Source organism: Flavobacterium sp. ov086 (assembly GCF_900187965.1).
Lineage (GTDB): Bacteria > Bacteroidota > Bacteroidia > Flavobacteriales > Flavobacteriaceae > Flavobacterium.
This window is the reverse complement of the sequence record NZ_FZNL01000037.1, coordinates 1-41,715: the sequence shown is the minus strand read 5'-3', so window position 1 is coordinate 41,715 and position 41,715 is coordinate 1. Positions and strand designations below refer to the sequence as shown.

Sequence of the window (41,715 nt, the reverse complement as noted above, 5' to 3'; positions counted from 1 at the left end):
TGGTTTATGCATTGGACAAGAATTCTAAAACAGTTGTGAGTTTTAATGTTGGCAAACGAACCAACAAAACTCTAAGCCGAGTTCTGGATACTTTAAAACTATCCGAAGCTAAAAAGATATTTACGGACAGACTTAAAAATTACAGGTATCTGATTGATGAGAAACTACATTCGGTAAAACGTTTTGGGACAAACCATATTGAAAGGAAAAATTTGACACTCAGAACTCATCTTAAAAGATTAAACAGATGGACAATCTGTTTCAGTAAAAGTTTAGTTGTTTTTACTGCTGTTTTAAAGATTTATTTTTGGACTTGATTTTTTAAATAGATAAATATCTTGTTGAATAATTTACCCTAACGAGACTCGAACCATTTTTCCTTGAAAATACAGGGCGTTTAGATTTTTAAGAAATTGAAACAAGATTTTTCGAACCACAAAAAAAGCCGAGAAATCTAGATTTCTCGGCTTTTAATTTTTCTTAGTAGCGGGAAAGGGACTCGAACCTACTAAAAATAAAATAAACAGTCTAAGTCTCGAACCTAAACTCGCTAGACCTTATTTTTACTGGATTCTTAATTGTTAAAAATAGTTTGTGCCACGATTCTCCCACAAAACTTAGAATGGTGAAATATCTTTAAAATTCTCCTTGTTTTTCTATGGTATAATCGGAGAGAGCTACAAAATTCTCTTTACCATGATTTTGCAGGAAAACTTAAAACCTCATTTTTTAAGTAATCTTAATTTAAGGTCGTAGTGAGAAGTATTCAAATAATCTAAACATTTTATTGAAGATTATTTCGATATTATCGCACTGAATTTTTATATTTATTGGTAGTTATACATATTAGTTTAAAATACTATTGTCAAACTGGTATCTAAAAACACGTTCCAAATTATAATTTGGAACGTGTTTTTTTTATGTTATAACTATTGGAATACAGATCATTGTTAATTTTATATGTGTTTTAATTAACTTAAAAAAAAAGCCTAATGAATTCGCCAAAAAAAATAATCAGGTCAAAAACAGCTATGAAATTTATTTTACTTTTATTGTTTGGAATTTCACTAACTGGTACAGCACAAAACAATAAATCAAAACCTAACATTTTAATAATTTATGGAGATGATGTTGGTCAGACTAATATTAGCGCGTACGGTTTAGGGGTAGTTGGTTATATGACGCCTAATATAGACAGACTTGGAACTGAAGGAATGAAATTTACAGATTATTACGCTGAAAACAGTTGTACTGCTGGTAGAGCATCCTTAATAACAGGACAATGTGCCAAACGTACAGGATTGTCCAAAGTTGGTCTTCCAGGTGTGGCAGTTGGTCTTCAATCACGTGATATTACTATTGCTCAGGCTTTAAAGCCATTAGGATATGCTACGGGACAATTTGGTAAAAACCATTTAGGTGATCGTGATGAGTATTTACCTACCAATCATGGTTTTGATGAATTTTTTGGTAATCTCTATCATTTAAATGCTGAAGAGGAGCCTGAAAGAGAACTTTGGCCAAAAGATGATCCTTTGTTTATTAAGACAAGTAGTCCGCGTGGGGTCCTTCATACTTATGCCGGTGGTAAAATAGAAGATACAGGCCCATTGACAAAAAAAAGAATGGAAACGATCGATGACGAGACAACAGCAGCTTGTATCGAATTTATTAAAAAGCAAGCGCAGGGTAATAAACCTTTTTTTACATGGATGAATTTTACACGCATGCATGTATTTACCCATGTTCGTGAATCGATGAAAGGACAGAGCGGAATGGTTGGAAATGAATATGCCGATGGTATGATTGAGATGGATATGAATGTTGGTAAATTACTTAAAGCATTAGATGATCTTAAAATTACAGAAAATACAATTGTTATTTTTAGTACTGATAATGGTCCAAATCAATTTAGCTGGCCTGATGCTGCGACAACTCCTTTTAGAAATGAAAAAGACTCTAATTGGGAAGGAGCATTTCGTGTTCCCGCATTTGTTCGCTGGCCGGGAAATATAAAGGCAGGAACGACATCTACAGAAATGTTTGCAGCGCTTGATTGGTTTCCGACACTTTTAGCCGCTGCAGGTGATACAAATATAACAGAACGTCTTTTAAAAGGAACAACTATTGGAGGTAAAAACTTTAAAGTACATTTAGACGGTTACAATCAGCTTGATTATCTGACAGGGAAAATTCCAAAAAGTAATCGAAATGAATTTGCTTATTTTAATGATGATGCGGAATTAGTAGCTTATCGATATGGAAATTGGAAAGCGGTATATCGTGAGATGAGAGCGCCCGGTGGATTTAAGGTTTGGTACGAACCTTTTACGCCGCTTAGAGTACCTAAACTATTTAATTTGAGAATGGATCCTTATGAAAGGGCCGATATTGTTTCTGATCAATATGACGATTTTAGGGTCAAAAATCCATTTTTAATGGAGCAATTAACCCTTCATGCGGCTGTGTTTCTGGAAACATTTGTCGAATTTCCGCCAAGTCAACCACCAGCAAGTTTTACGATTGATCAAATTGAAAAGAGTGTTGATAAAAGAATAGACGAAAATGCTAAAAAAAACAATAAATAAATTTTAATATAAATAAGGATTAAGCTTATTGATCAATATTTTTGTTTCAATATAAATTTGTTAATAAAGTAGAAAAACCATTCTTAATGAATGGTTTTTTTGTAATACTGATTTAATTACAAATAATAAATTAATTCTTTTAGAGAATAGTTTTATTATATACCCTATAGTTGCACTCAGGAAACAAATGAGCTATAATAGTTTCGAACCTAAACTTGGTACACCTTTATTTTGTTGTATTGTGTTTTTCAATATACCCATGTGCCACGATTCTGCCACAAAACTTAAAGTGGTGAAATAGCTTTAAAAAACGCCTAAGCTTTTTGTGGCAAAAAAATATCTACTCGTGAGATAAAGAACTAAAGTTTCTCATAAAAACAGCTTTGCTGTCTTTTACCGAGAATTTTAGTAAAATCTTAAACGATGAAATAAATTATGCTCTTCTGATTTCTATTTCTCTTTGGAAGATAATTTATATAACCGTAATCATTTAGGTCTCCGGTGCATCTATGGTAGGTAACAGGGCCGCTTATTTTAGCAATCTTCATAATTTCATGCCTGTATGCTTTAATAGGATTAATATAACCTGCAGCAGTTCTGAATTGCAGCAGTGCCGCAAAAATTCCAATATGGGTAATCTTGGCGGGCTGTCCTTTATCAGATGTAAAGCGGACAGGGGCGGTTTTTTTTACAGCATAAGGATCTGTGTTTATAGAACAGCGGTCAGGTGATCAGGGGGTATATTATTTTAGGTTTGATATTATTTTTAGGAGCTTTTTCCCGCTATTCGTTTCAATCTTTTGCGCCGAACCCCGGCACAAAAGGATTTCCACTTCTATCGGGGCTAAAAAAATGCTAACGGCTGTTCGGAATACACCAATTTTTTGCTTCAGTTGAGCAATAATTATATTTAAAAAAACAAGAGCAGGAAATTCAAATTTTCTCCTAAATCAAGTCATATTCTTGCGGCTGGTGATGATTCAATAATTAATTTGGGATGCGGGCCGCTTGCAGTGATAGTTTCATAGAGATGTTTTTCTTAACCCTCTACATTGTATTATTTCGATAATTTCGATCTTTAAGTTTAATTTTAAAACTATGTCAGAACCTGCCTTTTAAACGAGAAAATAAATGACACTTTTTTGATTTCTATTTTTTTTGGGGACATAGTTTATATAGCCGTATTCATTTAAGTCTTTTATGCACCTGTGATACGTGACAGGGCCGGTTATTTTTGCTATTTTCATAATTTCATGCCTGTAGGCTTTGATAGGATTGATATTGCCTTGATTTGTTCTGAATTGAAGCAGTGCCGCAAAAATTCCAATATGGGTAATGCTGATGCGCTGGTCTTTTTCTATGGATCTAAAGAATTCCGTTAAAGGATTTAATTGTTCCATCACTGCTGTATTTTAGATTTTATTCCTTTTTGGACAGATTGTTTCGGGAATGTTGCTGCCTGGTTTTTTGATGAAGCTGTCTGGAATTTACGAAAATGCCGGTCATAGATATTCAATGATCTAAACTGCGGATTGGCCTCTATATAAATCTGATTTTCTCGTCCATTTTTAATCAGCACAGCAGATACTCTGTCACCCTGTCTTAAAGCATGTTTTAGTTTCTCCATTTCATATGTATTAGATATCTCTTTTAAAGGAATGGCCTTTAAAGTCTTTTCTAAATCATAAGCATATTCATTTCGAAATTCTTTTAAGTGATAATTGCCCGAAGCGTCTTTATCATTAAAGTCGAGCTGGAACCAAGATTGGTTATGCTCTACAGAACGGCCTGACAATAAATTATAAACTTCATTAAGTTTAAAATTGCGTTCCTGCCCATTTTTAAAGTAATAATCCCTGCTGTCTTCTGGTGCAGAATTATTCTGCAGGCTGCTTTTAAATCCATCGAGCTCAAAATGCCCTTCGGCATTTTTTGAAAACGAAAGAGTATGAGTAATCTTTTCTTTTTCATTAATGTAGTAGGATATAGGAATGCTAAAATTTTCCTGTTCTTTGTCAATAAGATTTTTTAATTTTTCGGATAAATCAGGAAAGCCGATACGCTGCACTTCCTCGTTAAGCGAATTGAAGTTTCTTTCGTCTTTTTTTGCCTCACTGCGAAGTGAAAGCTGATTTTGCGTGCTGGTGATTATTTTCCTCAGGATACGTGAAATGAGACTTGGATATAATTGTTTTGACATCCTATGGATTTCCATTTTAAGGATTCGAAGCGTATGCTGTTCCTCAATATTTTTTGAAGATTTGTATTTTGTTCTGATTCTATCGAACTGGCGCAGTTTCTCGGCTAATAAAGATCTGTTTTCTGCCGGAGTAATTGAAAACAGCGTATTGAAACGCTCCTCTCTTGCTTTCCATTGGCTGAATTCCATTTCTACTCTATTTACGGGAAACTGCGGGTTCATCATTTAAGCTTTAATTATTTTTAAATCTCTAAACAGAATTAGACTGCTGTTTTCTTTTTTTGGGTTTGTTCGCGGAAGGAGTTTCACTATTCTCCTCAGTGGTCTCAGACTGTTTTTTGTCAGATTGCTTTTCTGAAGTTTTTTCTCCTTCAGATTTTTTCTCATCTTTGCTTTCTCGATGATTGATGCGCTGGAGGTTTCCGTCATATACATTAAGAGTCTTAAACTGCGGATTTGCTTCCACGAACATTTTGCTTTCAACGCCGCTGACAACAAAAGTCACAGACTGCAGATTTCCTTTTTTAAGGGAATTTACAAGGTCTTCCTTATATTGCGGCGTACTGAGTTCTTTTATGGAATGCTTCTCAAGGCTTGCTTCCAGATCATAGCCGTAATTCTGATGGTAATGGTTAATCTTAAAATTTCCGGAATTGTCTGTCTGTTTAAAATCGAATTTTAACCAAGAATTGTAACTTTCTCCTTCTTTAGTTTTAAGATCCTTATTTACCGAACGGCCTTCCATTAAATTATAAGCTTCCTTGAGTGTAATGCTGGTTGCATCATTATTGATGTAAAAGGTCTGCTGCAGTCCCGGCTTGTTTTCTTCTTTTTGAAGATTCACATGATAGGAATTAAAAAAGTACATATCAGTCTGGTCTGACTTCTTGAAGTTCAGCTCAACCGTTACGGTATCTCTGTTTGGGACGCCATTGTTCATAATGCCGGTGTGCATGATTTTAAAATCCTTATCTCCTTTCAGCATGTTTTCTTTCAATTCAGTATCGAAAGTTTCTCCAAATCCAGTATATTTCAGCTGGTCTTTCAGGTATTTTAAATTAGTCTCATTCATAATGTTTGTATTTAAGTTGTTTTCAAATAGTTCTTTCTTTTCTCTTTCCAATCGGACAAATTCAGTAAGATCCAATTTCTCGCTGCTATAAAGGTCAATACCGCTCTGCATCACTATATTTAAATCATTTTTAAGTGAATCTATGGTCATACTCTTAAAATAGTCTCTATCAGTAGTCATCGCATAACAATGTTCCATTGCATCCCATGAGTTCATAAAGAACTCAATGGTATCGGGATCAGTTATTACATCACAAGGAAATGCGGCATACTTGTAGCCGTAAAAAGCCATTTCCTCTGCAACACTTAAAAGCATTTCAGTCTCATTGATGTTTATATTCATAATCTGTTTTTTGAGTTTTTAAAAGTAGATTTATGAATTAAGGGAGGGGTATTACTTTGTCAGCCAGATTATTGTTAACGTTGACTTCTAAATGCCTTCCGCCGTTCTTTTCAATGAGCTGAAGGGTCAGATACTTATTCTCTGGGATCGTAAATTTCTCTAGCGCAAATACTTTTATAATTTCAGACTTATAAGGAATCACAGCGGATGATGAAGTGCTGTATAGTGGCTGTAATTCTATTTCCTGTGATGCGGTTCGTTTTGATTTTTGCTGGTCTCTTACAAAAAAACGCAGCTGGTCGATATCGTAGTTAATTTTGGATTTATTCTCAAATATTAAGCGCAGATAAAGAACATCCTGATGGATAAATAAGCCGTTAACCTCTAGTTTTATCTGGAATTTAGATTTTTTAAAACCGCTGGTCTTTATTTTTTTTGATAATGCCAGTGAAGCAGACTGCTCTATTTTTTTCTGATTTTCATTTTCTAAAGTAAATAATACATCTCTGCTTGCAGCAACTGCACTTTCTGCTTTTATATTCAAGTCTGGGCAGTCTTCATCGTAATTCAGTACAAATACGTATAATTTTGCATCAGATGTAACTACTGTCAGGTTAGTCTGGAAAAAATATTGTCTTGCCGCTTTTACCAGCAGGATATTTTCTACCCCTTTGGCTTTCTGCACCAGCACATCAGCGCTCCCTTTATCTATGCTTTTAATCGGGTAGGGAAAAACAATGCTGGTAGTTTTCGAATAGCCGATCTGAAGATTTTTATACTGGTCTTCATAAAAAACTGTTTCGCTGCTGTTTATCTGAGGATAAGCCAAAACAGAAACCAGCAGTAGGCTCATTAAAAACAAATAATTAATTCTTTTCATCTTTCTCTTTTTTAAGGTTTTAAATTCTTTTGTTTTTCATCATATAACAGCACCCTGTATCCTGCTTTTACCAGTACTTTTATGAGTTTTACCTTTTTACTCATAAGACTTTTTGCTGCCTCAATGCCCATTCCTGCAGCCTGTGCTCCCCATGAATCAGTAACCCCGGTAAGTCCAAGGGTCTGAATCGAGCGGTCTGCAGATGCTTTAGCCACATCCCTGTTGATTGCACCTGGAATGTATATTCCCTCAATTCCGTCTATATCATAGACTGATAGCTGCACCGGAAAAATGGAACCATGATGCTGAAGGTTTTCTATCTTTATTTCAAGTCTTTCGCCTTTCAGGAATGCCATGCCGTATACAAAAGTGTTTTTTGGAATTGTAGTTCCCTGAAGGGTAATATCAGCGGTGAGCCTTAATTTAATCACCGATCCATTTACAATTGTCTGAGTTTCGTGCACGGCAGCTCCAACTGCATTTTTTTGATAATCTGGATTTAAATCTTCATCTGCGGTGAAAAAGGCATTCAATTTAAAAGTGTTTGCAGGTGCTGTATTCTCTTGTAAAGAGGTAATAATTTCTGCGTTATTTTTGAGGTTTACGGAATATACTTTTCCTTTTTTATCTTCCGAATTCTGTTTTAAACGTTCCTGTACTCTTGAAGGATGCTGGATATCCAGTATATTTTCCAGCATACCTCCTAGCTGCTGCAGTTCAGGATCCGGCGCCGTTTCACCCATTGCAGACATCATCTGTTCTAAGTTCTTAATCTGGGCAGATACTTCATTGGATGAGCCATAGTTTTCGAACTCCCTCATATCCTGGCCGTAATTTTTAACCGTTGCAGAATGGCTGATAGTTTTCTGGAGAAGCTGCAGTTTTTCAAAGATTTTCTGCTCGTTTCTGTCCTGCGGAGTCACTGCATTCAAGCCGCTTCTTTTTTTTGAATAACTCTGGGATGCAAAATCCAGTTCTGGGAACTCCTTTAAAGATTCTTCAAGAACTTTTTGATTGGAATAGTTTGGATCTTTTTTAATCTGCTCCTGCAGTTTGACTGAATCTACTGCTGCCTGATCATAGTAGCTCATTTTATCCAGAGAAGAATCTTCTTTAAAATTTGGAAGCGGCAGTTTAAAATTAAATCCTTTCTTTATTTCATTTTCAGCCGTTGCGGCTTCCATTCTTCCTCCTCCCAGAGTATAAAAAAGAATGGTGATAAAAGGAAGTGTTATGATTGGCAGAGCCAGAGGCATTTTTCGTTTTTTTGCTTCTTTAATTGATATCGTCTTCTGTTCCATGTCTTTATTTTTTAATCGATTATTTTAATTTTTACAGTCTGCTCTGAAATTTTCACCTGTTGTGTTTCCTTTTCTGAAAAGGTATTATAGATGTTATAAAGAAGATAGCCTGCTGATAGGATAACAAATAAGCTTAGAAGAAAAATGAGCTTCCTCTTTGAACACCCTTCTGCCAGACTGCTCATTTTTTCAGACCATTTTTTTTGTGCAGAGAGATAGTGCCTATGGTATGTAAATGCAATTTCTCGTTTTTTAAGCAGTGATTTCATAACCTGTCATTTTCGGTTTTCAACAGTTAAATCTCGGTTTTCAATCGTATTGAAACGCTCGATTAAAAAACCGTGCGGATTGTTGTCGCTTCTTGATACATTGCGCAGACTCCCTTGCGTAATCAGGCTTCGTTTCAAAATGCTGGTGGTTCTGATGATGTTCTGCCGCGAGAAACATTTAAAGAGATAGGGATAGTCACGTGTATCGACAGTTACACTGTCAATCTGGATGGTCTGGCTTATATTGCCTGAGATGATTCCGGAATAAAAGCCGTTTTCTTTCAGGTCATCATAAATTCTTTTAGCGCTTTCGTCAGCCAGATAAAGGGCTTTGGTAACATTGGACTTGATTACTTTATCGTCTGGGTCAAGGGTAAAGAAAAATTGGTGAAAAGTTTTAATATGATCTCTTGCTTCAACAGGCACATTATCCTTGCTGTCTGACGCATATGCTTCCAGAGCTTTTCCTGCCGCAAGGATGTATATCTTATCCTGCATCCGGCTGACAGTCTGAAAACTTTTGTAAAGCGTATAGCAGCAGATTGTGACGCATCCAACGATAATAAGCATTGTAAATCCTCTGACATACTTAAAAGCAGTGTCTATATTTTTCATTTTAGTAAACATGAGCTGACTATTTTAAGTTTGTTTTGAATTTCCTTTGAGCCTGTCGCTCATATAATTTCCTTTCTCCTCAAAATAAGGAGCAGAGGAGGAGGAGGCAGACATGCTCTGCGACATCCTTCCTGCGGCATTTCCCATTGTATCCAGAACCATTGCTGTCCCCTGTGAGGTTTTGGAAACTGCTGAACTGGCTGAGGTGCTGAAAAGGGTTGTGGTTTTCTGGGCTAGGGCTCCGCCGCCGCCAGCGTGGACTATGTAGTTAGCAACCGACGGCACAGTGAAGTACCCAATAATGCCGATTATCATAAAAATAAGGTAAGACATATCGGTCCTGCTGAAAAAGGTATCTCCCGTAGCCTGCACCTGGGAAAGATCCAGTTTGAGCATCAGTTCCTGAATCTTGCCTATAATGCTTCCAAAAATATTAGCAACCGGGAGCCACAGATAAATATTAATATATCTTGCCAGCCACACAGTAAGCGTATGCTGGAATCCGTCGAAGACAGCTATTCCGAAAACAAGCGGCCCCAGGATGGAGAGGACAACCAGCTGAAATGTTCTGAGAGTATCAATACATAAAGCCGCGGCCTCGAACAAAACCCTCAGTACCTCGCTCATCCTGCTTATCTTCAGGAAGCCACAGACCAGCTTGAGGGGCAGATTGCTACGGCGAAAATCGCCATGGCGAGGCTTTCCTCCCCACAGCTGTACTATGTTTTATCAGGAAATGATTTTACTCTGGACATCAATAATCCCCAGGAACCTAAGATTGTCTGCATGGGAAACAACCCCCAGAAAATACAAATATATGGGGCCGTATTGTCTCTTTATGTGAACAGGCTTGTAAAGCTGGTAAACAAAAAAGACAAAATGAAATCAAGTATCATCTTCGATGAATTCCCAACAGTTTATCTCAACAATATGGACAGTTTAATTGCTACTGCAAGAAGCAATAAAGTGGCAACCTGTCTGGGTATTCAGGACTTCACCCAGCTTCGTAAAGATTACGGACGGGAACAGGCAGATGTTATTATGAATATTGTCGGTAATATCATAAGCGGGCAGGTTACAGGAGATACTTCCAAACAATTATCAGAGCGATTCGGAAAAATTATGCAGGACAGGGAAAGCCTGTCGATCAACAGCGCCGACACTTCAATCAGCCGTTCAAAACAATTGGAATCTGCAGTCCCGCCATCGAAAATCTCAGGGCTTAGTTCAGGGGAATTTGTGGGCATGGTGGCCGATGATCCAGATTGTAAAATTGAACTTAAAACCTTTCATAACGAAATTATAAATGACCATGAAGCTCTGAGAAAAGAAACGGAAAATTATAAGGAAATACCCCCTGTCCGAAAACTTGACAATGCAATGATTCAGCGTAATTACCTTCAGATAAAACAGGATGTTCAGGATATCATTCATTCGGAAATGGAACGCTTGCTCAATGATCCAGCACTATTGCACTTGGTGGTCAATAAGAAAGATAATTGATGCTGGTGAAATTAGGATTGCGATATTCATTTTTTTGTACTTATAATAAAATTGATATTTCGCCTCCTGTTTTTGCATAGCAATTTATTTACCCTCACAGCAGAAAATATTTGCGGATTATCTGGTTTATTTCCATATTTTAGTTCCTCCTTCAAAGTACTTGTATTTTCATTTTAAGATTGGACAGATGGCAGATAATAAGAAGAATAAAATAAGGGAAGTCGCAACGCCGAAACAAACAGGAGGAGGAGGATTTGTTTTTGAGCATAAGGTTACCGCATGGTTCTGCGCCCATTTTTTGGCAGATGCGATAGCATTAAGCCGCGGGCTGGGAAAGATTACCAGAATAGATTTTCAGGTTAGGGCAGAGGGATGGCTCTTCGATGATCTTCTATTGACCCAGCAGAACGTTCATGGAGAAATCTCTAGGACTGCAGTATCGGTAAAAAGCAATATTCAGTTCAATACCAAGGGACCCAGCAAGGATCTTGTGAATGACCTTTGGAATCAGTATGTGGGAGAACCGCAGAAGGTTTTTGACCCTGCAAGAGACTATCTATGCATCGTAAATTCCTTGATACGTCCATCAATATCCAGTGATCTGACTGAATTGATTGCGATTGCTAAGGAAATGGATCGAAAGACCTTTGCTGAACGCATGTCAAAAGATCAGGGAGGCTTTTCGAAAACTAAACGCAGACTTTTTGAGGGCTTCAACGCACCTCCCGAATTGGCATCAAAATATGGCTTGACACAGGAAGATACCGTCCTGTTATTGGGCAGGCTGTTCTTCTTGGAGTTTGATTTTGAAAAGTCGAATTCGACAGATGAAAATTCTATTATTGCGATGGCAAAAGAAATTCTCAGTGAACCGGATGGGAAAAATGAAATACAGCTTTATGAGTCGCTCTGCACAATTGGTTCTGAGCTGTCTCCCGTTTCTGGTTTTCTTGACTATAAAAAACTGATAGGCAGATTCCGCAACCAATATGATTTGAAAGGCTTTCCAAACCATGCAGCCGACTGGCGGAAAATACATGCGAAAAGCAATGCGGCAGTTTCGGCTATCCGTGATTCTATAGGAGGAAAGGTTAATCTTCCCAGAACTGAAGAAATCGACGAATTAAGAAAGGCAATAGGCAAAAATAAGGCCGTTTTTGTACTGGGAAGATCAGGCTGCGGCAAATCGGCGCTTGTCAAAAAGCTTGTTGAGCGTGAAAGTGATTTTGAAAATAATTATGTATGGATTGATTCTCTAAGCATACAGAAAAATAATCTGGCAGAATTCTTTGGGCTGCAGCATAACATTGGTGAGCTCTTTGAAAGGATTCAGAAACCTTGCTCATTTCTGGTAATCGATGGTATAGACCGCTTCTTCAAAGAGGACGATTTGAGGATATTGCATGAGATGCTCGAAGCAGCCCTTCAGCCGGAATCGCAATGGAAGATAATCTTTACCTGCCAGAACGATGATTATGGCGATGTTGTGGAGCGTTTTTTTAGGATCAACTTGCCTTTTGAATCTGAGAGCTGCAGCGTTGAGCTTGATATTTTGAAACATCTGGAATTGTTTTACAAAGAAATTCCTGAATTGTCGGATTTGTTCAAGCACAAACATCTTCTTTTGATTCTGAACAATTTGAAATATCTGGATCTTCTTGCGGTTAAATTATTATCGGGCAGGGTGGTTCCGGAAAGTGCTTTTTTAGGCGAAACGACAATTATAGACTGGATTTGGAAAGAAGAATTTGATAGTACGGGATCCAGATTTATGCAGGTGTATGCCGAAAAGCAGGCGCAGATGTTCAGCACCGCTGTTCCGGTTTCGGAATTCAGCATAAATGAATTGATGCCTCTTGATAGGATAAAACAAGGTAAGATAATTTATGAGAATGATGATAAATTATTCCTTAGCCATGATCTTTTGGGTGATTGGGCGCGATATAAGCTTCTGCGTTCAAAAGATCTTGATTTGAAAAGCTATTTGCTGTCCCTTGAATTAGGCTCGCCGCTCTGGCGCAAAGCCATACGGCTTTATGGGATATATCTACTGGATAAAAATGATCTGGGAAGCTCATGGAAAACTTTTATGAAATCTTTGTCAGAACTTGAACCCGCAGAAAAAATAGTCCAGGATCTTCTGCTTGAATCCATCTTTTTTTCAGCTGATCCATTTAATCATTTGTCAGCAGTTTATGATTTGTTGAAGGAGGATCAAGGCAAGCTGTTCGATCGTTTCATGGGACAGTTTCTAATTAAGGCAACAAGGCCTAATCAGGAGGTTTTGCACAGGGCAGTAAGCCAGGGCATATTTACTGCTACAGAAGCTGCTTCCTACTACAGGGTGCCAGATTACCTATATTGGCCCAGTCTGATTGTATTCTTATATGATTTCAGGAAAGAGGTGATAATTTATTCAAGCAAAAAAATTGCTGCGCTATGCTTGATGTGGCTTAATAACACCAGTGTTGGAGTGCCGTTCAGAAAGGAAGTAGCACAGGTGGCTCTGGAAAATGCTAGAAAGATGTTCGATTTTAAATTTAATAATGGCCATGCAAAAGCAGACGAAGACAAGTTTGTTTACAAGGCATTTCTGGCTGCCGCGAATGAATATACGCAGGAGGTCACAGAACTTGCATTAAAATTGTGCAAGAGAATCAAGGTTGAAAGGAATCCCGTGGAAAATCCTGAATCCGAAATGGTACCCAGTCCGGTAATATCATTATTTGCATCATCAAAAATCAGGGATAAAATCCAGTGGCCAGACGGGCCTTACGAAAATGTGGATAGGGAGTTCCAAAAAGTCTGCCTTGATGAAAATGCCCTGACGCCCCTGATCGCCGCTTGTCCGGAAGCTGCAATGGAGGTAATCCTTGCCTTGTTGATCGAAAGGCCCAAAGAAGTTTCTTTTGGCTATGGTTCCTCGCATTACAATCTGGATATCAAAGATCCGAGAGGCTGGTTTCCTCCATTTTATACCAGAGGCCCATTTTTGGCTTTTTTCAGGCTCCAGCCTCTGGCGGGGCTTAAGCTTGTGCTTAAGTTTGTTAATTTCGCAGCACAGCAGTGGACTAATGATTTTAATCATAAAAATAAGCCCTTGCCGTCGCTTCAGATGAATTATGATGGAGCAGAAAGGAAGTACATCGGTGATTTTTATATGTATTATTGGTTCAGGGATGCCACAGGAGCGCCTCATTCTGTGGTAAGCGCCCTGCAGGCACTTGAAAAATTTCTTATGGATGAGATTGATAAGGCAAACGATATCGGCAAATATATTGATTTAATCTTAAAGGAAGGGGCATCCGTTGCCTTCCTGGGTGTTCTCAACTCGCTTGGCAAATATAAGGCTGAACTTTATTTGGGACCGCTGGCAGATTTGCTGCCGGTAGTTGATTTTTACTTTTTGGAAAAGGATCTGGATTTTCGTGGAACTGGCATAGAGGGCCATCAGCTTATTGGATCCCAAAGCTTCGATTCAAGAACAAGAGAGCTGGCAGCGCAATGGCATAATATGCCGCAAAGGAACAGATCAATGGGCGGGGTATGCATCACTTTGTTCCTCAAAGAGGTGGAGCTGCAGCAGCTTTACAGGGAAATAAGGAAACAATGGACTATTCTGCTTGATGGAATAAAGGATGACAGGCGGTATTCGGACTATCTGAAGCGCCTGATCTCTTTTTTTGACTTGGATAATTATATTGCACAAGGGTCTGATCCAGACTCGCCCTTGATATATAAAGAACCCAAATCATTAAGCAAAGAACTCGAATCTGCAAGGTCGGATGCCGAATTGGGATTTGACCTGCTTGTTTTCCCTTTCAAATGCCTGCAGGGAATTAAAAATGGAACCAAGCTTAATGCAGAGGAATGCTCAAGTTTATGGGACACCGTTTTAAACATTTCCCAGGTTCCTGACGATATGCCGTATTTATCATATGGCGGAAGCCAGCAATGCTTTCTGGCTGGCTGTGCATTTCTTTTCTATAGCAGGGAAAACTGGATTGATAAGCACCCGGATCGCGTGGAATGGATGATTGCATATATTGAAAACGCAGTAAGAGGCTATCAGCCGCAGCCTAATTCATTTTATCAGACTGATATGGGCGATTCCTGGAGCGCTTTTGCGGCAAGGATCTTATCTTTCATCTGGAGTAGTGATCTCAACAGCATACGAGTACGGGGCATAATTGCAATGCTGGCAGTAAAATGCCCTTATGATACCCTGAGCATTTTGTTCTATGAAATGGCTGAGCGGCTATCATGGTCGGAGGCAAATTTTGTGCAGCTGCAGAATCTGGTCATACTGAATGCTGTCGGGACTGACAGAAATTTCAGTTCAGCAATACCTGATTATGGTTTTGGGGAATCTGCTGCAAAAGCTGAGCGCTTCGATTACAGTAAATATATTGATGAAATCACGCAGGATTTCATTTATGGAAGGACTGAAAAAAAACTCATCAGCTGGGCCGAAATTCGCAGCGTACGTCCGAAAACCATCAACAGCTGGAATCCATTCGAAGATGATTTTGCAAAAAGTCCCGGCATAAGCAAGGAAATGCTCCATCATGCATTTGTTGTGGTGCCGGATCTGGACGGTCTTGAAGTGGAAGATAGCAAGCATCTCTGCCAGCTCCTAAAACAGCTCCACGAGCAGCTTTTGTTCGAACAGGGCCCCGCAAAAGAGAATTTTTCAGATCGAAGCGAGTATCCCGATGAATTTGACGTATGGCTGCTTGGAAAAATTTCGAGATTGGTTCTCGATGATGATCTCTTGGAAAACTCTGTCTCGGAAGAATTTTGGAAGCCGCTGTACTTATACGGTCCCCAGATGGCTGATGCCATCGTTATCTTCATGGAAAGCTTTTTCATTAACAACTTGGTACGCGACGATAAAAAAACAGATATTTATGCTACGTGGCTCGCTATGATTGATTTTGCAGAGAAATGCAAAGCATGGAAGGTGGATCGCCATTATAGCGGGAAGGATATCCACCACGCTTTGCTGGGTATTAATGGCACCATGATCAAGTGGTGGACAGTCGAGAAGTATTCTTTCTTTTATGACAAGGCTATTTTGGAAGTTATCAAATGGGCGCAGAATAGGAAGTACGATCAAGATACGGTATATCGTATCTTGATTCTTATGAGAACAAAACCTGGCATGAAGCACATCAGAGAAGGGCTGGATATCGTAGTCGGCTATTTGGAGCTCCGCGCAATTGGCGACAAGATTGAACCGCATAAAGGTTTTGTCCGCGTTGAGTTTGCGCACGAGAATTATCTAGCAGGAACTGCGAGCTTTTTATGGGAGAACTGCGCAATCCAATTCAAATCAGATAAGCAGCTTTTCCTTCGATTCAAAAAAATAGTGACCTACCTGGTTTCGAGGCAGAATCCAATAGGACTGGAACTTCAGGACAGGATTTTGCTTTCTTAAAAGCAGTTAGCAGCTGATGGCTAAGAACTATAAAGTTTGGCTTCAGCGGAGCAGCCGTATTTATGATTATGTATTTTAGGTTTAATAAATTTTATAAAAATTTTGTATATGGATATTATCGGAATTAGCAAAAACGTAATGGATAATGTTGAAAGGCTGGATGATATAATTGACGCATATTTTGAGCCTTTTAAAGATCTGACCGATACGGCGACTGATGTCTTTGCGCCTATAAAGGCCATTCATTCGCTGTACACTTTTAATAAAAAGAGAAAATTCAAGAAATTCCTGAAATCATACGCCGGCAGCCTGCATGATCATGGCCTTACTGATTTTAAGGATGTCGAGAAGCTGAAAGACTATCTGAAAAATGAAAGAAATTTTGATTTTTTAAGCAATACGATTGAAAACGCAATCAACTCTAAGTCCATATATGGAGCTATGATTTTGGGATATTATGCCGGACAGATTTTAGCTGAGGGCAAGAAAATAAACTACAAGGACCTAATCATTATTGAAGGAGTAAAAGATTTGAATGATATTGAATTATCTTGTTTTGCAAGAATATACAGCAGGGCAGATCTCTCTAAAATGGTCTTGTTTGCGGAACTGGATCTTGGAGCCTTTGAGTTCTTTTCGAAATTGACAATTGATAAACTGCTTCAGTTGAGATTTATAATCAAGGATTACAATATTTATCACGGAAGCAGCATCAGCTATAATTTTACATCAACAGATATAGCCGAAGACGTATATTTTCTGCTGCGGGATATTGGGATAGAAAGCGAATTGCTGGAATATGAATACTGATTTTTGTAAATCGTCAAAAGCATTTTTTTTGTACACGATTTTATAGGGTAAAGCCGGTTCTATTGAAAATGGCGGCCCAAACATTAATTTTATTTCAGCCAGTTTAGCAGCTGTATCTCTCTTCGGGCTAAATTTTGTTTTGATAATTTAAGTTATATGGGAAGTTTTTGCACGTTAGCATTAAATGGTTACGAAATAGACCAGTCAAAAAGTTATATCAGCACATCGTGGTCGTGTTTCTTTACTGAAGAAGACCGTCGAAGCCGTATGGTACCCTATCAGACCTATTACAGCAGTCCTATCGCTGATGATGATAATGTGCCGACCTGCGAGTATGCGGCTTCTGCATCGGCCATTAAACTCAGGCTTGAAATTATGGGCTATACTTTGGATAAAGTTAAGCGCAAATACAGTGAGGGTATAGAAAATGCTTTACTGACCAGGGCTCAATTCGATTGTGAAGATGATATCGATCATCTAAATACTTTAAAAAATGGGGGCTTTGGCTATTGGGTAGCTCTGATTAAGCATATCTTCGAAAATAATATTACAGATTACAGCGAGAATCTTGAACAGCAGGAAGGTATTGTTCGTTTTATGCTTGAAGTTGATGATATTCATCAGGATATATATTTAGGATATCCAAATATCGGCATAGGATACGTTCTTCGCGGCCTATTGGAAGCCGCAGATCCGGATTCAGAATTGGTTCTGGATTTGACCGATGTGGTCTATTCAGGATATTATGGGGAAAAGGAGCCTGTTTGTGCCCATACGGCGCAATCCTATCTTGATTCTTCTTTGCCATTCCAGAAAATCATTATTCTCACAGAAGGGGCTTCCGACAGTAAAATTTTAATGAAAGCATTGAGATTGCTATATCCGCAGGTGTCGAATTATTTTTCTTTTCTCGATTTTGATGATTATAAGGCGGAGGGGGGATCGGCGATGCTGGAAAAGACTGTCAAGTCTTTTGCCGCAGCAGGAATCAGCAATAAGATTATTGCATTGTTTGATTACGATGCGGCTGGTTTGGCATCGTTTCAGCGCCTGAAAAAAATAAAATTCCCGGAAAATTTCAGAATAATATCCCTGCCTCCAATAGAGCTTGCAGACAGCTATCCTACCATCGGGTCTGATGGGATGATAAAGCATGAAAATGTCAATGGATGCGCCTGCAGCATTGAGATGTACTTGGGAATTGATATCCTGGCAGACGATGCCGGCCACTTGGCCCCGGTCAAATGGAGAAGCATTGAGCCACAGCTGAAAATTTTTCAGGGAGAAATTTCAGGCAAAGCCCGGCTTCAGAAGAACTACTTCAAAAAAGCCAAAGCTGCGCAAAAAAAAGAAGCTTTGCAGTCTGATCAGGATTGGAGCGGCCTGATTTCAGTATTTGAAAGAATTTTTGAGGCCGCAGCCACTATGGATCATGCACCGACACCGCTGAAATACATCTGACTGCAATAAAGTTCTGCATTTAGGCAGGAACAACAGCAGTTTATATTTGATGCTTTATAATAATCAAATTTAGTTATTTTAGCCCTATGAGATTTAATTAAATTACTTGTAAAAATGATCTTAAATTTAGAAAAGGAATTGGGACCGGCTCTTAAGGACGCAAAAGCTTTTTTTATAGCTACCGCTCTTATTTCCAGATCAGGTTATGAATTTATAGAAAAAAACAAATCCTCGGACTGTAAATGCAATTATGTTATAGGTCTTGATTTGGCGGTCAATCCCCATATGCTGAAACTGTTATTGGAAAAAAGCAAAGACGGGTTAACAAAGACAAAAGTATGCAAGCCTCAGTACACTTTTCATCCCAAAGTTTATCTGATTGAACAAAAAGATGGCAGGTATGTTGCTTTTATCGGCTCAGCGAACACCACCCAGGGAGGCTTGTCCAATAATCTGGAGATGACTGTCATGATTGATTCACAGGAGCAGTGCGGCGAGATCCGGAGTTGGTTCAAGGATCTTTATGAATCTTCCATGGAACTGGATGCGGATCTCATTACACAGTACTCTGAAGTATATAACGCTATCAGGCAGAGACAAAGAGTGAATAAAGCGGATTTTGACAGATTCAGGTCAGAGCTGCCGACTTCAGGAACGATTGCCATTGATCTGGAAAAACAGTATTTCGGTTTTGAAGCTTTTGAAGCTTTTTCTGCTGCATACCAATGGGATAAATCAAACATGGCGAAAGATAAAAGAAAGCGGGTAAAATTAAAGTTTTTATCTCTGCATGACCAAATATATAAAAGATTCACAGATTTTGGCCTCAATAATTTATATTGCCATTCAAGAAGCGGCAATATTGTTTCCAGCCATGCGCATACACCAAGAAGCAGACCAAATCTTGACGCTATGTGGCTGCACTATGGGACCGGCAAAGGTAAACTTTTTGATCATCCAAGGCTCCAGATAATATTAAGAGGCAATGAAATCGGTATTTGGCTGATGATTGGCAAAAATAGGGGAAGCAGGACAGAAAGAGAGAAACTCAGATCAAACCTGAATAATGAATTTTTTGTCCAATTGCTGCACGAGAAAATTAAGGACTTGGGGGGATCCTATTGGATTGATGTCAAAAGCGTTAATGTTCCGGTATCGAAAGTGGAAAATGCAGCGCATCTAAAAAAAATTCTTCTTACTGATGATTTTAAATATTATTTTACAATAGGACGGAATTTTAATTGCACCGATATTGAATTGTCAGAGGAGAATTTCCCTGAAACAGTTCTTTTTGAGTTTCAGAGACTTGGATGGATTTACGATTTTTTTGTTTAAGAATAATTCGCCTGAAACATATCATTTTTTAAATTGTGGTGCTGCAATGTATTGTATACTTGACATTAGAATGGAAAACTGAGAAATATTTATAAAAAATGGAAAATTACGCACTGCCCTCAAAAGAAGTATATGAGATTTTAAGGGAAAAAGGCCTGCAATACCTTTATCATGCCAATACTGTAGCCACTTCACTGACATTTATAAAGCAGAATGCGCTGCTTTCCAGACATTATGTAGAAGCTAATAATCTGGTGCAGACTTGGCAGAAATCTGATGCAGCAGATAAGACGCATGATGTTTGGAATCATGTTTTTTTGGACGGCGAAGATCTTCACATTAGATATTCGAAAGAAAACAACTATGGTCCGGTAACATTCAGGATGAAGCTGGAGCTTTTAAACTCTGCTGATCTGGAGCATGTTTACATTACAAAATCCAATCCTTGGTATTGGAAAGATAATACGCCTCTGGAAAAGAAGTTTTATTCTGATATACAAGAAGTGAAAAGGGACTATCTTACCGGCAAAAAGCTGGATTCTCAGATAATGTTTACCTTTAAGGATGCTGCTAAATCCATTGCTCTGGATAAGTACCTTATTGGCATTGGGATTGACAAGCCGCATATTCTTATCAATGTGCGCTCAGGAGGCCAGAAAAATGTTGGAGAATATACATATGAGAAGATAACCAAAACGCTCAATGATTACGGATTGGGAGACATTCCGGTTGGCTTTAGGCACGAAAGCGGAAGAAGATACTGCCGTTGTAATTTTAATTATACTTTTTTCTACAATTTTAAATATCGGGAATTTGAAAAAAGGTTCTATCCTTTCGAATAGCGCGTATCGTATAGTCATTTTATTGCCGGTCTTTGATTTTGTTTCACTTCGATTTAAAATCTGTCATATTCCTATCTTCCAGGCTGGTTCGGGCTTATACAGGTTTTGATGCATTTTTGCCCCTTCAAGCCTGAATCGATGGGATTGCGCTCTGAAAATTCTCCTGCGTAGCCGGACCTCACTTCTGGCCTGATCCGGACTTTCGTTTTTTCAACAGGACAGCGTCTGAAACAAAATATAGAAGCTGCTGCTAGTTCATTTTGCCTGTCCAAAGCGCAAGATCTGAATCCGGTACGGCCATCTGCAGTAGGATTTCGGGACGGGATAAGGCCACATATACAATTCTGAGTTCTTCAAGATCATTTGCATTGAGAACTGCAAGATCTGAAGTTATTATGGTAGCATAATTTTTACGGACAGCCTTCTTCCCAAGCAGCAGCAAAACGGCCTGAAATGTTTTGCCTTTGACAGAATGGACCGTTCCAAAATAAAAGGGGTGCAGTTTTTCACTGTTGAGGTCTTCCCCGAAATAATCATCTATGGCTATGTTTCCAAATTGTGATTCAATTCTGAATTCTAGAGCAAATGCAGCTTCTCTTAATGCCTTGTTTGCCTGTTCTACCCACTCGTTCAAAGTCTTATCTTTGGATGCAGGCAGGCATTCTATAAAACTGAAAACTTCCTTGCGGTGCTGTTTTATCCCGTTTGTATATATTCTGTCTGCCACAAATTGGGTGTTGCAGTAAAATTGGGGATTCGAAGGGCGCATCAGCGCTTCAAAATATCCTTTTTCCATTAATTTGTAGCCTTTGTTAAAGGATCCATTCTCATACATATGTCTGCCTTTGATGATATTTTTTACATGATGATGATTTGTGATCCACGGAATAGTTTCGAAATCATTGAGATCGGATCTGAGTCCCAAGTATTTTGAGCTGGAATTGCCTCTGTACAGGACTGCAGTGTTTTCCTTGTCTATTGGAATTTTGTTCTTGCGGCATTCATCAAGAAAATTGTTTAGGATTTCTTTGAAGTTTTCGACGCTCTGTTCCAAGGTTATTATTGTCTTGTCTTTTGCAGTTGCGTTTTTAGGAGTGATGTAACCATAAATTGATGGTTCTATGGCTGAATCTTTGACCTTTTCATTGACTGCATTTATTTCTTCAAAAGAGGACAGGTTTTTTATGAAGTTGCAGATAAGCTGTGAACTTCTTCTATTTTGATTGAGAAGAATTTTGTCCCATAAATTATATTTCTGGTCAAAAAGTTCAGGCTTTGCATCATTCCATTCAAAGATTGACTGGTCACGGTCGCCGACTAGCATTATATTGCCACCGCCCTGTTCGTTTAGGATATCAATGATTTTCATATGCACATCATTTGTGTCCTGACATTCGTCAATCATGAAATGAGAAAATTTTTGAGCTAGATTTTGGGCAATCACTGGATATTTCTGAAGCACTTTTAACGACAGATAGTTGGCATCAGACTGGTTGGCATAACCTTTCTTGAACAATGTGTTTTTTGACCGCATTATTCTCAATATATTGCCGTTAACGGTTCTGCCGTCTTTATTGTAATAATTCCATCGGAAACTAAAAGCCTGATAAGGGGCTATCGGAATTAGCATACCGTCAGCGTCAAAAGTGGTTTTGTCGAAATACTGGTCGTAATCCCAGTCAGACCTTTTGACACTCCAGGGAGCATGGGGTTCGCCTACCAACTCCGGCCTTGAATCGCAGCCCATTATCAGGTGGCCGAATGGAAGAAAAATAAAAGTATTGATAAAACTGTCTATAGTGCCAAAAAAATGAGGATGTTTTAATGGAACTATTGTTGAGAAATTATTTGCAAGCCTGTCTTCAATTTCCATGCATGCGATATTGGTGAATGAAATCACGCACAGGCCTTTTTTGCCTGCTTGAGATTCCTTCAAAAGCCTGGATATCCTTGCGGCAAGCGAGTATGTTTTGCCGCTTCCCGGACAAGCCTTTACAACTACTGTTCCATCATTGTAATCCAGAATTATTTTTTGCGATTCAGATAAGCTGCCGTACATAACTAAAGTTTTTTATCAATAACCCATTTTATAGACTTCTGCAGATATTCAGGAATAATAAAAAGTTTTCTGAGATTGGGGTGCATATCGAATGCATAAGAAAGAGACTCTGCCAATTCAGACTTGTCTTTATTGGATTTCAGCTTCTTGAGGATGTCTGCGGCCAGTAAGAACCTGTCTGCTGCGGGGTCCACGTAATTGGCGGAATGCATGCCATTGTACACTTCTGCGATTATTTTTGCATTATCAGCGGATGCCGTTATGAGCTCATATTCGAAAGTATGCTCGGCCAGCTCGACATGAAGGTTTTCCGCGGCTAATTTCTGCGCCTTTTTTGCCCGGTCGGAGATAACATTATATTTTGCTGCAAGAACACTTTTAATAAAATCTTCTTTGGTCTCATATCCTTTGATTTTGATGCCGTCTGCAGGATTAAAGCCGATAATTCTGTTGTTTTGGTCTATAGCGCCAAGGGTCTTCAGTCCATCAAAAATTTCCTGGGCCTGACCTTTTTTTATTGTCTCAGTTTTGCTGATAAAATTTCCAGCCTTTATGATGCTGCGGTCGTCATCAGTGATAATAGCGCAGAAAGTGGATAATCTTTGCTTTTCGTCCTTGCTGTTGAAAAGATTAGCGAATGGTTCGAATGCCACGCCATTTACGTTCACTATTTCTATGCCGTTTTTGTCAAGATTATAGTCCTTGCCCATCATGGAGGCAAAGACCGGAAGCAGCAGTGCCTCTGATATCCCTTCAACTAGGATGCATCCGCTTGCAAAGAAAAGCTGCGACTTGGTCACATCTAAGAATTTTCTGAGATATGCTTTATTCAGATCGGTGAGAATGGAATTTTTAGAAGTAAAAAGGCCGGTCTTGTCATCCAAATTCTTCTGGAGGATTATTAGATTGTCCAAATCTGATTTGGCGGTTATGGTAGGAGAGTGGGAGGTGATGAATATCTGCACGCCCAAATTCTGAAGCGTATTGAGATAATTAAAAAATGTGTTTTGCCTCTGCGGATGAAGATGTGCTTCAGGTTCTTCGATAAGCAGTGCATAATAATGCTCGATTTTCTGGTCTCTACGGCTCTTTAGATCCCCTAATACAGCTGAGGCTAGGATGATATTATTGTCACCTAACCCATTCTGACTGATATCGAAGTATTTCTGCAGGTGCACGTCAGCCCCCAGGACTGTGTCCGGATAGACGGGTTTTCGCGTTAGAAATCCTTTCACAATATTATCGAATTTGTATTCCAATAGTTTTAAGTGGACTTTAGAGCTTTTTTTCTTAATATCCGCTTCTTCCAGATGTTCATTTATAAAGTGCTGTCCAGTATTGATAAGTCCAGTCCAGTCCTCGTTTTTAAGAACCGTTTCCAGTGCTTGCGAAAGTTCATTTTTTTTGTCGGCAGTAAGCGGCACATCGATGATTCCCTTCGGACCAGGTTTTTTATAAGAGGTAAGATCCCTGAAAAGGGATGTTATCTTGTTGTTTGATGCATATGGCCTGAGTTCCTGCTCCGCATTTCTCAATGGTTCGAGATAGGAATAATAAATCTGCTGCAGTTCCGACATTTCAACGGTATTGTCTTCGCCGCCCCATATTTTCCATTTTAGCTTCTCGTTGCCCAACGCGTCTTTTTCGATTTCATATTTGAAGCTTAGCCTCAAATTGGCTTCGCCTGGATAAGTCGGGTTCTGCCAGATTAACGAATGAAATAGATTTCTGTCCTCCTTATCCTCAATTTTAAATTCCAGCCTGAATTCAATGGGTTCCAGAATGTCTGATATTATTTTTTTGTCCAAGTAAAAATCATCAGGATTCTTTACGCCGATATCCCTCCATTGCCTTCCTAAGCTTAGACAGATTCGCACAGCATCCATAACTGCGCTTTTTCCTGCATTATTTTCTCCTATGATGATATTAACGCCTTTATTAAATTCAAGTACTAAGTGTTCGATGGATCGGAACTTAGAAATGGTCAGTCTCTCGATATACATGGTTGTATGGTTAGTATTATTGGTCCTAAATATATTGATTATTGTTTTGGGATATTTACGGTTTTCCGTATTCAGGAACTAAAACTGCTTCTTTTTTCTTTGCAAGACGTACAGGGCATCCTCGAAGCATTGATTTTCCTTGCCACAAACAGTTTTGGTTTTTAGCTTTTCATTGCCTTCAATAATATGATCATATAAAAAGAAGCAATAAATGGTTTCGTTTTCATTCGAAACGGATAAAAAGGCAGCCAAGTTAGCGTGCACCGGATCCTGCAGGCGCATAACGGCGCTGCCGCCCTTCCGGACTTATAGCCCTCCGTTTCCTTGATGCCCGCTTTATTCCTGCTTTCTTTTTTTCCGTTTTTTCTTTTGAAAACATTTTGTGGGAAAGGCAGGGGAAAAGAATTTTAAAAATAAGTAATCATTTAAAAATTTAGAAATCATGGAAATCACAGGACGTTTGACAAGGGATGCAGTTGTTGCCAAAACAGCAAAAGACAGGGAAGTGGTAAACTTCTCTATAGCAATTAACGATACTTACAAAGCCAAAGGAAGTACGGAGGCAGTAAAAATAGTCACCTATATCGACTGTTCGTATTGGCTCAGTGCGGGTGTTGCGCAATGGCTCAAAAAAGGCGCAATGGTGGAACTGTACGGCAGGATAGGAGTGAACGCCTATATTAATTCGGAGGGCAAGGCTGTGGCAAGCCTCACTTTTCATACGAGCAACATCAAAATATTGGTGTTTGTCTCAGATGCTCAGCCTCTGCAGGCTAATGCCGTTCCCGCCAAAAACAGCAAAAAGGAACAGCCTGACGACCTGCCTTTTTAATCCGAATAAAATGTATAAGCCTAAAGAAATAAGTTATGAAAGCCTTGAAAAAATCAATATACGCCGAGTATGAAGTTCACGATGCATTCCAAAAAATAGTCCTTTTCGAAATGCGGTCTTATGACGGAACAAAAAAAGAACAGCTCAAAGTATTCCTTGAAGACATGCAGAGAAGCGGATGCATCAGCGGTATGATATCCCAGTTTATTTATCATGCCGACTGTAAAAAGTTCTACATCGAACACCTTGACGATTTGGAAGACATCAGAAAAGAAATGGAAGATTCCCTTGGGGAAGCGGTAAAAGACCGCTACGGTCTGCCTCATTACACCTTTATGTGCTGGCTTTGTTTTGAAGAATATTGTTATGACATCTACAGAACCTCTTTTGAATAATCTTTTTGTTTCATCTTAAATCATGCATTATGAAAGCTTCAGAAAACTTTAAGACCGCTATAGAAAATTACCTCAATCAGACCGCCCTTACGGATATTGTCTTTGCAAAGGACTTCGCCAAGGAATCGAAAAACTTGGAGGGCTGTTGCAATTACATTTTTGGCGAGGTAAAAAAAACAGGACTGTGCGCCTTTGACAATCAGGAAATATTTGACATGGCGGTCAAATATTACACCGATGACAGCATCGGACAGCCTCAGCCCATTAATTGCAGGGTAGTGGCTAGTCCGCCTGCAAGGGCTGATTTGTTTACTACTATGCCCGAACTTCCGCAGAATACAGTTGTTGCAAAAACGGAAGTCATTACTTCCAAAGCCGAATCAAAAACCTTGACACTCTTTGACCTATGATACCTAAGACCATCATCGAAAAACAGATAACGTCCCTTAGTGAGACCCTTTCGCCTGTATCGCAAAAGATGCAGGTTTGGGCAGAAAAAAACATTTTCATCAAATGGGGCGTTCTCTCAAGGGGGAAATTCCACTGTCTTGAGTGTGCCCACTCATGGAAGCCTGATGCGCAGAAAGCATCCTGTCAAAAATATATCAACTGTACAGTATGCAGTGGCAAGTTGAAAATGCAACAATATAATCAGGTGCATTTCAAAGAAATAGAATATTTCGCTGTCTTGGATGTGTGCGGGGGATTTCAGGTAGTGCGCATCCTCTGTTCGCACAAAGACATGAAAAAGAACTGCATGCCGACCTATTTCCATAAGGAAGTGATGCAACATTGGATTAATGAAAAAGGGGAGGTGCGAACGCTTTCTCTCGGCACCAACGTTTTTTCACAAGCCTATGATGCATGGAAATATTATACTTCCCTTGAAATTCGCCCGAAGAGTTTTGAGGATTCTCCCAAATTCCGCATCAATCCTTATAAGGTTTATTCATCTTCAAAGGCGATTTCCATCGTGAAAAGAAACGGCTTCAAAGGCGGTTTCTACGGCATCGCCCCGCAGGTTCTTTTTACGGCTCTTTTGAAAGATTCCTATGCAGAGACACTCCTCAAGACAGGGCAGACCGATTTTCTTGTTCATTATCTGGTCGCGCACTCACAGCACATCAGGGAGAATTGGAAGGCAGTCAAAACCTGCGGTAAGAACAATTACAAGGTAAAGGATTTTGGACTTTGGGAAGATTACATCAGCCTGCTCAAATGGTTCAAAAAGGATTTGAATAATCCCGATTTGGTATGTCCTGAGAATTTGGAAGAGATGCACGACAGGCTAGTGGAGAGAAAACGCATAATCCAAAGACGTCAGCATATAAAACAGCTTCGCCAAGAAATACAGCAGGCGCAGATTGGCTATGAAGAGCAGAAAAAGCAGTTTTTCGGGCTTGAGTTCACGAAAGAGAATCTTTCTATCTGCGTTATGGAAAGCGTGCATGATTTTCTTGAGCAGGGCGATATGCTCCGCCACTGCGTATTTACCAATGAATACTACAAAAAGAAAAACTCCCTTATCCTTTCGGCTAGATTTGAGAACAAGCCTGTGGAGACCATAGAGGTGGCGCTTCCCTCGCTTGAAGTCTTGCAGTGCAGGGGAGACAAAAACAAGGTTTCCCCGCATCATAAGCAGATTTTGAAGCTTCTCCATCAGAACCTCTACCAGATAAAGCAGCGTCTTAAAAACAAAAAAGAAGAAAGAGCCGAAAATTAGATTTCGGCTTTTTTGTGCAATATCGGCGAGCAGACACTTATAGGCGGGGATATTGCCTCAGGTGTTCAGGCTTAATTCCGAAACAAAGTTCGGGAAGGAAAGGCGGTTCGCAGAAAAAAATTCCCCCATAAATGCAGGTGAAAAACCTGCTTTATTGCGTTGCTTTTTTCGCTCGCTTTCTCATTCCCGGTTCAGGTTCCATTATTAACTTTAAACTTCAGAAATCATGGAAACTAAAAAAACACTTCAGAACTGGAATCAGGTAGCAGAAATTGAATTGGTCTACAAAACAAAAGTAAAAGCATCCGAAAGACCTTTTATCAATTCTTCCAAAACGGCATACCAGCTTGCAGTTCAGTCCTGGAATCCGGATACAATAGAATTTTTCGAGCAGTTTAAAATCTTGCTTTTAAATCAATCTAATAAAGTGCTTGGTATTTACGAAGTATCTTCTGGAGGTATTTCCGGTACTGTGGTTGACCTCAGACTGATATTTGCAGCAGCACTTAAAGCAAATGCAGTATCGCTGATTATGATTCATAACCATCCCTCAGGTCAGATCAGACCTTCCGAGGCTGATAAACAGATAACCAGAAAAGTCAAGGAAGCGGGCAGAATACTTGATGTTGCATTGCTGGATCATATAATCATTACTCCCGAAACCTACTATTCTTTTGCAGATGACGGAGCTTTTTAGCTCCGTTATATTTATTTTAAACAAGAATAATCGAAATAACTTTCTTCTTCGGTCTGATTTAAAAGTCCATTTAGTCAGATCGAAGAAATATTTTACAGATTAACATAGGTTTCAATTAAAAGAAGGCAGGATTTCTTAAATTTGAAGACCAAGATTCGTATAAAACAGCAGAATGTCAAATCAGCAGAAGGAAATTATTGAGATAAATGAGTATCTGGTAAAGTGGATTTATGAGATACAGATTTCAAATTCAAATACTTATTATGATATTAACAAAATTGCCGAAGGTTTTTGTCTTCGCTTGCTTAATTTGATTTATGGTTTTGAGCTGGAAGATCTTAATAAAGAGCAAATTAATTTCCCTGGAATTGACCTTGGAGATTCTGTTTCTTCAAAAGTGGCTTTTCAGATAACTTCAGATAGCAGACTTAGGAAAATTCGTGAGTCTCTTGAGAAGTTTGAAAGATGTAATTATAAGGAAAGATTCCCAGCGGGAATCAGATTCCTGTTATTAAAAAGCGAAAAAAAAAGATTTAGAAAAATAGATGATTACAGAGAAATTTTTAATCAGAAAACAGACATTCTGTTTCCCTCGGATCTCCTAAAAGAAATAGAAAATATATTTTTAGACGATTATCCCCGTTTTCTAAAGATTAAAAAGCTACTTCAGTTGAAAATTGGCAATTTGAAACGATCTGAAGAATCAATAATTTTCCATCACGATAGTGAAAAGATTGGCCAATATCTTAAAGGAGTGAGGGCAGTATTTCCGTCCCCTGAAAAAACAGTTTATTTATTTCTTGGAGAGGATCAGACCCTTTATGATGCACACATGATGTTTGCATTACCTTTTAAAAGCGGTGGAAAAATCATAACAGGAAAGTCGGGAAGCGGTAAATCACTTCTTGCGAAAGCATGGGCACTGCATCTTTGCAATGATATTGTTCCGATGGTGCTGGAAGCCAAGTATTTTGAAAAAGGACTTATAAGGAAGATTGATGCTGAAGTTGAAAAATATGGTTTTGGCTCATCTTATACATTTTTAGAAGCCTGCAGAAACGAGGGCAAAAAAATATTGCTTGTAGTCGACGGCCTTAATGAATGTGATGACTCGCAGGCTGAAATAGTGGTTTCTGAACTTGCAGAACTTGCAGCGTTGCACAGTATAATGTTTATAATAACTTCACAGCAGCTTACACAGAGTTTAAAAAACCTAGAAGCAGAAGTGATAGGAATGGAGCTGCCAAATATCCAGATTAAAACTGCAATCGCCTCAAAATATTCCCTATATACAAATAAATTAGAACCGCTCTTAGCTAATGTATCAACTGCGATGGAAGCCAAAATGGTTGGGGAGATAGGGGAGATTGGTGCTGATAAGATAAGCAGATACAGTTTGTTTGAAATGTACATAAGAAAGAAATTGTATGGAATTGAAACGCAGGCATTACATTTTCTTTCTGCTACTGCTTATTGGATGTCGTGTGAAATTACTTTTTCTCTTTCACTAGCACAGTTAACAAAGATTATGCAGCAATGGAATATTCCTGATGCTGTTTTTCATCGATGCATTGAGGAAGGTTTGCTGGTAAAGAATTTTACAAAAGTTAGTTTCGAGCACGAGATGATATTCAATTTTTTTACGGCTAATGCAGTAACTAGATTTAATAATGGAACCGATAAAGTAATAGAAGAATTTAACGCTCCCATAAATGACGAGAACAGACTTTTAATAGTCGGCTCAGTAGATGATAATCCCGTGCTACGAAATAGTCTGCTGGAAAGTATTACTGATTATGAGCTTCTGTTGGATATTCTTGAAGGAGAGGCTGGCGATTACTGCCGATTATGGGTGGAACAAAAATTGAGTTTAGTCTTAGAAAAAATGCGTTTTGAAGTCCATACAATTTCATTTGCAGTAACCGAAAAGCCAGACTGGCCCATTGCGGTAATTCCTGAATCTATATCAGACTGGACAGAAATGGATATCCCGATCTTTCAGGTGCTTGGGTATAAATTAATGAAAGGAGAGTTGGTGAGAGAGGTATTCGATTTAATTGAGATGATAGACAAGCGAAGGAATGAACACCACAATCTATTGTTAAGTGAAGCGTCTGTGAGGAAAATTAATCTCAAGAATGGGCTGTTTGCAGCAGTTTATACGGCCTCAGAATATCTGGTTAATATGTCTGGGATTGGATATATACTGTATATGCTAAACTCTGGATTGTACATTTTTAAAAATGTAAAAGCGATTTCAGATCAACAGATACAAGATCTTCTTTATCCAAGAATTACTTTTGGACAATTGTATTTTTTTCTTAAGCTTTACCGATTTAAGGGGAATACAGGGCTACTGTATCCTGCTATTCACAGCTCCTTACAAAGTGTTTGGAAATTAATTCCTTACCATCTTAAACTAGAAATACTCTTCATAGCACCTTTTTGTGCAGATGATGAAAAACAGCGCTTATCATTGATTGAAGCGCTTAATAAAATTCATAGTGAAACTCAAAACATATGGCTTTCTACAGCAGTATTTGATGCACTACATGATTTAGAAGCGCTTGACGAAGATGCTATAGCTTATAAAGAATCAGTTTCTGATGAGATTAGTAAACTGATTCAGGAACCGGAAAGGGAGGAATTTTGGGAGGAAGCATTTCATATTTTTCTTGCACAGTTTGACCATCCATATAGCAGGGCATACTATGAAACACTAGAGGAATTAAATGAAAAAGCGAAAAAGACATTATTTACAATGGCGTTGCGATCAAAGAGTGACGACATGATTTTTTCTTCAGGGTTAATCTTTACCTGTGAAAATATGCTCGGAAAAGAATGCTGTATGTACCTTGATCATTATCTGTTACGCCCTCTAAGCGTTTCGAATGTATCTTACGATATTGTCAAAAACGCTTTAGCTGCGCTTTCGGTTTTAGCAAAGTACAATTACGATATAGTTTCATATGATTTCGATCGTCAAAGCAATGATCAGAATGTAAATTTAGTAGTTATGGGAACTCAAATGTACTACTGGATCAACCGGACAGATTTGACAGAAGAGCAGAAAAGAATAAAGTGCATACCTATTATTCGGCAGTTTCTTGCTGCAGAGCCTTTTCTATTTGTTTATGTTTTTAAACAGTTGGATTTTTCTTTTCTTCAAATCCATTTTCCAGAGAATTTTTCTGACACTCATTCTCTTGTAAGAGTTAATGATTTCTTTTCGAACGAGCTTCTTGAGGCATCAAGAAAATCACTTCTACTACCATTGCCACATATAAACCTTAAATTTGAAAAATCCGATGACATACTGAGATTTGCAGTTGATAAAATTGGTCTTTACGGCGGTGCTGTTGATATTCCAGAACTACAAAAAGCAGCGGCCCATCCGGTTTTTGGTAAAGCTGCTCTTGTTGCATTAAGAACCATCAGGGAAAGATTATAATGGAAAATAGTAGAAATTAATAAAAACAAAAATGAATTTATTAGAGGTTGATTATAGAGCAAACAGTCTAGATGTAGTCATTAACGGATTGAAAAGATCGATAGATGAGCTCAAGCATTTTAGTGAAAAAAATCAATGGTATGATGGCTTGTTTTTACTTGAAGACTCTGAACATATTTTCGGTTTGGCTTTTATTGCTTTCCAGAATTATATAAATGCGTCGATTAAAGATCTGACTGCGATGGGAGGAAAAGAACTACAACGTAAATATTACAAACATGATGTAATTCTATCTCATAATTACACAAGAATCGAGCTGATAATATGCTTAGCAAATTACATAAAACATAAAGAAGATGATACTCAGGAATTTCATATGCATACCAAAAAGGTGCTTGAGGTTTTTAGTTTTAATACAGATAAAGATTGCGATATTACTGAATCCGCAGTTTTCAAAGGTTTGGATTTGCTCGATAAAAACTGGGACTTAATAGTTATTAAAAATTTTGTTTTTCAGTGGAGAAAATCGGCTTGTACCGAAATACTAAGCCGGAGCTAATCTTTGAAGGTAATTTTCAATTTATTAATAAATTGTTTTAAATCGATTATGTTGGGTATTGTTTTGCCGTAAATAGTAAGCTAAATTGTCGCCGTAAAATAATTCTGCTTGCATTGTAGCAATATTTGCCTGTTTTTTGAGTAGTTGATTTAAAGAGGCTGTGTCATTTTATTTATACATTTAGCTGCTAAATTGTCCTAAAAATAGTAGTTAATTATTTTCATCTTCAGTCTCATTTTGTATTTGATTCTCTTCGTTAATTAAATAAGTTAATCTAAGATTTTCGATGTAAATTTCTTTGCTGAAAATAACAGTAATCCTTTTTAGTATCATAAATAGAATTAGGAAAATATCTATTGTATATTTATAAAGAAAAAAACCTAAAAAAAGTTGAATCAAATAATTAAAGTCCTTATTTAAAAACACACACAAAAGCTCATTTAAAGATTCGCTAGTTACAATAAATATTGATGAAATGAACAAAACTATTAAGGCTTTGACAGAAACGTATACTGAAAAGGATACATTGTATAAAGTTTCCTTAAGTAGCTCGAGCCTGATTTTTTTTTGCTCATTGGATATTTTTAGATTTTCAGATGAGATGCTGGAAATAAGAAGAACTAAAATATTTAAATAAAGTCCAATAAGTATAGATAAACATATGCTGAAAATATTTTTTATATCACTATCTGGAATTCTAATTAGAACTAAAATCAAAGCAACCATAAATGGAAGGTAAATAAATTCCTTCTTATAGCTTGAATTGTTTTCATTCATTAAAGAATCCTTATGACCGGTAACAATACTTTTTACGTTTAGTTTTGAATACATTATAAAATATTTAAACCGAAGCCTTTAATTAATTTCTTTGCTTCTTTATTTATATCCTTAAATTCGGAAAACCCTTTGCTGTTATCAGCTACAGCGATAGTATAATAAGGTCTGATCTTAAGAGTGTCTTCTAAATCGATAGTTCTTGTATTGCCGTCTTTTGTAGCAACTACCTTTACATTTGCATCATCATCGAAACCAATGCTCTTAAACTCATCTCCTTCGAAGAAACCATTATTTTTTTCTAAATTTTTTAATATTTTATTTTTCGTATTAATTGGAATTAATGAGTTTTCTAAAGGAGTAATTTTTAATTCGATCTTGTACTTTGATCCATCAATGTAAGTTCCCAAATATTGCTCAGCTCTATCGCTTGACACAATCTTTTGGCTTAAAGTGATACTATTATAATCACCATTTTGAAGGTACTCCTTGATTATTTCAGATTCGACAAAATTATTTATTTTGCAATTTAATCCGGATAAATTGTCTTGTATGAATTTTTTCAAGAGTTTGTCAAAAACACCTTTAGCAGAATGTTTTCCCTCTCTTTCTAATATGATAAAACCATATTTTAGACCTAAAGGAATAATTATCATAAAATAATAAGGGCGTTCAACCGACTGGCCTTTTCTCTTTGTATACAAGACCGTCTTATCTCTATTGTTTTGTACAACATCTTGCTCTTTACCATCATCATCACCAATCATTATTTTACCGTTAATATATCTTGAAGAATCATTATGCTTAAAAATACTTTTTATTTGTCCTTCGACTTCAATCTTTTCAATCTTTGAAGTTTTTCCATCCATCATTAAGGGAGGAAAAGTGTCTACGAAGTTTGCAAAGTCGTTTTTTAATTTAACATATAAATCATTGCCAAATACATCTTCTAACGTTACGCTTTCATCAGGTTTCCTATTAGGGTGGGCAATAAATGTGTATACTTCTAACTTTCTGTTTTCCATACTTCTTTGATTTTTGTTTCTTTTTTCACTTTAACAATAATGAAAATCAAGCTATAATGAATGTGTAAATATTATTAATTAATACCTTTTATCCTTACGGAAATCCGTAAATCTAAGCGCAATGCTCACAAGTGTATGAATAAATTAACATTTTTGCAATGGGTATTTATACTTGATTTTTTTAGTGATAGAATAAAAAAACATCTTATTTCCTGAAATAAAATAATTGATTTGTTCCATATTTGTACCATTGAATTGTAATGTATTGGTAATCAGGTGTTGTTATTTTTGAAGAAGTAAAATAATTTTTACTTTGTAAAGATGTACTGCTGTGCATCTCGACATTATAATAATGAAAACCGGACTAGGAATAGTCCGGTTTTTTTATGGAATTAATTTTTATGAAAAAGACGATACCAAAAACTTCTTTTTATAGCAATAGCACCACCAACAACAAATGTTCGACAATTATCCGCTTCTAATTCTATAGTATCTAAATTGATTGATCTGACTACTCTAATGTAATGATTAATGTATCCAGTTTTACTAATTAATATACTGTCATTTTTATTTGCTTTTATGCAAAACTTTCCATCTGTATTGGGGTGAAATACATAGTTTTTGTCATAAATGAGAATATCTACTTCTTCGAAATTTGGGTTTATTTCGTCCAGAAAAATATCCCCTTCAATTTCAATTTCTGTATTGTTACTATCGATAGAGATAGTTTCCTTTGTTGCTTTTTTATCTGTTTGTTCTATTCTTATGTTACCTTGTGCTTTTACAGTTTGACTTCCTAATCCTAAAAATGCAATTACAGATGCTGCTGCAATCATCCAAATTGATTTTTTTTCTTTGGGAAGAATTAAAGTTCGATCCAATTGTGATGTTCTAAATCGACCACATAAATGCTCGTTTTTGTTATAAGCAAGAAGGATTTCTCTATCTGAAGCTTTTGTAAAGTCAATTACATTTTTTTGACAATTGCTGCAGAATTTGCCTTTTTCAGTAGGCGACATTTCAAGCCAATTTTCATGACAGGGTTCTGGAATTGATATTTTTATTTTATAGATCATTTGTTGAGTTTTAATTTTTCTAATAAAAATAAAAGGCTTTGATTATCATAAATGTAATTATTATTTTGAAGTATCATAGAATGATTCATTAAAGTGAAAATTATTATTTATTGAAATTATTTCTTCAGAATGAGGTTTCCCGCAAAAAAAATAGGTTTTTTAGTGTTTAATTTGAAAAAAATAAACCAAAACAAAAACACACAAATTATGAAGAAAATCTTAAGCATCGGATTGCTCTCATTGTCGATTTTATTTGCAGGTTGCAGCAACGACGATAAAGATGATAACAGCGGTAGCAACTCCATTTCGGCTACTATAAATGGTAAGGAATGGAAGGGGACCAAAATTAATAGTGTAACACTAATTAAAGTAACCAGCGAGAAACAACAGCGTTTTGATATTAATGTTCAGGATGACTCACAGATGTTGTCATTGGCCTGTTCCAGTGATTTAACAACTGCTGATACAATGCCGCTAAAAGCTTATAAATTTGATGAAGAAAATGATATAATTGACGCATTATTTATTAATACTTATTTGATAGAAGGTAATACTTATACGGAACATTTTGTTAAAACGGGAACAATAACCATAACTTCAATGGATGCTTCTAAAAAAACAGTATCGGGGACTTTTAATTTTACAGCGGAAAAAGTGGGGGTTTTACAAACTAAAATAATTACACCTGAGGTTGTTGAAGTAAAGAACGGAGTATTTACAAATGTACCTTATAAAGTACTGACTACGCCGTAAGTATTAAGTAAACCGAGTTAGAAATGACTCGGTTTTTTTTTTGAATTGTTAATTATGTGGTAAACCCGACAGATTTCTAAAACCTGTCGGGTTTGTTATGTGGTTTAGATTGTGAATTAAGTTTTGAGTACGTTTGGTCTTATTTATTTTAGGTTATAAATAAGTTGATTGTATTCTATGATGTTTATATGAAAATGACAATTGTCATTTCCCGTTCGAATTCTTTTTTGTAATATTACTATATAAATCATTATTTGAATGCGAAAGATAAAATACAAGAAGGGACGCAAGCTTCAGCACATTACTTTAGAGTACACAGGATCACATAAAGAGCATCAAACCGAGATGCAACTTTTTGTGTATAATAACGAAGATGTTATTGAATATGACAAGTTTACGGTTTTGGCATTAAATACTTGTATTGATTATACTAAAAATAATTGGCTTAACATACATGGCTTAAATAATATTGATTTACTTAAAACGGTTGGTGCGCATTTTAAACTGGATGATTTTTTATTAGCAGATATTTTAAATACAAGCAAAAGAACTAAGCTCGAAGAGCAGGAAAATGTTTTATTTTTTAATATAAAATCGCTTTTACCTTCTGAATATTCCGATAATATAAGTGTTGAGCAGATTAGTTTTATATTAAAAGATGATGTTTTGATTTCTTTTCAGGAAAAACGAAGTGATTTTTTTACTCATATCAGAGAGCGACTTCGCACACATGCGGGAATTGTACGAACTAAAAAAGTAGATTATTTACTCTATTTGTTGTTAGATGCCGTAATGGAGAATTTTTACATTACGATTGAAGATGAAGAAGATAAAATAGAAGAATTAATCAATTTGACCAAAAAAGGTGCTGATCCGATTATTCTGGAAAAGATTGAAAGTCATCGAGATAATTTTAATTTCTTAAAACGCTCTATTGTTCCGCTTCGCGATTCCTTGTATTATTTGAAAACGATTAAAGACGATGAAACCTACAATGTAATTCAGAAAGAGACGTTTAGTTTCTTTATCAGATTACATCAAAAAAGTCTGGAGTTATTAGAGCAAATCGAATCGGATATGAGTTCATTAGAAAGTGCTTCCAACTTTTATTTTTCGGAGCAAAGCCGAAAAATGAATGAAATTATGAAGACACTGACCATTATTTCGGCCATATTTATTCCCCTTACTTTTATTGTTGGAGTATACGGAATGAATTTTGAATATATGCCTGAATTGCGTCAAAGAAACGGCTATTTTATTGTCATGGGTGGTATGTTTTTATTAGTCATAGCGTTGATTATTTATTTCAAAAAAAGACGTTGGTTTTAACGTTTATTATACAATTAGAATTTGATAAGTTTCAAAATATAAATTATGAGTAAAGCGATATATATAGCGACAAGCGATCAAAATAGCGGAAAATCAATTATTACACTTGGTTTGATGAGTATTTTGATTGGTAAAACGGCTAAAGTAGGTTATTTTAGACCAATTGTGGAGGATTTTGTAGATGGTGAGCTAGACAATCATATCGAAACGGTATTATCTTATTTTAATCTTGATATTAAGTTTGAAGATGCTTATGCTATTACAAAAAGTAAGCTGATCAAAAAGAAAAATAAAGGAAAAATAGGAGAGGTTTTAGATCTGATTATTGAAAAATATAAAAAGCTTGAAGAACGTTTTGATTTTGTTTTGGTTGAAGGAACAAGCTTTACAGGAGAAGGAACTTCTATTGAGTTGGATTTGAATGTACTGATTGCAAAAAACCTTGGAATTCCAACCATAATAATGGGATCAGGAGTTGGAAAAACGTTAGAAGAACTGGTTGACAGTTTGTATTTGGTCTATGATTCTTTTAAAGTAAAAGATGTTGAGGTCTTATCTGTTTTTGCTAATAAAGTGCAGCCTGAGAATATTGAATTAGTAACTAAAAGTCTGCAAAAAAGCTTACCGGAAAATGTTTTGGTAAATACAATTCCGTTAATATCAAGCTTAAACAATCCAACAATGCAGGAAATTGTTAATGAGCTTGATGCCAAAGTGTTATTTGGAGGTAATTATTTGAATAACGAAATTGGACATTTTAGTGTTGGAGCAATGCAATTGCATAATTACTTGGTTCATTTGCATGATAATGCACTTGTAATTACGCCTGGAGATCGATCAGATATTATTTTGGGAGCGCTACAAGCCAATGAATCGGCTAATTATCCAACAATTTCAGGAATTATTCTAACAGGAAATATTGTTCCCGAAGAAAGTATTTTAAAGCTTATAGAAGGACTTTCGGCGGTTGTACCAATAATTGCTGTTGATGGTGGAACCTATCATATTACAAATAGAATAGGTAAAATAAAAGCAGAGATTTATGCCAATAATACTCATAAGATTGAAACTTCAATAAGTACGTTTGAAAAGTATGTTGATAATGATGCGTTATCCGAAAGATTAATCACTTTTGTACCTGAAGGAATGACACCAAAAATGTTCCAGTATAACATGGTTAAAAGGGCAAAACAGCATCGTAAACATATTGTTCTGCCTGAAGGAAATGATGACAGAATTATCATCGCTACTTCAAGGTTATTGGATATGGATGTGGTTGATATTTCGATAATTGGAGATAAAAAACAAATAGAAAGTAAAGTTACCGAGCTGGGAATTACTTTTGATTTTTCGAAAGTAAATATCATAAATCCTGTAGAATCGGAGCTTTATGAAGATTATGCAAATACGTATTATGAGCTTCGAAAAGCCAAAAATGTAAGTATTACAATGGCAAGGGATTTAATGGAAGATGTCTCTTATTTTGGTACAATGATGGTGTATAAAGGTCATGCGGACGGAATGGTTTCCGGAGCTGCGCATACGACCCAACATACTATTTTACCAGCGTTGCAGTTCATTAAAACCAAGCCAAATTCATCTGTAGTTTCATCCGTATTTTTTATGTGTTTAGAAGACAGAGTTTCTGTTTTTGGAGATTGTGCGATTAATCCAAACCCAACGGCAGAACAATTGGCAGAAATTGCTATTTCATCTGCAGAATCGAGTTCGGCTTTTGGAATTGAACCAAAAATTGCGATGCTTTCTTATTCTTCAGGAGCGTCCGGAAAAGGAGATGAGGTTGATAAAGTAAGAGCAGCAACCGAAATTGTAAAACAAAAACGTCCGGACTTAAAAATCGAAGGTCCAATTCAGTATGACGCAGCGGTGGATCGTGCGGTAGGAAAAAGTAAAATGCCGGATTCTGAAGTAGCAGGGCAGGCGAGTGTACTTATTTTCCCCGATTTAAATACCGGAAATAATACTTATAAAGCCGTTCAAAGAGAAACGGGAGCTTTGGCTATAGGACCAATGTTACAAGGTTTAAACAAGCCTGTAAACGATTTAAGCCGCGGTTGTACAGTAGATGATATTATAAACACCGTAGTAATTACAGCGATTCAGGCGCAGGGACTGTAGTTAATTATTAATTATTAATTATAAATTATTAATTTATACGTTGCGACTTTGAAAAAAAACGTTTTGATATGCGTTTTGCTTTAGCAAAATCATCTTTAAATTCGCATTTTATATAAAATAACTTAAAAAAAACTTTAAGCCTTTTAACAAAAGTAAACTTAGTGACTTAGCGCCTTCGTGGCAAAACAACAAGAAATGAAAATATTAATTATAAATTCAGGAAGTTCATCGATAAAATATCAATTAATGATTATGCCAACAAACGAAGTGATTTGTACTGGTATGATCGATAGAATTGGCTTAGAAACTTCAAATGTGTCATTCAAAACGTCTTCAAATACAATAGAAGAAACACTGCCAATTCCAAACCATAAAGTTGGTTTACAAAAAGTAGCCAGTATGCTTTTGGATGCAGAAAAAGGAGTAATAAAATCTACTTCAGAAATTGGAGCAGTTGGTCATCGCGTGGTACACGGTGGAAGTGATTTTAGCGATACTGTAAAAATCGACGAAAAAGTAAAAGCAAAAATCAAGCAGCTTTTTGAATTGGCACCATTGCATAATCCTGCCAATTTAGAAGGAATTAATGTTGCGGAAGAAATCTTTAGTTCAGCAGAGCAAATTGCTGTCTTTGATACTGCTTTTCATCAAACAATGCCGGAAGTAGCGTATAAGTATGCGATTCCAAATTATCTTTTGACAGAAAATAAAATACGAGTTTATGGTTTTCATGGAACGAGCCATAAATATGTTTCTGAAAAAGCAATTAATTACTTAGAGAAAAATTTCAAAATAATTACGATTCATTTAGGAAATGGCTGCAGTATGGCTGCAGTTAAAAACGGAAAATGTATTGATACTACAATGGGATTTTCGCCTTCAAATGGTTTAATAATGGGTACGCGATCTGGTGATATCGATCAGTCTGTTGTTTTCTATATGATTAAAAATTTAGGATATACGCCAGACGAAGTAAACTCAATTTTATTGAAACAAAGCGGAATGCTTGGGCTTACAGGTTATAGTGATTTGCGTGATATTGAGTCGGAAGCTGAAAAAGGAAATAAAGACTGTCAGTTGGCATTATTTATGAATGCTTATAGAATTAAAAAAACAATTGGTTCTTATACAGCGGCTCTAAACGGTTTGGATGCTATTGTTTTTACGGCCGGAATTGGAGAAAACTCTTCGCATATGCGTAAATTGGTTTGTATGGATATGGATTATTTTGGTATCGAATTGGATCAGGAAAAGAATCAAATTCGTTCAAAAGAAATCAGAGAAATTAATTCGGCGGGTTCAAAAACAAAAGTTTTGGTAATACCAACAGATGAAGAATATGAAATTGCAGATCAGGTATACCAATTGCTACAGAATTAATTGATTCTACGACCTTAAATTACTTCGGATGATTATTATAACATTAGTATTATTTTTAATTTTTACAGCGATTTCAGCACTTCATTTTTATTGGGGGTTTGGAGGCAAATGGGGAAGTCACGCGGTTGTACCAAATAAAGATGACGGAATGCCGCTTTTTGTTCCCAGAACAATTTCAACCTTTATTGTGGCCATTGGTTTGCTGGGCTTTGGTATTTTTTATTTGATAAAATATGGATTAATAACGGCGAGTTTACCAGAGTGGCTTAATAATGCAGGATTCTGGATCATAATTTCTATATTTATTTTAAGGGCAATTGGAGATTTCAATTACGTAGGTTTCTTTAAAAAACACAAAAGTTCTGAATTTGCGATAAAGGATACAAAGTATTATGCTCCTCTTTGTTTGATAATCGGAGTATTAACATTAATACTAGTATTTTGTAATTAAGATATTTAGTTGTTTGCAGTATAAAAAAAGCTCCTCAATCGAAGGAGCTTTTTTACTAATATAAATTTGTCTCGTCCTGAAATAGCGATACACAAAAAGCCATCGTTATGGAAGATCAAATAAATTATGTAAAGCGTAGTCAACGAGATTACAGTATGTCACTAAAACTTCAAATTGTTAGTGAGATTGAAAAAGGAAATATTTCTATTACTCAAACAAGAAAACAATATGGTATTCAGAGTCATGGAACAGTTTTAAATTGGTTAAGAAAATTTGGTAACTTTGATTGGGAGAACCAAACCCCAACCCAAATGGCAAAAACACCTGAACAGAAGATAATGGAACTCGAAGCCCAAGTGAAATTATTGGAAAAGCAAAAAGCATTATTGGAAAGACAGGCTTTTGTTGCAG

At 36.9% G+C, this 41,715-nt stretch carries 33 protein-coding genes and 1 pseudogene; 21 read left to right on the top strand and 13 right to left on the bottom strand.

Going from position 1 to position 41,715, the window contains the following annotated elements; all coding sequences use genetic code 11:
• Together CHB81_RS27245 and CHB81_RS25370 are read left to right on the top strand one after the other, a co-directional pair.
• The coding region (locus tag CHB81_RS27245; protein ID WP_254921277.1) for an IS1 family transposase at positions 1-317 on the top strand (317 nt) is incomplete at its 5' end.
• Positions 318-1,031: 714 nt separating this feature from the next.
• Entirely contained in the window at positions 1,032-2,588 is a 1,557-nt protein-coding gene (locus tag CHB81_RS25370) for an arylsulfatase (RefSeq protein ID WP_089354612.1), read from the top strand.
• Between the two features lie 1,115 nt (positions 2,589-3,703).
• Here the strand turns inward: CHB81_RS25370 and CHB81_RS25360 are convergent.
• Genes CHB81_RS25360 through CHB81_RS25325 form a run of 8 tightly spaced genes read right to left on the bottom strand, consistent with a single transcriptional unit; the run spans position 3,704 to position 9,894 of the window.
• On the bottom strand, positions 3,704-3,988 hold the full coding sequence (locus CHB81_RS25360; protein WP_089354609.1) for a hypothetical protein: 285 nt from the start codon (positions 3,986-3,988) through the stop codon (positions 3,704-3,706).
• Positions 3,988-5,013, bottom strand: coding sequence for a hypothetical protein (locus CHB81_RS25355; RefSeq protein WP_141130462.1), 1,026 nt, complete (start codon positions 5,011-5,013; stop codon positions 3,988-3,990). The genes CHB81_RS25360 and CHB81_RS25355 overlap by 1 nt, the downstream gene beginning before the upstream one ends.
• A 25-nt stretch (positions 5,014-5,038) precedes the next feature.
• A complete protein-coding gene (locus CHB81_RS25350) occupies positions 5,039-6,202 on the bottom strand; it encodes a hypothetical protein (RefSeq protein WP_089354607.1) in 1,164 nt (387 codons plus the stop codon).
• Between the two features lie 37 nt (positions 6,203-6,239).
• A complete protein-coding gene (traN, locus tag CHB81_RS25345) occupies positions 6,240-7,082 on the bottom strand; it encodes a conjugative transposon protein TraN (RefSeq protein WP_089354606.1) in 843 nt (280 codons plus the stop codon).
• Positions 7,083-7,093: 11 nt separating this feature from the next.
• A complete protein-coding gene (gene traM / locus CHB81_RS25340) occupies positions 7,094-8,383 on the bottom strand; it encodes a conjugative transposon protein TraM (RefSeq protein WP_089354605.1) in 1,290 nt (429 codons plus the stop codon).
• A gap of 11 nt (positions 8,384-8,394) precedes the next feature.
• Entirely contained in the window at positions 8,395-8,652 is a 258-nt protein-coding gene (locus CHB81_RS25335) for a hypothetical protein (protein ID WP_089354604.1), read from the bottom strand.
• A gap of 6 nt (positions 8,653-8,658) precedes the next feature.
• On the bottom strand, positions 8,659-9,279 hold the full coding sequence (gene traK, locus CHB81_RS25330) for a conjugative transposon protein TraK (protein WP_089354603.1): 621 nt from the start codon (positions 9,277-9,279) through the stop codon (positions 8,659-8,661).
• A gap of 12 nt (positions 9,280-9,291) precedes the next feature.
• Positions 9,292-9,894: a hypothetical protein gene (locus CHB81_RS25325; RefSeq protein ID WP_254921276.1), complete on the bottom strand. Its 603-nt coding sequence runs from the start codon at positions 9,892-9,894 to the stop codon at positions 9,292-9,294.
• 24 nt (positions 9,895-9,918) lie between these two features.
• Here CHB81_RS25325 and CHB81_RS25320 point away from each other — a divergent pair.
• From CHB81_RS25320 to CHB81_RS25295, 6 genes and pseudogenes are all read left to right on the top strand, one after another.
• Positions 9,919-10,770: pseudogene (locus CHB81_RS25320) on the top strand (TraM recognition domain-containing protein); the annotation flags it as partial.
• Between the two features lie 187 nt (positions 10,771-10,957).
• Positions 10,958-16,210 carry an ATP-binding protein gene (locus tag CHB81_RS25315; protein WP_089354601.1) on the top strand — a complete coding sequence of 1,751 codons (5,253 nt, stop codon included), beginning with the start codon at positions 10,958-10,960 and terminating at the stop codon, positions 16,208-16,210.
• Positions 16,211-16,318: 108 nt separating this feature from the next.
• A complete protein-coding gene (locus CHB81_RS25310) occupies positions 16,319-17,020 on the top strand; it encodes a hypothetical protein (protein ID WP_089354600.1) in 702 nt (233 codons plus the stop codon).
• 156 nt (positions 17,021-17,176) lie between these two features.
• Positions 17,177-18,481 (top strand): HEPN/Toprim-associated domain-containing protein, encoded by a 1,305-nt coding sequence (locus CHB81_RS25305; protein ID WP_089354599.1) that lies wholly within the window; start codon positions 17,177-17,179, stop codon positions 18,479-18,481.
• Positions 18,482-18,595: 114 nt separating this feature from the next.
• Positions 18,596-19,816 carry a phospholipase D family protein gene (locus CHB81_RS25300; RefSeq protein WP_089354598.1) on the top strand — a complete coding sequence of 407 codons (1,221 nt, stop codon included), beginning with the start codon at positions 18,596-18,598 and terminating at the stop codon, positions 19,814-19,816.
• Between the two features lie 98 nt (positions 19,817-19,914).
• Positions 19,915-20,658 (top strand): hypothetical protein, encoded by a 744-nt coding sequence (locus tag CHB81_RS25295; RefSeq protein ID WP_089354597.1) that lies wholly within the window; start codon positions 19,915-19,917, stop codon positions 20,656-20,658.
• Between the two features lie 250 nt (positions 20,659-20,908).
• On the opposite strand, the gene CHB81_RS25290 is transcribed toward CHB81_RS25295, so the two are convergent.
• A complete protein-coding gene (locus CHB81_RS25290; protein WP_089354596.1) occupies positions 20,909-22,717 on the bottom strand; it encodes a UvrD-helicase domain-containing protein in 1,809 nt (602 codons plus the stop codon).
• Positions 22,718-22,719: 2 nt separating this feature from the next.
• Entirely contained in the window at positions 22,720-24,720 is a 2,001-nt protein-coding gene (locus tag CHB81_RS25285; protein ID WP_089354595.1) for an ATP-dependent endonuclease, read from the bottom strand.
• A 442-nt stretch (positions 24,721-25,162) separates the two neighbouring features.
• Between CHB81_RS25285 and CHB81_RS25280 the strand changes: the two genes are divergently transcribed.
• From CHB81_RS25280 to CHB81_RS25250, 7 genes are all read left to right on the top strand, one after another.
• Positions 25,163-25,552 carry a single-stranded DNA-binding protein gene (locus CHB81_RS25280; RefSeq protein ID WP_089354594.1) on the top strand — a complete coding sequence of 130 codons (390 nt, stop codon included), beginning with the start codon at positions 25,163-25,165 and terminating at the stop codon, positions 25,550-25,552.
• Positions 25,553-25,587: 35 nt separating this feature from the next.
• Entirely contained in the window at positions 25,588-25,947 is a 360-nt protein-coding gene (locus CHB81_RS25275; protein WP_089354593.1) for a hypothetical protein, read from the top strand.
• A gap of 29 nt (positions 25,948-25,976) precedes the next feature.
• Positions 25,977-26,357: a Cas9 inhibitor AcrIIA9 family protein gene (locus CHB81_RS25270; protein WP_089354592.1), complete on the top strand. Its 381-nt coding sequence runs from the start codon at positions 25,977-25,979 to the stop codon at positions 26,355-26,357.
• On the top strand, positions 26,354-27,670 hold the full coding sequence (locus CHB81_RS25265) for a PcfJ domain-containing protein (RefSeq protein WP_089354591.1): 1,317 nt from the start codon (positions 26,354-26,356) through the stop codon (positions 27,668-27,670). The genes CHB81_RS25270 and CHB81_RS25265 overlap by 4 nt, the downstream gene beginning before the upstream one ends.
• Positions 27,671-27,896: 226 nt before the next feature.
• Entirely contained in the window at positions 27,897-28,367 is a 471-nt protein-coding gene (locus CHB81_RS25260) for a JAB domain-containing protein (RefSeq protein ID WP_089354590.1), read from the top strand.
• A 172-nt stretch (positions 28,368-28,539) separates the two neighbouring features.
• A complete protein-coding gene (locus CHB81_RS25255) occupies positions 28,540-31,818 on the top strand; it encodes an SMEK domain-containing protein (RefSeq protein ID WP_089354589.1) in 3,279 nt (1,092 codons plus the stop codon).
• A gap of 31 nt (positions 31,819-31,849) precedes the next feature.
• The gene (locus CHB81_RS25250) at positions 31,850-32,377 is read left to right on the top strand and encodes a hypothetical protein (protein ID WP_089354588.1); all 528 of its coding nucleotides are present in this window, start codon (positions 31,850-31,852) and stop codon (positions 32,375-32,377) included.
• 210 nt (positions 32,378-32,587) lie between these two features.
• Here CHB81_RS25250 and CHB81_RS25245 read toward each other — a convergent pair whose 3' ends face one another.
• The 3 genes from CHB81_RS25245 to CHB81_RS25235 all read right to left on the bottom strand — a co-directional run bounded on the left by CHB81_RS25245 (position 32,588) and on the right by CHB81_RS25235 (position 35,252).
• The gene (locus CHB81_RS25245) at positions 32,588-33,208 is read right to left on the bottom strand and encodes a hypothetical protein (protein WP_089354587.1); all 621 of its coding nucleotides are present in this window, start codon (positions 33,206-33,208) and stop codon (positions 32,588-32,590) included.
• On the bottom strand, positions 33,208-34,176 hold the full coding sequence (locus CHB81_RS25240; protein WP_089354586.1) for a hypothetical protein: 969 nt from the start codon (positions 34,174-34,176) through the stop codon (positions 33,208-33,210). Before CHB81_RS25240 ends, CHB81_RS25245 begins: the two co-directional genes overlap by 1 nt.
• Positions 34,177-34,568: 392 nt before the next feature.
• Positions 34,569-35,252: a hypothetical protein gene (locus CHB81_RS25235; protein ID WP_089354585.1), complete on the bottom strand. Its 684-nt coding sequence runs from the start codon at positions 35,250-35,252 to the stop codon at positions 34,569-34,571.
• A gap of 207 nt (positions 35,253-35,459) precedes the next feature.
• Here CHB81_RS25235 and CHB81_RS25230 point away from each other — a divergent pair, with 207 nt between their 5' ends.
• The 6 genes from CHB81_RS25230 to CHB81_RS25205 form a co-directional block, all read left to right on the top strand.
• A complete protein-coding gene (locus tag CHB81_RS25230) occupies positions 35,460-36,005 on the top strand; it encodes a DUF6252 family protein (RefSeq protein ID WP_141130461.1) in 546 nt (181 codons plus the stop codon).
• 258 nt (positions 36,006-36,263) lie between these two features.
• Positions 36,264-37,334: a magnesium/cobalt transporter CorA gene (corA, locus tag CHB81_RS25225; RefSeq protein ID WP_089354583.1), complete on the top strand. Its 1,071-nt coding sequence runs from the start codon at positions 36,264-36,266 to the stop codon at positions 37,332-37,334.
• A 45-nt stretch (positions 37,335-37,379) separates the two neighbouring features.
• Positions 37,380-39,473, top strand: coding sequence for a phosphate acetyltransferase (pta, locus tag CHB81_RS25220; protein ID WP_089354582.1), 2,094 nt, complete (start codon positions 37,380-37,382; stop codon positions 39,471-39,473).
• Between the two features lie 195 nt (positions 39,474-39,668).
• Positions 39,669-40,853, top strand: a complete 1,185-nt coding sequence (locus tag CHB81_RS25215) for an acetate/propionate family kinase (protein WP_089354611.1) — start codon at positions 39,669-39,671, stop codon at positions 40,851-40,853.
• Positions 40,854-40,881: 28 nt separating this feature from the next.
• Positions 40,882-41,304 (top strand): DUF3995 domain-containing protein, encoded by a 423-nt coding sequence (locus tag CHB81_RS25210; RefSeq protein ID WP_089354581.1) that lies wholly within the window; start codon positions 40,882-40,884, stop codon positions 41,302-41,304.
• 107 nt (positions 41,305-41,411) lie between these two features.
• The coding region (locus tag CHB81_RS25205) for a transposase (RefSeq protein ID WP_141130460.1) at positions 41,412-41,715 on the top strand (304 nt) is incomplete at its 3' end.

Coding starts and splice junctions, on each gene's coding strand:
- CHB81_RS25215 (WP_089354611.1), top strand. CDS start 39,669: ATGAAAATATTAATTATAAATTCAGGAAGTTCATCGATAAAATATCAA.
- CHB81_RS25310 (WP_089354600.1), top strand. CDS start 16,319: ATGGATATTATCGGAATTAGCAAAAACGTAATGGATAATGTTGAAAGG.
- CHB81_RS25280 (WP_089354594.1), top strand. CDS start 25,163: ATGGAAATCACAGGACGTTTGACAAGGGATGCAGTTGTTGCCAAAACA.
- CHB81_RS25250 (WP_089354588.1), top strand. CDS start 31,850: ATGAATTTATTAGAGGTTGATTATAGAGCAAACAGTCTAGATGTAGTC.
- CHB81_RS25230 (WP_141130461.1), top strand. CDS start 35,460: ATGAAGAAAATCTTAAGCATCGGATTGCTCTCATTGTCGATTTTATTT.
- CHB81_RS25210 (WP_089354581.1), top strand. CDS start 40,882: ATGATTATTATAACATTAGTATTATTTTTAATTTTTACAGCGATTTCA.
- traM (WP_089354605.1), bottom strand. CDS start 8,383: ATGGAACAGAAGACGATATCAATTAAAGAAGCAAAAAAACGAAAAATG.
- CHB81_RS25325 (WP_254921276.1), bottom strand. CDS start 9,894: ATGAGCGAGGTACTGAGGGTTTTGTTCGAGGCCGCGGCTTTATGTATT.
- CHB81_RS25300 (WP_089354598.1), top strand. CDS start 18,596: ATGATCTTAAATTTAGAAAAGGAATTGGGACCGGCTCTTAAGGACGCA.
- CHB81_RS25305 (WP_089354599.1), top strand. CDS start 17,177: ATGGGAAGTTTTTGCACGTTAGCATTAAATGGTTACGAAATAGACCAG.
- CHB81_RS25335 (WP_089354604.1), bottom strand. CDS start 8,652: ATGAAATCACTGCTTAAAAAACGAGAAATTGCATTTACATACCATAGG.
- CHB81_RS25295 (WP_089354597.1), top strand. CDS start 19,915: ATGGAAAATTACGCACTGCCCTCAAAAGAAGTATATGAGATTTTAAGG.
- CHB81_RS25370 (WP_089354612.1), top strand. CDS start 1,032: ATGAAATTTATTTTACTTTTATTGTTTGGAATTTCACTAACTGGTACA.
- CHB81_RS25355 (WP_141130462.1), bottom strand. CDS start 5,013: ATGATGAACCCGCAGTTTCCCGTAAATAGAGTAGAAATGGAATTCAGC.
- CHB81_RS25265 (WP_089354591.1), top strand. CDS start 26,354: ATGATACCTAAGACCATCATCGAAAAACAGATAACGTCCCTTAGTGAG.
- CHB81_RS25290 (WP_089354596.1), bottom strand. CDS start 22,717: ATGTACGGCAGCTTATCTGAATCGCAAAAAATAATTCTGGATTACAAT.
- corA (WP_089354583.1), top strand. CDS start 36,264: ATGCGAAAGATAAAATACAAGAAGGGACGCAAGCTTCAGCACATTACT.
- CHB81_RS25285 (WP_089354595.1), bottom strand. CDS start 24,720: ATGTATATCGAGAGACTGACCATTTCTAAGTTCCGATCCATCGAACAC.
- CHB81_RS25360 (WP_089354609.1), bottom strand. CDS start 3,988: ATGGAACAATTAAATCCTTTAACGGAATTCTTTAGATCCATAGAAAAA.
- pta (WP_089354582.1), top strand. CDS start 37,380: ATGAGTAAAGCGATATATATAGCGACAAGCGATCAAAATAGCGGAAAA.
- CHB81_RS25260 (WP_089354590.1), top strand. CDS start 27,897: ATGGAAACTAAAAAAACACTTCAGAACTGGAATCAGGTAGCAGAAATT.
- CHB81_RS25255 (WP_089354589.1), top strand. CDS start 28,540: ATGTCAAATCAGCAGAAGGAAATTATTGAGATAAATGAGTATCTGGTA.
- CHB81_RS25240 (WP_089354586.1), bottom strand. CDS start 34,176: ATGGAAAACAGAAAGTTAGAAGTATACACATTTATTGCCCACCCTAAT.
- traK (WP_089354603.1), bottom strand. CDS start 9,279: ATGTTTACTAAAATGAAAAATATAGACACTGCTTTTAAGTATGTCAGA.
- CHB81_RS25270 (WP_089354592.1), top strand. CDS start 25,977: ATGAAAGCTTCAGAAAACTTTAAGACCGCTATAGAAAATTACCTCAAT.
- CHB81_RS25315 (WP_089354601.1), top strand. CDS start 10,958: ATGGCAGATAATAAGAAGAATAAAATAAGGGAAGTCGCAACGCCGAAA.
- CHB81_RS25235 (WP_089354585.1), bottom strand. CDS start 35,252: ATGATCTATAAAATAAAAATATCAATTCCAGAACCCTGTCATGAAAAT.
- CHB81_RS25245 (WP_089354587.1), bottom strand. CDS start 33,208: ATGTATTCAAAACTAAACGTAAAAAGTATTGTTACCGGTCATAAGGAT.
- traN (WP_089354606.1), bottom strand. CDS start 7,082: ATGAAAAGAATTAATTATTTGTTTTTAATGAGCCTACTGCTGGTTTCT.
- CHB81_RS25275 (WP_089354593.1), top strand. CDS start 25,588: ATGAAAGCCTTGAAAAAATCAATATACGCCGAGTATGAAGTTCACGAT.
- CHB81_RS25350 (WP_089354607.1), bottom strand. CDS start 6,202: ATGAATATAAACATCAATGAGACTGAAATGCTTTTAAGTGTTGCAGAG.